Origin of the sequence: Streptomyces sp. NPDC088387, from assembly GCF_044753385.1 — a bacterium.
In the GTDB taxonomy this organism is placed as follows: Bacteria; Actinomycetota; Actinomycetes; order Streptomycetales; family Streptomycetaceae; genus Streptomyces.
The window spans coordinates 1-56534 of sequence record NZ_JBIVNC010000016.1; the positions used below are offsets into that span (position 1 = coordinate 1).

Here is a 56534-nt window from a genome sequence, read left to right on the forward strand (position 1 = left end):
CCAGGGCGACGGTCTGTGCGGCAGGGTGCCCGCGTGGGCTGCTGCCGTTGGGCGGCCGGCACCCGCGGGCCGCCGATGCCGTGCCCCGGGTCGCGCCCCGGGGCACCTTCACCGACCCCGCCCCCGCCCTTGCCCCCGCCCCCGCCCCCGCCCCCGCCCCCGCCGCACAGTGCCCACATTGAGCAGCAGCGCCGCCAGGCTGACCCCCGCCGCCGCGAACCCCAGCCGGGCCGGGGTCAGTTGGTCCTGAAGCAGTCCGCCCAGGGCGCCGCCGAGCGCCACGCCCAGGTAGATCGCCGACGAGTTCAGCCCGAGCAGGACCGCCGCGGCGCCGGGCGCGTACGCCACGAACCGGCTCTGCTGCGGAACGACCGGAAGCGACACGCACACCCCCCACAGCACGGCCCAGACCGTCGCGGTCCCCAGCGAGCCGACCACCGCCGGACCGACGCACAGCAGCAGCGTCGCCGCGGCCAGCCCGGCGGACACGACCCACCACGGCGGGTACCGGTCGGCCAGCCGGCCGGCCAGGGTGTTGCCGATCATGTTGCCCACACCCCAGGCCAGCAGCACCACGGTCAGCGAGGTGACCGAGCCCGCGGTCGCGCCCTCCAGGGCGGGGCTGATGTAGGTGTACAGCAGATGGGTGCCGGCGAGGGTCAACGTCGTCACACCGAGCATCGCGAACACCCAGGGCCGGCGCAGCGGTTCGAGTCGCGCCCGCAGCCTGTCCGGCGGCAACGGGATCCGCGGCAGCGCGACCGCGACACCCGACGCCGCGACGACACCGAGCCCGGCGACCGCCCAGAGGGTGATCCGCCAGTCCGCGCCGCCGATCAAGGTTCCGGCCGGCAGTCCGAACGCGATGGCGAGTGTCAGTCCGCCCATGACGAACGCGAGCGCGCGACCGCGGCGTTGTGCCGGAGCGAGTGCCGTGGCGGCGCTGAACGCGGCGGCGCCGATCAGACCGGCGCCGGTCGCCGTGACGATCCGGGCGGCCAGCACCGTGCGGTAGTCGAGACCCAGGGCGGTGGCGGCGTTGCCGACCGTAAAGACGGCCAGGGCCAGCAGCAGGGCGGTTCGTCGGTCGAGCGCGCTGGTGAGCGCGCCCAGGACCGGCGCGGACACGGCGAACGCCAGCGCGAAGACGGTGACCAGCTGTCCGGCCGCCGGCACCCCGACGTCCAGGTCCGCGGCTATCTCCGGAAGCAGCCCCGCGATGACGAACCCGTCGGTCCCGACCGCGAACATGGCCACCGCGAGCGGCAGTAAGCGGGTGAACAGCGCGCCGCCGGTCCCCGCGGCGCCCGCTCGGCTTGGTAGAACGGTTGGTCTACTCATGGTTGAAGTAGATAGAATGGTCGTTCTACTGTCAAGGGAAGGGCGGGATCGAGCGCGTGACGACCAGACCCGGACCTCGCGAGCGGCTGCTCGAAGCGGCGCGTGACCTCACCTACCGCCGCGGTATGCACGTCGGCGTGGACGCCATCCTGAGCGCGGCCGACGTCGCCCGGCGCTCGCTCTACCAGCACTTCGGCGGCAAGGACGGCCTCGTCGCCGAGTCCCTGCGCTCCCCTGCCGCGCTGAACCGACTGCGCGAGGTGATGGACCGGGCCGGCGACGATCCCGCGGAGCGGGTGCTCGCCGCCTTCGACGACCTGGAGCGGATCACCACCGACCCGGAGTTCCACGGCTGCCGTTACACCGCGGCCGAACTGTCGCTCACCGATCCCGGACACCCCGCCCACGCCGTGGTCCGCGCGTACAAGGACGATCTCCGTGCGGTGTTCGCCGCGGAACTCACCCGCCTCGGCCACCCCGATCCGGTGGTGGGCGCGACCCAGCTGGTCGTCCTCGTCGACGGTGTGCTCGCCTACGCCGTGACCCGCCCCGACGCCCACCCGGCCCGGGCCGCACGGTCACTGGCCGAGCTCGTCGTCGGCCCGCCGCACCCGGCGTAGCCCGGGCACGGCACGCCGCGGGCCCTGCCGGGAACAGCAGGTCCGACCGGCGCTGTTGCACTGAACGGACATGTCTGCGCACGCGGACACATTTATGCAGGAGGACTTCTTATGGCCGACCGGCCCCTGACGCTGATGGCTGTGCACGCCCACCCCGACGACGAGGCCACCGGAACCGGAGGAGTCCTTGCCCAGTACGCGGCGGAAGGAGTCCGCACGGTTCTGGTGACCTGTACCGACGGCGGTTGCGGAGACGGACCGGGGGGTGTCAAGCCGGGCGACCCCGGGCACGACCCGACGGCCGTCGCCTCGATACGCCGCCAGGAACTCAAGGAGAGCTGCGAGGTCCTGCGGATCAGCGATCTGGAGATGCTCGACTACGCCGACTCCGGAATGATGGGCTGGCCCACCAACGACGCCCCCGGATCCTTCTGGCGGACCCCCGTGGAGGAGGGCGCCGCCCGCCTCGCGGAGCTGATGCGGCACTACGAGCCCGACGTGGTCGTCACCTACGACGAGAACGGCTTCTACGGTCACCCCGACCACATCCAGGCCCACCGCATCACGATGGCGGCGCTGGAGCTGACCGGGCTGACGCCGAAGGTGTACTGGACGACGATGCCCCACTCGGCCGTGCGGCGGTTCGGGGAGACCATGCGCGAGTTCGCCGAGGACGTGCCGGAGCCGGACCCCGCCGAGGACGACGCGATGGCCGGCATCGGGCTTCCCGACGACGAGGTCACCACGTGGGTGGACACCACCGCGTACAGCGGCCAGAAGTTCGACGCGCTGGCCGCACACGCCAGCCAGGGCGAGAACATCTTCTTCCTCAGGATGGGCAGGGAGCGGTTCGGCGAGCTGATGGGTGTGGAGACGTTCCTGCGGATCCGGGACACCACCGGGGCGGCCGTACCCGAGACCGACCTCTTCGCGGGACTGCGCTGACCCCTCGTCCGCGCCCCGGGCGGGGGTGAGCACCTCTCCACATGGGGGTTCTGGGACAGCCGCCGGGTGGCCCACCATGCGGCGGGTCGGGCGAGGTGCCCGTGCCCAGGAGGTGTGCAGGCGTGCAGCGATGGAGCCGTACCCAGACGTCGATTCCCACCCCGCGGCCGGAGGAGTTGCGTGCGCAGCAGCTGCAACGGCTGCGGTGGACGCTGCGGCACGCGTACGACCATGTCCCCTTCTACCGGAAGCGGTTCGACGACGCCGGGGTGCATCCCGAGGACTGCCGGGAGCTGGACGATCTGGCCGGCTTCCCGGTGACCACCAAGGAGGACCTGCGCGCGAACTATCCGTACGGGATGTTCGCCGTGCCGCGGGACCGGGTGCGGCGGGTGCACGCGTCCAGTGGCACCACCGGGCAGCCGACGGTGGTCGGTTACACGGAGGGGGACATCTCCGTGTGGGCCGACGTGATGGCCCGCTCGCTGCTCGCGGCGGGGGTGCGGCCCGGCGACACGGTCCATGTCGCCTACGGCTACGGGCTGTTCACGGGTGGGCTGGGCGCGCACTACGGGGCGGAACGGCTCGGCTGTACGGTCGTCCCCGCGTCCGGCGGGATGGGCGCGCGGCAGGTACGGCTGATCACCGATCTGCGGCCCGAGGTCATCATGGTCACGCCGTCCTATCTCCTGGCGCTGGCCGACGAGTTCGAGCGGGCCGGCATCGATCCGCGGACGAGCTCGCTCAAGGTGGGTGTCTTCGGCGCCGAGCCGTGGACCGAGGGGATGCGCGCCGAGATCGAGGAGCGGTTCGCCCTGGACGCCGTGGACATCTACGGGCTGTCCGAGGTGATCGGTCCCGGGGTGGCCCAGGAGAGCGTGACGACCAAGGACGGTCTGCACATCTGGGAGGACCACTTCTATCCGGAGATCGTGGACCCCGCCACCGCGGACGTACTACCGCCCGGCGACCACGGCGAGCTGCTGTTCACCTCGCTCACCAAGACCGCGATGCCCGTGATCCGCTACCGGACGCGTGATCTGAGCCGGCTGCTGCCCGGCACCGCCCACCCCGCCTTCCGCAGGATGGAGAAGGTCTCCGGACGTACCGACGACATGATCATCCTGCGGGGGGTCAACGTGTTCCCCTCGCAGATCGAGGAGGTTGTGCTCGCGACGGCCGGAGCGTCACCGCACTTCCGGATCGTCCTGACCTCCGCCGACCGTCTCGACCGGCTGACGGTGGAGGTGGAGGCACCCGCGGAGCTGCGGACGTCCGTCTCGCAGCACCTCACCGACCTGGCGAAACAGGACATCGGCGTCCGTGTGGACGTCGAGGTGGTGCCGCCCGGGTCGCTGGAGCGGTCGACCGGGAAACTGCGCCGGGTGGTCGACCTGCGCGAAGCACGGGCCAAAAGCGTCTGAAGATACCCGACAGACATCTCCAGAGATATCTCCACCTGGGGATGTCCCGGACCGCCACCCCTGTGTCACCCTGCCGCCATGAGGCAAGGGCCCGCCGAACGTGCCGTTGAGCAGATCAACGTGCTCGACGCGTTGCTGTGCGAGCGGGACGGTCTGCTCACGGTGATGGACCGGATCGTGGCGCTGCACGGCACCGCCCGGCTCATCCGGGCCACCACCGGTGTCGACTCCGGGTTCGTGGCCGATCTGGAGAGCCCCGGCCAGGCGGTGGTCCGGTGGATGTCGGGCACCAGAACGGACCTGCTGCAAGGTCTCACCGTCCCCGTCGGCCAGGGCATCGGCGGCCGGGCCATGGCACTCGGCCGGGCCGTGCGGGTGAGCGACTACGTCACCTCGCCCGAGATCACCCACCACTTCGACGCGCAGGTCCGCGGCGAGGGCCTCGGCGCGATGATCGCCGTACCCGTGATCAGTAAATCCCGGACGGTCGCGGTCGCCTACGCCGCGATGCGATCGGCGACCGACTTCGGCGACACGGCCGTACAGCGGATGGAAGGCATCGCGGAGCAGGCCGCGACGGCGCTGCGCGTCGCCGGTGTCGCCGAGTCCAAGGCGACCTCCGCGGTCACGGCGGAGCGGCAGCGGATGCAGAACGCGCTGCACGACTCGGTGGGGGCGCTGCTCTTCTCCATCGGGGTGCAGGTCCGGGATCTGCACCACGCCATCCACGACAATCCGGCGCTGGAGACCCGCCTGTCACGGCTGGAGTCCGACATCTCGGCGGCGTCCAGCGCGCTGCGGGAGTCACTGCTGGCCCTGTCGGACACCACACCGGAACGTGCGCTGCCGGTGGAACTCACCGCGTGCACAAGGTCCTTCGAAGCCCGTACCGGTGTGCCGGCCCGGTTCGTGGAACTCGGACAGGTCGCGCCGATGGACTCCGAGCGCACCGCACTGCTGCTCGCCGTGGTCAGGGAAGGACTGCTCAACGTCGAGAAGCACGCCCGGCCGCACTCGGTGATCGTCAGCCTCGGCCCGTGCGACGGCGGCGTCCAGCTGGTCGTCGCGGACGACGGCGGGGGCACTGCCGCGGCGGAGCCGAACGGCACGGGTATGGGCGTACGGTCGCTGGCCGAGCGCGCCGCGCGGATGGCGGGCCGGGTCAGCCTGGTGCGTGACGACGACGGCGGGTGCACCCTGCGCGCCTGGCTGCCGGATCCCGCGTGACCGGGTCCGTGCTGGTCGTGGACGACCACCCGGTGGTGCGGGACGGGGTGACCCTGCTGCTCCGCTCCGATCCGTCCCTGGTGTTCGTCGGCTCCGCCGAGTCCGGGCACGCGGCGATCGAGCGGGCGATGGAGCTGCGGCCCGATCTGGTGCTGCTCGATCTGCGGCTGCCGGACATGCTCGCGCCGGAGGTGGTGACCCGGCTGCGGCAGGTCCATCCGGCGGGAAAGATCGTGGTGTTCACCGCGCACGCGGACCACGGCGCGGTCATCGCCGCGATCGAGGCGGGCGCCGACGGCGGCCTCCTCAAGGACGTGGCCGGCACCGATCTGGTCAGCGCGCTGCGGCGGGTGCTGCGCGGCGAACGCGTGGTGGATCCGCGGATCTTCCCGGACGACTCACAGCGCTCCGACGCCCTGGCCCGCAGCGGTCTGACCCGGCGTGAGTACGAGGTGCTGCGCTTCGCCGCGCAGGGCAGGACCAACCCGGAGATCGCCGACGCGACCGGCCTCACCCGCAACACCGTGAAGACGTATCTCCAGTCCGCGCTGCACAAGCTCGGTGCGCGCAACCGGGTCGAGGCGATCAGCAAGGCCAGCGAGGCCGGACTGCTGTAACGACCGGGCAACCGGTACGGATCGCCGTATCCACCTCTCCACTTGGGGGTATGGCCCGCGCGGAGCCCTTCGCACAATACGGCCACCGGCAAAGTCGCCGGTTCGCAGCGGAGGCTCAGCGTGCTGACCATTCAAGGACTGTGTGTGCGGTACGGCCGGTCGGCCGCCGCGTTGCACGACATCCGATTCGATGTAGCGGACGACCAGATCCTCGCCCTGCTCGGGAACAACGGAGCGGGCAAGTCGACCGTGCTCCGGTCGATCTCCGCGACGCTGCGCCTGCACCGGGGCGCGGTCACCCAGGGCGAGATCCATTACGACGGCCGGCGGATCGACCGGCTCGATCCGGCCGCGATCGTGCGGATGGGCGTGGTCGGTGTTCCCGAGGGGCGCCAGGTGTTCGCCCGGATGACCGTCGAGGAGAACCTCCGGGCCGGCGGTGTCACCGTCGCCTCCGCCTCCGCACGCGCCGCGGCCAGGGACCGGGTGCTGGACATGTTCCCGGTGCTCGCGGAGCGCGCGAAGCAGCGGGCGGGGCTGCTGTCCGGCGGTGAACAGCAGATGCTCGCCATCGGCCGGGCCCTGATGTCCGGCCCTCGGCTGCTGCTGCTCGACGAGCCCTCGCTCGGTCTCGCCCCGAAGATGGTCGAGCGGATCGCGGCGACGATCCGGGAGATCCACGCCCAGGGCACCGCCGTGGTCCTCGTCGAGCAGAACGCCATGATGGCGCTGGGTGTCGCCGACCGGGTCGTCGCGCTCGACGTCGGAAAGGTGGCGCTGTCCGGCCCGGCGTCCGAGCTCTCCGGCAGCGAGGAACTGCGGCGGCTGTACCTCGGGGGCCACGCGGCGGACGGCCACACCGATGACACCGACACGGGTGGCGGCCGTACGGCGAAGGCGCCCGCACCGGACGGCCGACGCGCCCTCCCCACCTGGACCCCGCCCAAGGCGCGCTCGCTCGTGAGGTGGTCCCGGTGACCGAACTCCGCGTGGCCAATCTCGTCCTGCGCTTCGGCGGCCTGCGGGCCCTGGACGACGTGTCGTTCACCGTCACCAGAGGCAGCCTGCACGCACTGATCGGGCCCAACGGCGCCGGAAAGTCCAGCTGTTTCAACGTGATCGGCGGGCTCTACCGAGCCACGGAAGGCACGCTGACCTTCGACGGCAGCGACCTGCGGGCCCTGCGGCCCCATCAGCGGGCCGGACTCGGCATCGGCCGCGCCTTCCAGAACACCGCGCTCTCGGCCCACTCCACCGTGCTCGACAACGTGATGCTCGGGCGGCACTCCCTGACCCGCGGCGGATTCCTGTCCTGCGCCCTGAGGCTGACCGCCCGGCAGGAGCGGATACACACGGCGCGGGCGGCGGAGATCTGCGCGTTCCTCGGCCTCGGCGACCTCCTCGACGCACCCGTCGGCTCACTGCCGTACGGACAGGCGAAGCGGGTCGACATCGCCCGCGCGCTCGCGGTGGAGCCCTCGCTCCTGCTGCTCGACGAGCCCGCAGCCGGCATGAACACCGCCGAGACGGAGGAACTCGCCGGCACGATCCAGTCGGTCAACCACGGGCTCGGCATCTCGGTGCTCCTGGTCGAGCACGACATGAACCTCGTGATGGGCATCGCCGACCGGGTCACCGTCCTCGACTTCGGCCGGGTCATCGCCGACGGCACACCGTCCGAGGTCCAGAACGATCCCCAGGTCATCAAGGCCTATCTCGGTACGGAGGCTGTGGCGTGAACACATTCGTCCAACTGTCGGTCAACGGGATCGGCAAGGGCGCCGTGTTCGCCCTGCTCGCCCTGGGCTTCGTGGTCATCTTCAAGGCGACCGGCGTGGTCAACTTCGCCCACGGCTCGTTCGTGATGTTCGGCGGCTATCTGGTGGTGGCCACCCGCGACGAGGTCGGCTGGGTGGCGGCGGCCGCCATCGGCATCGTCTGCGCCGGGCTGCTCGCGGTGGGCCTGGAGCGGCTGATGTCGCTGTCCCGGCACGCCGATCCGTTCAGCCTCGCGCTGCTGACCATCGGCGCGGACGTGGTGATCACCGAGGAGATCGTGCGCCGGCTCGGCGTCTCCGTACCGTTCCTCGGCGAGGGCTGGGACTCCCACCCGGTCTCCGTCGGCGGCATCACCCTGTTCCGCACCCATCTGGTGGCCCTGGCGGTCGCGATCGTCCTGATCGGCGCGTTCTTCCTGGCCTTCCGCTACTCGACCTGGGGCATCCGCATCCGCGCCCAGGCCGAGAACCGCGAGGCCGCCGCGCTCGCCGGAATCCGCAGCTCGCAGGTGACCGCGGCGGCCTGGCTGGTGGCCGGTGTGCTGGCCGGCGTGGCGGTGCTGTTCATCGCCACGCAGGACTTCTCCGGTGCCGGCCTCTCACGCGGCACCCACTCGATCGCCCTCGCCGCCTTCCCCGCGGCGATCCTCGGCGGCCTCGACTCCACCGCGGGCGCGGTGGTGGGCGGACTGGTGGTCGGCCTGGTCGACGCGCTGTCCGCGCACTACATCTCGTTCGCCTTCGCCAAAAGCGCGGTGTTCCTGGTGATGCTCGTGGTCCTGGTCGTCCGCCCCGCAGGACTGTTCGGTACGAGGGAGACGGCCCGTGTCTAGGTTCCGCGTCCCCGCGTCCACGTTCCGGATGCCCGCGTCCCGACTGCGGACGGCCGGCTGGGCCGCGGCCCTTCTGCTGCTGCTCGTGCTGCCGCTCTACCTCACCGCGCCCTGGCTGAAAGCCGGACAGTTCATGATGGTGGGCGCGGTCGGCGCCATCGGACTGACCCTGCTGAGCGGTCAGGCCGGTCAGCTCTCCCTCGCCCACGCCTTCTTCGTACTCGCCGGAGCCACCTCCTACACGGTCCTCGCGGGCCCCTCCACCGGCGACCTCGCCGGGCTCGGCTGGGACCCGCTGCTCGCCCTGGTCGGCGCGGTCGTCATCACGGCGGCGCTGGGGCTGGCGTTCGCCCCCGTGGCGGGACGACTGCGCGGCATCTACCTCGGTGTCGCCTCGCTCTCCCTCGTGTTCCTCGGCCTGTACCTGGGCCAGGAGGTCTCCTCCTTCACCGGAGGCACGTCGACGGGCCGCCCGCCCGCCACCTTCGAACTCCTCGGGTTCTCCTTCTCCGACGAGGGGAATCTGGCGGTCGCGGGAGTACCTCTCGGCGAGACCGAGCGTGTCTGGTACCTCTTCCTCGCCCTCCTCGTCATCGCCTACGTCCTCGCCCGCGGAGCCGTCACCGGACGGGTCGGCCGGGCCTGGCGGGCGGTACGGGACAACGAGGCCTCCGCGGCGGCCATGGGCGTCGACGTGGGACGGGCGAAGGCCGGCGCGTTCGCGGTGTCCTCGGCGTACGCGGGTCTCGCCGGTGTGATGACCGTGCTGTGGTTCGACATCCTCAAGCCGGACGAGAGCGAGTTCGGCACCTACGGGATCAACATCTCCATCGCGTATCTCGCGATGGCCGTCATCGGCGGTCTCGGCTCCGTGCCGGGAGCGCTGGCCGGTGCCGTCCTGGTGAACGGCCTGCCGCAGATCCTCGCGCTGTACTCCGTGGATCTGGGCTGGTTCGCCGGCACGGAAGAAGGCGCGTTCACCCCGGTCCTCGTCGGTTCCTTCGTGTACGGAACGGCGATCGTCCTGATCGTGCTGTTCGCACCCGGCGGACTGGCCGCGATCGGCCGGGGGCTCACACAGTCCATAGGGAGACGAGCATGAAACGGTTCGCGGCGTGCTGCGCCTTGCTGGTCCTCGCCACCGCCTGTAGCACCAAGGCGGCCGACGAGGAGAACGGTTCGTCCGGGTCCGACGGGGTGCGGACCGGGGTCGGCGTGACGGACAAGACGATCACCCTTGGTGTGATGACGGACAAGACCGGGGTGTTCAAGAGCCTCGCGACCGCCATCACCCGCGGCAACGAACTGTGGGTGAAGGACCTCAACGCGGCGGGCGGGGTGTGCGGCCGCCAGGTGGAGCTGGAGGTCGTCGACCACGGCTACAAGGCCGACACCGCGAAGACCCTGTATCCGCAGCTGGAGCCGAAGGTGCTCGGCTTCCTCCAGCTCACCGGCTCCCCGATCGTGGCCGCCCTGGCCGGCGACGTGCAGTCCGACAAGGTCACCACCACCCCCGCCTCCTGGTCGTCCGAGCTGCTGAGCAACCCGTATGTCATGGTCGTCGGCACCACGTACGACATCGAGATGATCGACGGGCTGTCCTATCTCCAGAAGGAGGGCCTGATCAAGGACGGCGACACCGTCGGACACATCTACGTCGACGGCGAGTACGGCGCCAACGGGCTGCGTGGCGCCCGCTACTACGCGGAACAGCACAACCTGAACCTGCGTGACGTCAAGATCACGTCGACGGACACCGACCTGACGAACGTCGTGACGAGCCTCAAGGGCGACGGCGTCAAGGCGATCCTGCTCACCACCACACCGGGTCAGACCGGATCGGCGCTCGCCGCCAACAAGGCGCTGGGCCTGGACGTCCCGGTGCTCGCCAACAACCCGGCCTTCGACCCCGTACTGCACGAGGGCCCGGCCGCGAAGGCGCTGGACAAGCTGTATGTCGCCGCGAGCACCGTGCCGTACTCCGCCGACCTGCCCAAGGCCGAGGAGATCGCCACGGCCTACAAGGAGGCCGGGTACGCCGAGCCGCCCAACGCCGGTGTCCCGTACGGCTACGCGGTCGCCGAGGTGTGGGGCTCGATCCTGAAGACGGCCTGTGACAACAAGGACCTGACCCGCGACGGCATCCTCGCGGCGATGCAGCAGACCACCTCCGCCGACACCGGCGATCTCGTGGCCACCCTCGACTACTCCAAGCCGGGCGCCCCGGCCACCCGGCAGGTGTACATCGCCCGCCCGGACGCCGCGGCCGAGGGCGGACTCCGTTCCGCACAGCCCCTGTTCGAGGCGGACGAGGCGAAGACGTACAAGGCCCCGCACGAGAAGTAGTCACCCCCGCACACCGGCCGGCCCGTGAGCCGCGGGCCGGCCGGTCGCGCCTACGCGAAGAGAGGCAGGACTCTCGTGACACGTGCCATGAACACCGGAGGACAGCAACTGCCCCGTACCGTCTCCGTCCTGGCGGGCGCACTGTCGGCCCTGGTCCTGGTGGCCGCCGGACAGACGGCCACGACGGCCGCACCGGCGAGGACCACCCCGTGGCAGCCGCCCAAGGCCACGTACGGAGTGAGTGAGCCGGTCCCCATGACCGTCACCATGGACGACGGTGTGAAGATCGCGGTCGACGTCGTGTACCCGACGGACCCGGTGACCGGTGAGCGCGCCTCGGGCGACTTCCCCGTACTGCTGACCCAGAACCCGTACGGCAAGCAGCGCCGCGACCCCACCGACAACGGCACCTACTTCGTGCGGCGCGGCTATATCTTCGTGGCGTCGGCGGTACGCGGCACCGCGGCCTCCGGCGGCCAGGCCGACTGGTTCGGCGACCGGCAGGGGAAGGACGGCGCCAACCTGGTGAACTGGGCGGCCCGTTCACTGGAGGACAGCAACGGCAGGGTCGGTCTGGACGGCTGCTCCTACCTCGGGGTCAACCAGTGGTTCACCGCGGCGGCCGTCGGCAGGAAGTCACCGCTCAAGGCCATCGCCCCCTTCTGCACCGACTCGGACTTCTACAACGACCTCACGGCCAACGGCGGTATCCCCACCGACTTCGTCGCCTCCATCGGCCGGGGCCTGCCGCGCGGACCCGAGGACGACCCGGCGACGGACCCGCTGTCCGAGACGATCGCCCAGCAGGCGAACGGCGGCCCGCGCGCGTACAACAACGCGTACTGGCAGGACCTGAACGTGGAGCAGCTCATGCCGCGGATCGTCCGGAACGGGATTCCGGCCCTCTCCCAGGCAGGCTGGTACGACCTCTTCCCCGCCGGAAACCTCGGCGCGTACACGGCGGCCCAGAACGCCTACTTCGGCCGCCCGTTGACCGGTCCGATCACCCGCTCCGACGCCGTCACCGGCCGATACCAGGCAATCGTCGGACCGTGGACGCACGGTGAACACGTCGACGAGCCCACCCTCCAGTCGATCCGGCTGAGGTGGTTCGAGACCTGGCTCAAGAACGCGCCGACGGGCATGGCCGCCACCTCCACTCCCCTGCACCTGTTCGAGAACGGCGCGAACAGGTGGGTCGACAGCGCCGCGTGGCCCCTGTCGGCGGACACCCGCACCTACTACCTCGGCGCCGGTTCCCTCACGACGGCGAAGCCGGCGGGCCGGGGCCGGGACAGCCTCGCCTGGGCGGCGGCGACCCCCGGCAACACCCTCACCTACGACACGGCCCCGCTCACCGGACCGAGCCTGCTGAACGGACCGGCCGCCGTCACCGTCCACGCCGCGTCGACCACGGCCGAGACCCAGCTGTCGGCCACCCTCAGCATCGTCGCCCCCGACGGAACCGTCACCAAGCAGTCCGACGGTGTCCTCCTGGGCAGCGGCCGCGCCGTGGACCGCGGCGAAAGCTGGTACGGCGGCAACGGCGCCCTGCTCAAGCCGAGCCACCCCTTCACCAAGGCGTCCGGCCGGCCCGTCGTACCGGGGGCCACCACCCGCTACGACATCGCCCTGCTCCCCGGCTTCACCGAGATCCCGGCCGGCTACCGCATCCGGGTCGCCCTCACCAGCCGGACGCCGGCCGACTTCCACTACCCCGTGTCTCCGACCCCGCAGCAGCTCTCCGCGCTCGCGGGCGGCGTCTACACCATCGAACGGTCCGCGCGGGCTGCGTCCCACATCAACCTGCCACTGACGTCGACGCGCGCGGCCCACCCGAGCGCGCAGAACTGGGGGCCGGGGTCCTGAGACCGGCTCAGGTCCGGCCGCCCGGCGGGTAGTCGGCCGTCGAGTTACTCGCCCGCCTCAGGCCTGTCCGTGGGCCGAGTTCTCTCCGTGAGCCGAGCCCTCACCATGGGCCGAGCCTTCACCGTAGGCCGTCCGTCACCGCTGTCCGCGCCCAGGCCCGCCAGCAGGCGCAGCGCGTCCTCGGTGGGGCTGCCGGGCGCGGCGGACAGCACCAGCAGCTCCATGCCGGACTCGTCGGGCAGCGCGAAGTTCTCCTGGTGCAGTTCCAGCAGTCCGACCAGCGGGTGCCGGTACGCCTTGCGGCCGTGTGTGCGGGCGCGCACGTCCGCGCGGGCCCAGAGGCGGCGGAAACGCTCGCTGCCCATGGCCAGTTCACCGATGAGGGAGGCGAGGCGCGGATCCTCGGGGTACTTGCCGGCGGCCAGGCGCAGGTGTCCGACCACGTCGAGGGTGCATTTCTCCCAGTCCGCGTAGAGGCCGCGCTCGGCCTCCTCCAGGAAGATGTGCCGGGCGGAGTTCAGACCCGGCATCGGCCGCCCGTAGAGCAGCCCGGCAAGGCGGTTCCCGGCGAGAACGTCCAGGCGGTAGTCCAAGATCAGCGCGGGTGCGTCGGCGACCAGGTCGAGGACGCGCAGCAGCTCCGGCCGGACCCTGCTGCCCGGCGCCTTCGCGCGACGGCGGCGCTGCCGGGCGAGCCGGTACAGGTGCCCGCGTTCGGTCTCGTCGAGGCCGAGGACGCGGGCGAGCGCGTCGAGGACCTGCTCGGACGGCTGGGTCGCGCGGCCCTGCTCCAGACGGACGTAGTAGTCGACGCTGACTCCGGACAGGTGCGCGACCTCTTCGCGGCGCAGCCCTTCGACCCGGCGGCGGCTGTCGGTGGGGATGCCCACGGCCGCCGGGTCGACCCGGGACCGCCGGGTCCGGAGGAAGCCCGCAAGATCGTCCATGCCTCCCAGTATGGCCGCGGCGGCGCCCGTGAAGGTGGTCCTGCCAGTACCAGGAAGTCCCGTCCGACGGAAGAGGCGCCCCTGAACGCCGGGCGCCGCGACGCCCAGGATCGAGGGCATCCGATTCGAAGGAGTTCCCGTGAAGACGCTGATCGTCCACGCCCACCCGGAGCCGAAGTCGCTCAACAGCTCGCTGAAGAACCTCGCCGTGTCGACCTTGGAGAGCGCCGGGCACGAGGTACGGGTGAGCGATCTGTACGCGATGAACTGGAAGGCGGTCGTGGACGCCGCGGACTACGGTCCCAGCGCGTCACGTCCATTGAAGGTCGCCCTGGACTCGGGCCGGGCCTTCGACGCCGGGACACTCACCGCGGACGTCCGCGCCGAGCAGGAGAAGCTGCTGTGGGCCGACACGATCATCTTCCAGTTCCCGCTGTGGTGGTACACGATGCCGGCGATCCTCAAGGGCTGGGTGGACCGGGTGTTCACGTACCACTTCGCGTACGGCGTCGGCGAGCACAACGACACCCAGTACGGCGAGCGCTTCGGCGAAGGCACCCTCGCGGGCAGGAGGGCCCTGCTGTCGGTGACCACGGGCGGCCCGGAGTCGCACTACGCCGCTCGCGGGATCAACGGCCCCATCGACGACCTGCTGTTCCCGATCCACCACGGCATCCTCTACTACCCGGGCATCGAGGTGCTGCCGCCGTTTGTGCTGTACAGCACCGACCGCATGACCGAGGAGGACTACCCGGACGTCGCCAAGGCCTGGGAACAGCGCCTGCTCACGCTGGAGTCGACGGAACCGATCGCGTTCCGCCGCCAGAACTTCGGCGACTACGAGATCCCCGCACTGCATCTGAAGGAGGGGCTGGAGTCCGCGGGCCGCACGGGTTTTGGTCTGCACGTACGCAGCTGACCGTCCGCGGCGAGCAGGACGACCCGGAGCAGACGCCCGGCCCACTCAGTAGCCGGGCGGAACCCGGTCCTGCGGCCCCTCGGCCACCACCCCCGCGCCGTCCGTCCACTGGGCCCTCCCGGCCACCTCCGGGTCGGCCGTGTCCGAGACCAGCTCCGCGATGCGCAGCGTGCACTCCCACTCCGTCATCTTGCCCCTGATCACCACCAGGTACGACTCCTGGTCGGAGAGGCGGTACACGCGACGACGCTTCTCGATGAGGCTCCTGCTCGGCACATAGGTGTGGGCAGCGGCACGCAGCTCCTCCAGTGCCTGTTCCTTCGTGCCCCACCCGCTGCCGACGAACTCGGTCTTGTACGTCTCGCCGGCGCCGTACTGCACGATCACGGCCCAGTCACCCATGTCCACTCCCCCTCGATACCGCCGCCGGTAACCGACGCCCGGCGGGCTGCCCGCCTACGCTCTCCACATCATCTCGCGCCGTCCGGGCGCCGGGGTCACAAATCCCGGTCTCTGTCGGCCGCCGACCGCCGACCGGCGAGGGTCGAGGCCGGTCAACTGACCGTCAGGGCCGCCGTGTTGTTCGTGAGATCCGGGTCGAAGCCAAACGGGAACTGCCCGAACTCCCCGTACTCGGGGTGGATGCTCACGGCGCCGGTCGCGCCGGGCACAACGGTGTCGATCCGCAGGGAGAACGTGAACGTACGCCGGGTGTCCTCAAGGACCCAGTACGGCAGGGAGCAGTCGTAGCGCGGGGCGCCCGTCCTGTTCTCGTGGTAGCCGCCGGTGAGGGTGCGCGGGGTGCAGCCGGACGGGACACCGGTGACACGGGTGCCCTCGGGCACGATCAGCCGGACCTTGGCGACGGGGTCGCCGGATCCGAGGTTGCCGAGCCATGCGGGGCCGTTGTTCCTGAACGTGAGCTCGGCCGTGGCCGTCTCGCCCGGCGCGCCGGAGATGGTGTCGCCGCTGACGGAGAAGTCCGCGGAGCTGTCCGCGTTGACCGGGAGAACCGTGTAGTCGTTGGTGGAGTCGAGGTCCTGGGCTCCGTTGCCCGGCTCGACGTCGATGTCGAGGCGCTCGTTCAGGGCGTGCGGGGCGAGGCGCACGGTCAGGGGCTCGGGCAGTTGGAAGGAGTCGCCCGGTGCGAGGACCTGGTCAAACGCGCAGATCGCCTTGTTCGACGGCGCGTACTCGTCGCCGCTCGTGGTGGTGTAGGTGCAGGCGTCGTAGCGGGTGAGGTCCATCAGCCCGTACGAGGCGTACAGCTTGACGGTGAATCCGCTCGCGCTCTCGTTGCCCGTGTTGGTCACCTTGAACGGGATGGTCTTCTCGTCGCCGGGCCGGCCGTCCTCGATCCTGGCGATCGGCTCGATGGCGAGGTCGGGGCCCGCGCCGACGGTGAGCGTGGTGGTGAAGCCCTCGTCAGGTGCGGTGAGTGTGCCGTCGGGGCCGCCGGTGGCCGTCGCCCCGTAGGTGATCCTGCCCTGTGCGCCGGCCTCCGCGCCGTCGGCCGCGTGGACCGTCAGGAACACCTGGTCCTGGTAGTCGCCGCCGATCGTGGGGACCACGGGGATGTCACACACCGCGCTCGTGCCGCTGGGTGTGCAGTTGTCGGGCCAGGTCACGTCGGCGACCCCGGCGAGGCCGGAGACGTCGACGGTGAGCCTGCCGTCGGTCACCGTGAAGTTCCCGTTGTCGTGGTAGATGCCGATGCCCAGCGTGCGGGCCTGCGGCAGGCCGCCGTCGACGCCGAGCGGCAGTGTCTGCTCGTACGGCGTGTTGATCCACAGCTGATCGGTCTGCGGCGGCTCGTCGGCGCCGAACGCGGGCGCCGCAACGCCGACCGCGACCAACCCCGCTGCCACCGCCCCGGCGACGCCGGGTCTGAATCGTGTTGTACGTACGGCAGAGAAGAATCCCATTGCTGCCCCCCAGGGTGCGGTGATGCGACGGAAACACCGACAGACACGGCGCTCCGGAAAGATGATCACATGCCGGGGGGGCGGGCACAGGGGGTTTTCGGGCCCGGTGGCGGGCGCTGCGCGCCTGATGGACGGCGGGCGCCGTATGTCAGGCGATCCGGCCCGACGCCAAAACGTGGAGCACTCCCCGTTTCGTGTTACCGTCGCCCGACACCCAAACGGGGACCTGTCCCCACTTCTTTCGGGAGCTGTCGATGCGTACGCAGTACCCCACCGTCCAACTCGCCGACCTCACCGACGACTTCACCGTCGATCCCTACACCGCCTTCGCCGCGCTGCGTCGCCGGGGGCCGGTGCACCATGTGCGGTTCCCCACCGGGGACGAGTCGTGGCTGGTGGTCGGGTACGAGGAGGTGCGGTCCGCGTTCGCCGATCCGAGGCTGCGCAACGACGTGCGGCACTCCGCCGACTTCGAGGACGACGGGCTGTACGCCGTGGGCCGCAACATGCTTCAGGTCGATCCGCCCGACCACACCCGTCTGCGGACGCTGGTGGCACGCGAGTTCACCGCCCGCCGGGTCCAGGCGCTGCGGCCCCGCGTCGAGGAAGCGGCCGGTGCGCTTCTGGACGCCGTGGCCGCCGACGGCCGTGCCGACCTTGTGGCCGCGTACGCCTATCCGCTGCCGCTCACGGTCATCTGCGAGCTGCTCGGTGTGCGGGACGTGGACCGGGCCTCCTTCCGGGCGTGGTCCACGCAGGTCCTCGCTCTCGACGATCCGGAGGAGTCCACGCGTGCCAGCCAGGAGATGGCCGTATATCTCGCGGGGCTCGTGCAGGAGAAACGGCGGATCCGGGACGCGGCGGAGAGCGACCTGCTGCACGCGCTGGTCCGCGCCCACGACGAGGAGGGCGCCGGCCGGCTCGCCCCGGAGGAACTGCTCGGCATGGCCTTCCTGTTGCTCGTCGCGGGGCACGAGACCACCGTCAACCTCATCGCCAACGCCGTCCACCTGCTCCTCGGCCACCCCGAGCAGCTTGCCGCACTCCGCGCCGACCCGGAGCTGCTGAAGGGCGCCGTGGAGGAGACGCTCCGCTTCGAATCGCCGGTGCCGGCCGGCACCTACCGCTACACCGCCGAACCGCTCACCCTCGGCGGCGCCCCGATCCCCGCCGGCGCGCGTGTGGTGCTCTCCCTCGCCGCCGCGCACCGCGACCCCGCGCGCTTCCCCGACCCCGAACGGTTCGACATACACCGCGACCCCACCACGACCCGGGCCCACCTCGCCTTCGGGCACGGCCTGCACCACTGCCTGGGCGCCCCGCTGGCCCGCCTGGAGGCGGCGCTGGCCCTGCGTCTCCTGCTGGATCGCTTCCCCCGCCTCGCCCACGACGGTGACGGCACACCGCGGTGGCGCACCAGCCTCATGCGGGGCCTGCGAGAGCTGCCGGTGCGCTGGTAGCCGTCGGCCGCTCGGTCGTCGGTAGCATCCGTACCGGGGAGCGCTCTCCGGTACGGGGCACGACGACAACGAAGGAGAGGCCATGGGCGGGCACACGCCGACCGGTCGCCGCGACGCGCTGCGCAACCGGAAGCTGCTGGCGCGGACGGCCCGCGAGGTCTTCGCCGAGCAGGGGCTGGACGCTCCGCTCGACGTGATCGCCCGGCGCGCGGGGGTCGGCAACGCGACCCTCTACCGCCACTTTCCGACCCGCGCCGCACTCGTGGACGAGGTCTTCCGGGACGCGCTCACCGAGACCATGGCCGCCGGTGAGAGAGCACGCGGCTCCGAAGACCCGTGGAGCGGGCTGACCCAGTACCTGCACACCGTGTTCGCGACGCTCGCCGCGGACCGCGGCACCAACGACCTCATGACCACGGGCCTGGAAGACGTGACCTCCCTGGAGGCCATTCACGCCCACAACCGCGACACCGTCGCGGACCTGCTCCGGCGCGGCCAGGCCCAGGGCACCGTCCGCCCGGACCTCACCACCGAGGACGTCCTCCTCGCCCTCGCGGCGCTGGGCCGCGTCGTGCCCGCTCTGAGCACCGTCGCTCCGAACGCCTGGACCCGGCCACTGACCCTGCTCCTCGACGGCTTCCGCGCCCACCCGACCACGTCGGCCCTACAGGCACCGCCCCTGACCGCCGCCCGACTCGGCGACGTACTCATGGAACTCGGCCCGCACCGACGGCACTGAAGACGGCTGTCGAGTCACAGACGGCCCACTTTCGACGGCCAGGCCTGTCCTGTCCTGTCCTGTCCTGTCCTGTCAGTGATCTACGGCAGACTGGCCGACCTGCGCCAGCAGTCTGCGTTCGGCCCGCGTGAACTGGGGCTGGTCGAGCGGTCGGCGCAGAGGCCCGACTGCCGCCGTCAGCAGGGCACTTGGGGCGACCAGGGAGACCGGAGCCGCCTGCAACGCCAGGACGTCCGTCAGCGCGGTGGCCGCGTGGAACGAGCCGGTCGCCGCTCGGGACAGGCGTGAGACGTAGCGGCGCAACAGTCGTTCGGGAAGGTTGGGGCGGTGGCCGACCGTGGTCGGGAAGTGGATGTCCGTGCCCACGGCGAGTGTCCACGCGGTGTCGATACGACGGCCTATGGCGCGCTGGGCGCGGTGAGTGAGGCCGGGATTCCGCCCCTCGGCAAGCGAGTCGCGCAGGGCGACGGCGCATTGCGCGGCCGCGGACATGCCGTGCCCGTAGACGGGGTTGAAGGCGGCGGCGGCATCACCCAGCACAACGAGGCCTTCGGGACCTGGGCGCAGGCGCTCGTAGTGGATGCGGCGGTTGGCGGTGCTGTGGGTGACCCGGACGTCGGTCAGCGGTTCGGCGTTCTTGAGCAGGTCGGCCATGAGCGGGTGGCGCAGGGTGCGGGCGAAGGGTTCGAAGGCCTCCGCGTCAGCGGTGGGGTGTCCGCCCGGCGCGCCCATCAGGCTCACGTGCCAGCGGTCGTCCTCGATCGGCAGGATGCCGCCGGCGTTGCCGGGGCGTGGCAGGCTCGGGTCGGCCTGGATACCGACGACCGGCCAGTCCCGGGTGGGGACCGGGGCGCGGTAGAAGCGGCTGGCGTACACGAGGCCGGAGTCGATGCGTTCTTCACCCAGGCCGGTGACGCCGAGTTCTTCCAGCCACTGAGGTGTGCGGGAGGCTCGTCCGGACGCGTCGATCACCAGGTCGGCGTACAGGTCGGCGTGTGTGCCGTCGGCGTTGCGCACGCGCAGGCCCGTGATCCGGCGACGGCTGCCGAGGAGACCAACTCCCTTGGTGTGGGTGCGCGTTCGGATGTGAGGGTGCTTGAGGACCTGCCGTCGGACGACGGAGTCGGTCAGGTCTCGGCTTGCGGTGATCACGTGGTGGGTGGCGCGGTTCCAGCGCCGGTACCAGCCCTCGGGAGAATAGATGAGCATATTGCTGGTGACCGGAATACGGTTCGCGCCGGCGGCGATGAGGGCATCCGTGCAGCCGGGCAGGAGGTCGTCGATCGCCTCGCAGCCGCCGGTCTGGAGGAAGTGGATGTGTACGGCCTGAGGGACGCCGGTACGCGGTTCGGGTCCTTCGGGCAGTTCATGGGCTTCGATGATCTCGACGGAGGTGACGTGGTCCGCGACCGCTGCCGCGGCGAGCATCCCGGCCATGCTGCCCCCGATCACAAGGGCGTGGCCGGATGCGCGGTGCGGATCTTCACTCATGGTGTGCTGCTTTCTCTGGGTCTGCGTACTGCGCTTGAAGGCGATGGACGACGGGCGAGGCGAGTGACCGCGAGAGCGGGATCAGATCCCGGGCGGGCCAGCCGGCCGCGAGCGGGACTTCGGGGAGTTCGTCGGGGGCGGTGTGCCGGCGGTCCCGGGCGGTGAGGATCATGACGGTGTCCGCGGTGACGGCGGCCTGTGCGGAGTCCAGACCGTGGTGCAGCGCCGCGCGGTGGGCCGCTTCCCGTACGGCCGGGTCGCAGTAGGGGGCCAGGGCGAGGATGGCGTCGTAGAGTGCCGTCTTGCGTCCTGTGAGCAGGAGCGCGGGCGGGGTACGCCACCAGACGAGTTCGGCGCGGACGGCGCCCGGCGTGGGTACGGCACCGAGGGCCCTCCACAACGGGGCGAGCCGGCGCAACTGCCGTACGGCTCGCAGGGTTTCGGCGATGCGCGGCCCTGCCAGCGGGAGGACGAAACCGAGGGCCCCGAGAATGCACGCCGGAGCGGACAGCAGCACGGACACCTCGTCGACGAGGAAGTCCAGATCCTGTCCCGTCCACCGCGCGCCCACCGCCACCAGTCTCATGGCGTCGTAGCAGAGGATCATCAGGTAGCCGGCGGCGAGGATCGTCAGCCCCGCCTTCAAGGACCCACGAACCTGCCGGGACCAGCGCCAACAGAGGATGCTCGCAACCGCCATGGCCACCCCCTGTGCCGTCAGGTAGAGGACGATCATCTCCCGGATGTACGGGGTGGTGGCGTAGTAGGCGTCAAAGAGTGTGGGCTGCGGCACCGGGGCGTTCCCGGCCCAGAACAGGACGGCGATAAGAAGGACGGCCAGGCTGTAGGCGCCCACGCACATGCGGGAGATGCGCCGCGTCTGCTCCGCGGGCGCGGGACGCCAGTTGACGATCAGGAGCAGGCTCGCCCCGGAGAACGCGGTCGTCGTCGCATAGACCACGAGCGCCGCGAAGTTGGCCGTCCCGCTGGTCCGGTTGAGTGCGGAGATCGAGGCCGGCGCGGCGAAGATCATAAGGAGGCCGGCGGCGAACAGGAGCAGGCAGGCCGCGCGTAACAGCATGTCGCGGGGTCTTCTCGCCAGCGCCGGGAGTTTCATGGCGCAGACCAGCAACAGCATGATCCCGTAAACGTAGAAGCCGAGGCTGCTCGGTCCGGATGTCACCTGACTGCTTCCTTCGCGTAGAGCGGCTGGAGGTCTGCGGCACGAGGCCCGCGTCAAAGGGTCTGCGGCAAAGGGTCTGCTGACAGCCGGGTCAGCTCCGCCGGAAGCGGTGTGCCATCGACGCTTCGACCCGCCCGGTGAGGTTGCGCGGATCGTCCGCCGCCCGGAACTGATCCCTCGCCGCCTGTACGTCGGTGGCGAAGCGGAAGCCGAAGAGTTCCGCCTCGACCTCCTCGTGGATGCCGCAGGTGTCGGTTCGCGCCGCGAAGTGCAGGCCGACGTCCATGTTCTGGTCGGGGGACAGGTCGGCCCGGGTGGCCTGGGAGAGGGCGGCGACAAACGCGGCGAGCGTTCCCGCCGCCTCGTCGGCCGCGCCGCGTGACGCCGTGGGGCTGAGGTCGAGGCCGCCGCGGCCGTGGTCCTGGAACATGTGCCACGCCTCGTGGCCGATGATGACGAGCTGGTGTTCCTGATCGGTGTTCTGCTCGTAGACGATGAGGTCGTGGCCGGTCCTGTCCACCCACACCCCGCTGGCGGTGGCCGGCGGGAACACGGCCTCGCGGAGTCGGACGGGACGTCCGCGGACCGCGCTCAAGGCCTCGCCGATGGCCGGGATGACATCCTCGTTGTGGGTGGACGAGGGTAAGTTGCTTACGAGTTGGGCGCTGAGCCGGCGCATCGCCCGAGGCCTGGTGTTCACAAGTCCTCTTCACCGTCGTCGAGGAGCAGCAGTGCCGTCAGGGTCGCGTTGAGCACCTTCCACCGCTCGGGCGGCAGATTCCGTGCCTGCCTCAGGGCGATACCCCGGACGTCGTCGTGTTCGGTCCCGGCAGTCGCCGCGGCCTCGCCTGCTCGGGTCTGGTTCGCGGCCGCGGGTTCCAGCGTGGCGAGGACGGGTTGCAGGGCACGGTCGAGGGCGTCGGCAGCAGGGGCGGTGAAGAACGCCTCGCCGTACTGGGACTTGCCGAAGAAGCCGACAAGCCCGTGCAGGAACGCCACGCTGGGCACCTTCTCGCCGGTGCACACCTGTCGGGCCCAGAACGTGGAAACACCCAACTGCTGGGAAATACCGGTCGCCAACTCCGACATCGGCTTGTTCGTCCGTGCCATGTGAGCGTCCGCGAGAGCCTTGATCCGTGAGCGGACTCGCTCATTGACCGTGTCCGACGGGACCTCCTCGCCCCGCAGGAGGGTACGGATGGTCTCTTCGGGCAGAGCGGTCGCAAGAGCGAGTTCGGCGGGCCTCAGAAGCTGCGATCGTCCGGTGCCGCTCTCCGCGAGGAGAGTCTCGAGGCGCGCCAGTGTCGCTTGCAGCGACGGGGCAGGGTCTACCACTGCACTCCCTGGATGCTCGGCGGATCAACTGTGGTGCGCGGTCTGCACACTAGCTCCGGCTCGCGGATTTCCTCAACGATCGTTTATGGCCAGGATGGATCGTTGACTGAGGGCGTTGTTCGCGCCCGGGAGTGGACAGGCTCTCAGGTCGTCGAAGGCGTCGTCTTGACGGCAGGCGGTCCCGGGCATGCGCACAGGGCGCGTTCCGCAGGCCGGTGCCGCCTGCCGAACGCGCCCTGGCCGAGATGCCGTTGGCGGGCTACCTCAGGTTGAGGGTGTCTCCGGACGATGCCTTGAGCGAGGTCGTGGTGGTGCCGGGGTAGTACCAGCGCCAGCTGCCGGCCGCGGTGACCTTCACCTTGGTGGTCAGCTTTCCGGCGCTGCCCGCCGTCACGGTCTTGACGGTGCTGTAGGTGGCGGCTCCCTTCTTCTTGAACTGGAGCCTCACCTTCTGCCCGCTGTACCCGTGGTACTTCAGGTCTTCCCAGTTGGCCCGCGACAGCTTGCCGTTGACCGTCACCGTGGAGCCCTTGGCGACCTTCTCGGGCGTGATCACCGTGGTGAGCCGGACGGCGCGCTTGACCTTGTACTGGGCGATGTTGTCGGAGATCCAGTAGTCACCGTCCTTGGCATCGACGGTGGCGTTGAGCTGCCAGACGCCGGCGACCTTGTTGGTGTCGATGTCGTCGCTGTCCGCGATCCAGGTGGGCTCGATGGTCATCATGGCCCGGCACACCGAGGTCGTCGCGCTCTTCTTCGTGCAGGACGATTCGTTGTCCCAGTCCGCGAAGCCGTACAGCTTCGACCGGTTGAAGGTGCTGATGCGGCTGATCCCCTTCACACCCGAGTTGTCCTTGATGGTGATGTCGATCGGGTAGCGGATCGTCTGGGACGTCCCCACGATGACGTTGTTGCCCTTGTTGACCACGGTCTTCACCACACGGACGTCGCCCCGCCCCTCCGCGTGCGCTCCGGTCGCCGTGATCAGTACCAGGGCTGCGGCCCCACCGGCCGCCGCCCAGACTGTTCTGCCTCGCATGGTCCTCCCCTTGTCGTCTGCGTACCAGGAGAGGCTATGTGATCAAGAGGCTTGCACCGTGTCCGGTTTCCCGGGGCCGCGACTCATGTCCACTGCTGCATGCGGGAGTTGAGGAACTCCGTCCGGCAGTGAACCGCGCTGAGCGCGGAACCCGGCCGCCATCTGTCCCTCGTCGCCCCCCTGGTCCGCAGCCTCGTTGGCGTCGTCGATCTCGGCCATGTGGTCCTCCGCCCATGTGCGCAGGCCCGCGAGGGCGACCTCCAGGGACTGGCCGAGTGGGGTGAGCCGGTAGAAGACGCGTGGCGGCACGGTGGGTTCGACCCGGCGTGACACCAGCCCGTCACGGGTCAGGCTGCGCAGCGTCACGGACAGCATCTTCTGCGAGACGCCGGGCATCCGGCGTTTCAGCTCGGCGAAGCGCACCTCGTCCGGTGCGGCGTCGGCGAGTGTCTTGACGGCCATGGACGTCCACTTCGTACCGATGCGGCCCAGCAACTGCCGCGTCGGGCAAAGGGGATCGAAGAGATCACCGCGTGTCCCGGGGACAGCGGTCCGGGCTCGCCGGGTGGTCACCTGTGGCTCACCACGTTTCCTGAAAGTGCCGTCTAGGCAGCGGTCGGGCAGTTACCTATCGTTTTGTGGTCACCAATGGTAACCACCAGCCACGGGAGCCGCAGCCATGCCCGCCGCCATACCCACCACCACCGCACACCACCTCCGCCGCATCGCGACGAACGGCGTCCACCTCAACGTCGCGATCGCCGGGGACGGCCCCGCGGTTCTCCTGCTGCACGGCTTCCCGCACACCTGGCGGCTCTGGAGCGGCCTGATGGGCCGACTGGCCGGGCAGTACCGGGTCATCGCCCCGGACCTGCGAGGCTTCGGCGCCAGCACACGAGCCGCCGAGGGATACGACGCAGGCACCCTCGCCGCCGACGCCGAAGGGCTCCTCGACGCACTCGGCGAACCCTCGGCGGCGGTGGTGGGCATCGACGCCGGCTCCGCCCCCGCCGTCCTGCTCGCACTGCGCCGCCCCGGCCTCGTCCGGCGCCTGGTCGTGATGGAGGCACTGCTCGGCCGCCTGCCGGGAGCGGAACACGTCGTCGCGGGCGGCGCCCCGTGGTGGTTCGGCTTCCACGCCGTCCCCGGCCTCGCCGAGACCGTCCTGGAGGGCAACGAGGGCCCGTACGTCGACTGGTTCCTCGACTCGGGGACGCTCGGGCGGGGAGTGCCCGACGACATCCGTACGGCCTTCGTCCACGCGTACACCGGCAGTGAGGCCCTGCGCTGCGCGTTCTCCTACTACCGGGCCCTGCCCACCAGCGCGCGGCAGATCCAGGACGCCGTCGCGACGGCCCGGCTGACGATGCCCACCCTGGCCATCGGCTCGCAGCCCGTCGGAACCGGGCTCGAACACCAACTCCGGCCCATCGCGGACGACTTGGCCGGACACCAGCTCCAGGACTGCGGCCACATCATCCCCCTCGACCGCCCCGACGCACTCGTCGCGCTGCTCGCTCCCTTCCTGTCACACGATCTGCCGAAGTGAACCGACCGGAGCCGAAGGAACATGGCCGACGGTGGTCGGCGACCACGAGCCGCCGGCGTGAGCAGCCGCGCTCCCCGGCCCGGCAGCGGGGTCAGGAGGGACTGCTGGCCCGGAGCAGCGCCGCTCCGAGAGGGGTGAGGGTGTGCAGCACGGACGCGGCGTGGCGGTGGCTGACAACGAGTCCGGCGCCTCGCAGGGCGGCGGCGTGCTGGCTGGCGGAGGAGGCGGAGACCCCGGTGGCGCGGGCGAGTTCGCCGGTGGTGGCGCCGGGGGCGACGGCGCGCAGGACGGCGGCGCGGGTGCGGCCCAACAGGGTGGCGAGGGGTACGTCGGCGCCGAGGTCGCCGGGGAGCGATGTGCGGTGGGGCTCATGGCTGAGCGGGTAGATCAGTACGGGATCCAGTGTGGTGTCGCCGAAGGCCACCGGGTTGCCCCAGCAGAAGTAGGACGGGATCAGGAGCAGTCCGCGGCCGTTCAGATACAGGTCGCGGTCCTTGGGATAGACCGCGTGCAGGACGGGGTGCTGCCATCGCAGTCCGGGACCCAGGTTCCGTAGGAGCCCCTCGATCCCGTGGTCGAGCACGGCACGCGCGCAGGCGGACCGTTCGGCTTCGAACCGGGCCCGGACGTGCTCGTTGTGCGGGGCGACGACCGTGGCGTGGTACGCGCGCATCGCCTGTACGAGTTCCCTGCGCAGGCCCGGTTCGGCCATGCGCGGCGCCCAGGTGGGGGCTCCGCTCGTGCGGGCGACATGGCCGAGTTCCGCCAGGACCCGGCGCCGGGGGGTGGCCAGGACGGCCTCCAGACCGGCGTCGAGTCCTTCGGCGGCCTCGGGTGGGGTGAGGAAGTCGGGGAAGTAGGTGGCACGCGGCACCAGCGGTAACAAGAGGGTGCGCAGCGTACGGGTGAGGTGTGCGGCGTGCAGCCGGGCACGGGCCTTGTGGTACCAGTCCGCGTAGGCCCAGCGACCGTGGCGGGTCTGGAAGCGGTGCAGGCTCACGCAGATCTCCCACAGCGCGTCCGGTGCGGACGCGACGCGGGTCCGGGCCAGGTCGGCGTCGGTGAAGTGGATACGGAGCATCCGATTCCCCCCGGTGTTCTGGGCTTTTCAAGCTGGGCGAAAAGTCCTGTCTGGCCATGCTCGCGTCAGTGATGCTCAAGGGGCAAAGCGGCGCGGGGGACAAGGTCCGCGGTTCACGACGAACGGCCGACGAACAGCACGACCCGCCGCGCTCTCGTCAAAACGACGCACGCGTCACAACGACCCACGCGTCACAACGACCCACGCGTGACACCGACCCACGCGTGACACCGACCCACGCGTCACTACGACTGGGGGAACCACATGACCATCAAGACAGCGCGCAAGGGCGCCGGCGTCGGCATCGCCGCACTCGCCCTCCTCGGTACCACCTGGGGCGGTGTGGCCGTGGCCGACAGCGGCGGCGCCAACGCGTCCGTGCCCACCCAGCAGGCGGGGAACGCCTTGTCGGTGCAGGCCCAGGTCGACCGGCAGCTTCGGATCGCGCCCGGTGGCGAGCAGACGGGCCGCAACGAGGTCTCGTACAACGACGGCTCGTTCGTCGTGACGTTCGCGCCTCCGGGCGCGGAGCCTCTCGGCCTGTCCGACTGCCCGAGCGGATGGTTCTGCTTCTGGGACGGCGGCAGCTACACCGGCTCCATGGGCCAGTTGAGCTCCTGCGGCTGGCAGGACCTCGACGACTTCGGCTGGAGCGACCGGGTCTCCTCGGTGTACAACCGCACCTCGGACGACGTCCGGTACTACAACCACCACGACAGCGGCGACGAGCTGCTCTTCACCAACCAGGCGGGCAAGAACGGCAATCTGACCACGGGCACCAGCAACAACAAGGCCGACCACGTGAACCGTCTCTGCTGAGCCCACGGTACGGACCGAAGACCTGCCCACGGACCCCGGGCGGGTCTTCGACCGGTTCTGGTCCGCAGATGCGGCGCCCCCGACACCCTCCGGGCCAGTCCCGGCAGGGGTGTCGGGGGCATTGTCAGTGCGGCTTGGTAGAAATCTCTGCACGGGCGGTGATCGTCCGAACCGGCGTGTTCATCCCGGTTCGCCGGCCAGCCCGGTTGGCCGGTCAGCCCGGCCTGTTCATTCCCGGCCCGTTCGTCTCAGGAGAACCGCGACATGTCCCACGTCGAGCACTTGCAGGAACTGCACGGCCTCCCGGCCTTCGACTTCCCCGAGCGCGGAGCGGAGCAGGAGCTTCCGGAGGCCGGCGCCGTGGCCTGGCGGCTGGCCGTCGATGCCTACGGGGGCACCCCGGCCGAGGAGTTCGGCGACCTGTGGACCCGCTTCCTCGCGTCGGTCGACCCGGCCGGCGTCCGCGCGATCGTGGTGGGCCCGTGGGGCGAACCGTACGACAACGACTCCGGTGCGATCGTGCGGCACCTCGTTGACGCCCGGCATCAACTGACCGCGCTGCGGGCCGTGTTCATCGGGGACCTGGAGATGGAGGAGGCGGAGATCTCCTGGATCGAGCAGTCCGACGTCACACCGGTCCTGGAGGCGTATCCGCTGCTGGAGTCGTTCGGGGTCCGCGGCGGCACCGGACTGCGCTTCCCGGCGGTCCGGCACAAGCACCTGATCGCGCTCTCCCTCGAAGCCGGGGGCCTGCCCGGCGAGGTCGTCCGCGGGGTCGTCGCCAGCGACCTGCCCGCGCTGGAGCACCTCGAGATGTGGCTCGGCGTCGAGGAGTACGGCGGTGACGCGACGATCGCCGACCTCGCCCCGCTGCTGGCCGGCGAACGCTTCCCGGCCCTGCGCCACCTCGGCCTGCGCAACAGCGAGATCCAGGACGAGATAGCGGGCGCCGTCGCCGCGGCACGGGTCGTCTCGCGGCTCGACTCGCTCGACCTGTCCCTCGGTGTCCTCTCCGACGTGGGGGTGAACGCGCTGCTGGGCGGCCAGTCGCTCACGCATCTGCGCCTGCTGGACCTCCACCACAACTTCGTCAGCGAGCCGGTGGCCCGGCGGATCGAGGCGGCGCTGGAGCCGTCCGGCGTCCAGGTCGACCTGTCCGAGCCCGGCGAGACATGGGAGGACGACGGCGAGGTCCACCGCTTCACCGCCGTCTCGGAGTGAGTACGGCACGGAAGCGGACCTCTCGGACCGTCGGACACCGCACACCCGACGGGACGAGGAGTGGCGCCATGTCACCGTCTCCGGGTAGCTCCCCGGTTCGGCACACCGTCCCCGGCATCCACCGTCGGTTCGCCGTCGTGGGCAACCCCGCCAACCGGCGTACGACGATGTTCGCCGACGCCGTACGCGCGGCCGGTCACCCGGAACCCCGTGTGCTCGCCTGGCGGGACATCCTGCGCGGGCGGTACGCCTTCAGACCGGGCGAGTGGGTCCGTATCGACTCCCCCGGCGAGGACGCCGAGGTGGACCGGCTGCTGCGCGGTGTCAGCGACTCCACCCGGGTCGAGGGAACGGCCGTGTGGTACCGCCGATTCACCACGGCGGTCCGGGAGTTGACGGCCGCGGTGCGCACGGCCGGCGCGCTGTCCTCCGTCGACGCGGAGGACGTCGCGGTGCTGTTCGACAAGCGCCGCTGCCATGCCCGGCTCGCCGCCGCGGGCGTCCCAGTGCCACAGGCCCTGACGGGCCCGGTCGGCGGCTGGGTGGAGCTCCGGGAGCGGCTGCGAGCCGCCGGCATCTCCAGGGCGTTTGTGAAGCCCGCGCACGGTTCGTCGGCGTCCGGCGTGGTGGCGCTCACCGTGGCGGGCGCCGGCCGGGTGAAGGCGACGACCTCCGTGGAGACCGCTCCCGACGGCCGTATGTACAACTCCCTGCGGGTACGCCACTACACCTCGGAACCGGCGGTCGCCGCCCTCGTCGACGCGCTGGCGCCCGACGGGCTCCACGTCGAGCGGTGGCTGCCCAAGGCCTCGCAGGGCGGCCGGGCCGCCGATCTGCGGGTGGTCGTGGTCGCCGGACGGGCCACGCACGCGGTCGTACGGACCAGCCGGCATCCCATGACCAACCTTCACCTCGGGGGCGCCCGCGGCGACCTCGACGCGGCCCGCGAGGCCATCCGGGCCACGGGCGGCGACTTCGGCGACGTACTGGAGGTGGCCGAGCGGGCCGCCGCCTGTTTTCCGGGCACGCTGTGCGTCGGCGTGGACGTCCTGCCGGCCACGGGCTGGCGCCGCTTCGCCGTGGGTGAGGTGAACGCCTTCGGGGATCTGCTGCCCCGCCTGACCGGGCTGCCGGGCACCGGCGCCGAGGGCCTGGACACCTACGCCACCCAGGTCGCCGCCACACAAACAGCCCCCGCCCAGCGCGCACCGCACAAGGAGCTCCATGACCACCCGGCCTGACATGAACGAGATCGTGGGCAGCCACGACCTCCTCCTGGTCACGCTCGACACCCTCCGCCACGACGTGGCCCAGGAGCTGGCCGCCGCCGGCCGCATCCCGAACCTGGCCCGCCGTCTGCCGGGCGGAGTCTGGGAGCGCCGACACGCCCCCGGCAGCTTCACCTACGCCTCGCACCAGGCGATGTTCGCCGGCTTCCTGCCGACGCCGGCGGCACCCGGTCCGCATCCGCGGCTCTTCGCCGCCCAGTTCGCGGGCAGCGAGACCACCGCGGACGGCACCTTCGTCTACGACACACCCGATCTGGTGTCGGGGCTGGCCGCCGTCGGCTACCGGACCGTCTGCATCGGCGGCGTGGGCTTCTTCAACAAGCAGGGTCCGCTGGGCGCTGTCCTCCCCGGGATGTTCCAGGAGAGCCACTGGGAGCCGGAGTTCGGGGTGCCGTCCCCCACGTCCTTCGAGGCCCAGGTGGCCCGGGCCGAGAAGGTCGTCGCGGATCTCCCCCACGAACAGCGCCTGTTCCTCTTTGTGAACGTCTCGGCCCTGCACCAGCCCAACTGGTTCCATCTGCCCGGCGCCACCCGCGAGTCGGGCGACACCCGGGCGACCCACGCGGCGGCCCTGGAGTACGTGGACCGGCACATCGAGCGGCTCTTCGCGGCCGCCGCCGCCCGCCGCCCCTGCTTCGCGATCGTGTGCTCCGACCACGGCACCGCCTACGGCGAGGACGGTTACACCGGCCACCGCATCGGCCACGACGTCGTCTGGACCGTGCCCTACGCCCACTTCTTCCTCGACGAGGCCCGATGACGCTCACCGACCCGCTGCCCGCAGCCGAGCCGCTGCCCCTCACCACCCCCTCGCCCGCGCCACACGCGACGGCTTCGCCCACCGTCCGCCCCTACCAGCACTACGTCTACGCCTACCCGCACAAAACCGCCTACCGCCCCCTCCCCCCGCACCAAGCCTCCCTGCGTGACCTGTGGGCCGACGAACCGAAGAACGCCCTCTCGCTCTACTTCCACATCCCGTTCTGCGAGGTCCGCTGCGGCTTCTGCAATCTCTTCACCCGGATCGGCGCCCCGGACGGCCTGACCACCGCCTACCTGGACGCGCTCGAACGCCAGGCGGGCGCGGTGCGCGAGGCGCTGGGCGACGGGGCGCGGTTCGCCAACGCGGCCTTCGGCGGCGGCACTCCGACATATCTCGAAGCCGCCGAGCTGGAGCGGCTGTGCGATCTCGCCGAGCAGGGCCTCGGTGCCGATCTGACCGCGATCCCCCTGTCCGTGGAGGCCTCGCCCGCGACGGCGACCGCCGACCGGCTGACCGTACTGGCCGAGCGCGGCACCACCCGACTGAGCCTGGGTGTGCAGAGCTTCCTCGACAGCGAGGCGCGCACGGCCGTACGCCCGCAGCGCCGTGCGGACGTCGACGCGGCCCTCGCCCGGATCCGCGACGCCGGCATCCCCGTACTGAACATCGACCTGATCTACGGCATCGAGGGCCAGACCGAGGAGACCTGGCGCCGGTCGCTCGACGCCGCCCTCGCCTGGCGGCCGGAAGAGCTCTACCTCTACCCCCTGTACGTCCGCCCGCGCACCGGTCTCGACCGGCACCGCGACCCGGCGCTCGACGGCGCCGAGTGGGACGGACAGCGGTTGCGGCTGTACCGCCACGGCCGCGACCATCTGCTCGCGCGGGGATACGAGCAGGTGTCGATGCGGATGTTCCGCCGCGCGGACGCCCCGAGCACCGGCGGGGAGGACCACGCCTGCCAGACCGACGGCATGGTCGGGCTCGGCTGCGGCGCCCGCTCGTACACCTCCACGCTGCACTACTCGTTCGACTACGCAGTGGACATGCACCGCATCCGCGGGATCATCGACGACTACACCGCCCGCACGGCCGACGGCTTCCGGCACGCGGACTTCGGCTGGCGGACGGACGCGGAGGAGGCCCGGCGCCGCCATCTGCTCCAGTCGCTGCTCCAGGCCGAGGGCATGGCCGTCGCCGACTACCGGGCCCGCTTCGGCACCGCGCCCGGCGACGACTTCGCCGCCGAACTGGACCGGTTTCACAGCCGGGGCTGGCTCGACGAGTCCGCCGCTCCCAAACTGCTGCGGCTCTCACCCGACGGCCTGGCCCACTCGGACGCGCTCGGTCCCGAGCTGTTCTCGACCGCCGTGCGGGACCGCATGGCCGCGTACGAGCCGAAGTGACACAACCTGACACGCCCGGCACACCCGATACGCCCGAGATACCCGAGATACCCGAGATACCGTATGGAGCCGGCGTGGACCTGACGATCCTCTACCGGGGCCCGCTGGCGTCGTGCGACTACGACTGCCCGTACTGCCCGTTCGCCAAGCGCCGCGACAGCCGCGCCCAACTGACCGCGGACCGCGCCGCGTTGGAGCGGTTCGCCGCGTGGGCCGCCGCACAGCGGGAGGACCGGCTCTCCCTGCTGTTCACACCGTGGGGCGAGGGCCTGGTGCGCTCCTGGTACCGGCGCGTGCTCGCGGAGCTGAGCCGGCTGCCGCACATCCGCCGGGTGGCGATACAGACCAACCTCAGCTGCCGTACGGACTGGCTGGACACCGCCGACCCGGACGTCCTCGCCCTGTGGTGCACCTACCATCCCGAACAGACGCCGTACGACCGCTTCCTGGCCAAGTGCCGGGACCTGGCCGCCCGCGGCATCCGCCACAGCGTCGGTGTCGTTGGCCTTCCCGGGCATCTGGAGCACGCGCGCCGCCTGCGCGCCGACCTCCCCGCCCATGTGTACCTGTGGATCAACGCGGCCGAGGGACACACGTACACGGACGCCGAGGCCGACCGGTGGACGGCCCTCGACCCGCTCTTCCCGTACAGCCGCCACCCGCACCGCAGCGCGGGCCTGCCGTGCCGGACGGGAGAGTCGGTCATCTCGGTGAACGGCGAGGGCACGGTGCGCCGTTGCCACTTCGTCCCGGCGGTGCTGGGCAACCTGTACGACGGCTCCTACCGGCAGGCCCTGCGCCCGCGGGCCTGCCCCCTGGCCGTCTGCGACTGCCACATCGGCTACGTCCACCTGGAGACGCTGCCCCTGTACGACGTGTTCGCGGGCGGAGTCCTGGAGCGGATCCCCGCGGACCACGCCACGCGCACCGACGCTTCAGGGGCAGCGCCGCCGTGAAGGCCGCTTCCGCGACCGGCCCCCGCTTCAGAAGGCGTGTGCCATCAGTTCCGCGAACAGGGCGTGCTCGTCGGCGTCGAGGCCCCGTGAGCGGAACCAGCCGCAGATGTTGGCGCAGTCGCGCTGGAGGAAGTTCATCGCGTTGAGGTTGCCGACCAGGTCGACGATCTGCGGCAGGTCGATGATGACCAGCCGCTCCCCCGCCGCGAGGATGTTGTACGCGGAGAGGTCGCCGTGCACCACGCCGTTCTGCACCATCGTCGCGAGCGCGTCGGTGAGTTGCCCGAAGTACGCCGCGAGCAGTTCGGGGGACGGCCGGACCTGGGCGAGCCGGGGCGCGGTCGCCACGGCGCCGTCCTCGTCCGTGACGGTGATCCACTCCATCAGGATCTCGGTGCCGTCGATCTGGACCGGGTAGGGCACCGGCAGCCCCAGGTTCCACAGCCGTACCAGCGCGGCCCACTCGGAGACCGCCCACTCGCCGGCCGCGAGCCGGCGGCCGAAGCTGCTCTTGCGTTTGATGGCCCGCTCGTCACGTGAGCGTTTCATCGACCGGCCCTCGGTGTAGGTCGCGGCGCGGTGGAAGCTGCGGTGTTCGGAAGAGCGGTACCGCTTGGCGGCCATGACCACACCGGCGTCGGGGGCCAGCGGGTCGGCGCGCTCGACGAGGTGGACGTCGGCCTCCTTGCCGGTCTTGAGGACGCCGAGTTCGGTGTCGATCGCGCCCTGCGAGGTCACCACCCAGTCCGGGAGGGGCTCGGGGCCGCGGCACAGGGGTTCGACGCTGAGCCAGGTCGACCAGCGCTGGCCGTCGCCGAGGTCGTCGTAGGCGTGGAAGTCGAAGACGAACCGGTCGTCGACGTCGCCCGGGCCGTCCGGCGGCGGTGGGACGGGGCGACGCGGGTCCGCGTCGAGGCCGTCAGGAAGTCCGGGGTACCGGGGGTCGTGGGGGTACTGCGCGTGAGGGTCGTGAGACATCGCTGGAGGTGCTCCATGAGGCGAGAGAGAGGCGGTCTGCGGGCAGGCCGATGACGGTCGTGTTCAACGTCGGGCCTCCTCTCGTGAAGCACCGGGCGGTTCCCGGTCGCTGGGCCATGCTGGAGGACGGACACGGCGAGCGGCAACCGAAATAAAACGCGGCCTACGGACCCCTCCCGACCGAGATCACACTTGTCCAGGAATGTCCCGGCGCACTCCCTCCCAACTCCGTACACCTTGACCTGCGGTCCAATACCGACTTTTGCCCCAGGGGTTGACAGGAGGCTCGCGGCATCACAGCCTTTGGCAACGTTGTCATGTTGGCAACGTTGTCACATTGCTCCGGCGCGGAGCCAGGACAGCCGCTTCACCATCCGCTCCGCACCTTTCTGATGGGACGTCAGACTCATGACCGATCACTCGGATCCGTCGCGCAAGCCGTCGCGCCGGTCCATCGTTGCGACGGGCTCCACCCTGCTGGCCGGGTTCGGACTCGGCCCCCTGCTCCCCGTATCCACCGCCGCCGCCACGACCGGCAAGCCGACGAAACCCGCCTCACCTCATGAGCTGGCGCTCAACCGGCCCGTCTCGGTCTCCTCGACGGCCTACGCCCCCACGCCCGCGTCCTTCGTGGTCGACCGGCTCAACGTGCCCGGCGTACGCGGCAGCGGATGGCGGGCCGAGCCCGGCGATCCGCAGTGGATCACCATCGACCTCCAGTCCGCCTGCGAGGTCACCTGGGTACGCCTCACCTTCGAAGCCGACGCCTCCGATCCGGTGTTCACCCCGCCCACCAGCGGCAACCCGGCCAGCGGCACCACCGGCAAGGAGATCCAGTCGAGCTACGCGCTGGACTACGTCGTCGAGACGTCCCTCGACAAGAAGACGTGGACGAGCGTCTACCGCACCACCGCCGGCACCGGTGGTGTCGTCGACATCCAGCTGCCCCGCCCGGCCTCGGCGCGCTGGGTCCGTATGACGTCCCGCAAGCGCTCCAGCCCGCTCCCCCTGGGCATCAACGGCTTCGAGGTGTACGGCACTCCCAAGGGCCACCGTCCCTCGGTCAAGGGCTGGACCGACTGGGACACCCAGCACGGCAGGGCGCCGAAGCTGACGGTCGCCGACGACGGCACCGTGCCGGTGGAGTCGGGCTGGCGGCTCACCATGGACGACTGGGCCGGCGCGGACGGTGCCGGTCTGTCGAAGACGTCGTTCGACACCAGCCGCTGGCTGCCGGCCACCGTCCCCGGCACGGTCCTGGGCTCGCTCGTGGAGCAGGGCAAGCTGCCCGACCCGGTCTCCGGCCTCAACAACCTGCACATCCCCGAAGCGCTGTCCCGGCACTCCTGGTGGTACAAGCGCGACTTCGAGGTCCCGCGCAGCCTGCGCACCGGGTCCGGGCGCCGCGTCTGGCTGGAGTTCGACGGCGTCAACCACAAGGCCGACGTCTGGCTCAACGGGAAGCGCGTCGGCGATCTGACGTACCCGTTCGCGCGTTCCTCGTACGACGTGACCGGGCTGCTCGACACCGGCGGCGAGAACGCCCTGGCCGTGCAGATCACGCCGATGCCGGTTCCCGGCAGCCCCGGCGACAAGGGCCCGCTCGGCGAGGCCTGGGTGGACGCGGGCGCCGGGCAGATGAACCTGAACTCCCCGACGTACCTCGCCTCTTCGGGCTGGGACTGGATGCCGGCCGTCCGTGACCGGGCCGCGGGCATCTGGAACCACGTACGGCTGCGCTCGACGGGCCATGTCGTGATCGGCGACCCGCGGGTCGACACGGTCCTGCCGAACCTGCCGGACGTCTCGGCCGCCGAGCTGACGATCGTCGTCCCCGTCCGCAACGCCGACTCCACCGACCGCCGTACGACCGTTACCGCCTCCTTCGACGGGGTGAAGGTCTCCAAGGCCGTCACCGTCCCGGCCGGCCAGAGTGTCGACGTGGTGTTCGCGCCCGACGCGTTCGGGCAGCTGCGGCTGCGCGACCCGAAGCTGTGGTGGCCGAACGGCCTCGGCGCGGCGAACCTGCACGACCTCACGCTGACCGCGTCGGTCGACGGCTCGGAGAGCGACCGGCGCACCACCCGCTTCGGCATCCGCCAGTTCGGCTACGAGTACCACGTGCCGCTGCCGTTCGCCGCGTCCGGCGACTCGTACACGCAGACGGTCACCTTCGACCGCCGGCAGGCGCGGTACGTGCGGATCAAGTGCGGGACGCGGGCGACCTCCTGGGGCAGCTCGCTGTGGACACTGGCCGTGCGGGACAGCACCCGGCCCACCCTCGACCTGGCCCTGAACGCGCCCGCCACGTCGTCGAGCACGGACGGCGACGACCACGCGCCGGGCAACGCGACCGACGGCAACCCGGGGACCCGCTGGTCCTCGGCGTTCGAGGACGACCAGTGGATCCGGGTCGACCTCGGCTCGGCGCAGAGCATCGACCAGGTCGACCTCACCTGGGAGCAGGCGTACGCGAAGACGTTCGTGGTGCAGGTCTCCACGGACGACTCCGAGTGGACCGACGTGAAGTCGGTGGACAACGGGGCCGTGCCGCTGCCGTTCAACAACGGCAACGCGAGCCTCCAGGTCGAGGACTTCGACCAGCGGACCGCCCGCCACGTCCGGATCAGCTGCGGGCTGCGCAACACCAGCTGGGGCAACTCCCTGTGGTCCCTCGCGGTCATCGACCGGGCCAACCCCGGCACCGACCTCGCCCTGCGCAAGCCGGCCACGGCCTCCACGCAGGAGTCCGACCACCCGGCCTCGCACGCCACGGACGGCGACGCCGGCACCCGCTGGTCGTCGCAGTACGAGGACCACCAGTGGATCCAGGTCGACCTGGGCTCCGCGCAGAAGTTCGACCGGGTCGCGATCGTCTGGGAGTCGGCGTACCCCAAGACGTATGTGATCCAGGTGTCCGACGACGGCGAGCGGTGGACCGACGTGAAGTCGGTCGACAACGCGCCCGACCCGCTGAAGATCCTCGTCAACGGCGTCCGGGTGCTGGCCCGCGGCGGCAACTGGGGCTGGGACGAGCTGCTGCGCCGGATGCCCCCGGAGCGGATGGACGCGGCGGTGCGCATGCACCGCGACATGAACTTCACGATGATCCGCAACTGGGTCGGCACCAGCGACCGCGAGGAGTTCTTCGCGGCCTGCGACCGCCACGGCATCCTGGTGTGGAACGACTTCCCCAACGCGTGGGCCATGGACCCGCCGGACCGCGACGCGTTCATCGCGACCTCCCGCGACACCGTGCTGCGCTACCGCATGCACCCCAGCGTGGTCGTGTGGTGCGGGGCGAACGAGGGCAACCCGCCGGCCGCGATCGACAAGGGCATGCGGGACGCCGTCGAGCAGCAGGTACCCGGCCTGCTCTACCAGAACAACTCGGCCGGCGGCATCGTCACCGGCGGTGGCCCCTACGGCTGGGTGGAGCCCGAGAAGTACTTCGACGCGGGCACGTACGGCAGCAAGGACTTCGGCTTCCACACCGAGATCGGCATGCCGGTCGTCTCCACCGCGGAGAGCCTGCGCAACATGACGGGCGACGAGCCGGAGTGGCCCATCCGCGGGGCCTGGTACTACCACGACTGGAGCGAGCGCGGTAACCAGGCGCCGAAGAACTACAAGGCCGCGATCGAGTCCCGGCTGGGCGAGGCCACGGGCCTGGAGGACTTCGCCCGCAAGGCGCAGTTCGTCAACTACGAGAACGGCCGGGCCATGTTCGAGGCCTGGAACGCCAACCTCTGGGACAACGCGACCGGCCTGATGCTGTGGATGTCCCACCCGGCCTGGCACAGCACGGTCTGGCAGACGTACGACTACGACTTCGACGTCAACGGCATGTACTACGGCACCCGTTCGGCCTGTGAACCGCTGCACGTCCAGGCCGACCCGGTGAAGTGGCAGGTCATCGCGGTGAACCACACCGGCTCGGACGTGAAGGGCGCCACGGTCACGGCCCGGCTGTACGACCTGACCGGCCGCCAGGTCGGCAGGAGCCGGAGCACCCGTCTGGACGTGGCCCGGTCCGCGAAGGCGGAGGCGTTCACCGCCGCCTTCGGCGACGACCTGCCCGACCTGCATCTGCTGCGGCTGACCCTGGAGGACGGGCGTGGCAGGGAGCTGTCGCGCAACACCTACTGGCGCTACCGCGAGCCGGCCGCCATGCAGGGCCTCAACAAGGTCAGGCAGGTGACGGTGTCCGGTTCGATCGGGAAGGTCTCGCGCTCCGGCGACCGTCACGAACTGACGGCCACCGTCCGCAACCGCGGTTCGGCCGTCGCCGCGATGGTCCGGCTCTCGCTGGTGGACGAGAAGAGCGGCGACCGGGTGCTGCCGACGCTCTACAGCGACAACTACCTGTGGCTGCTGCCCGGCGAGTCCCGGACGGTGACCCTGTCCTGGCCGGCGGACTCGCTTCCCTCGCACCGTCCGGCGCTGCGGCTGGAGGCCTACAACAGCCGCACCACAACGGTCCGCTCCTAGCGGCCGCCGATCCCCGCCGAGGGTGCACCCCCCGCGCCCTCGGCGGGATGTCCGGCACGGTGTACGCCGTTCCGTTACTCGTTCGCGTCAGGTCGGGCGGAGGTCACCCCGGCGGCCCCCGGGGTCTGCTTCACTCCCTTTGTTTCCTGGGACAGTTGACGGAACCTCAGGGGGGACTGTGACGCGTCGGCGGCAGCGGCTCACAACAGGCAGAACGGTACTGACGGTGTGCGCGGCGTTCGGTGCGCTGGCCGGTGCGGCCCTCACGGGGGCGGCACCGGCCGGCGCGCTTCCGGGGGCGGCGGTACGGGTCGCGTCCGGTGTCTCCTACGAGTGGCGGGACATCCGGGCGGCGGGCGGACCGACCCGGATCCATGTGCTCGACGTCGATCTGCGCGATCCGCGCGTGCGCCTCGATCTGCTGTACCCGGGGCAGGTGGCCGCCCGGGACGAGGTCTCGCAGATGGCCGACGCGCAGGGCGCGGTCGCGGGTGTCAACGGGGACTTCTTCAACATCACCGAGACCCAGCATCCGGGTGTCGAGGCGACGGGCGCGAGTGTCGGTCCCGCGATCGCGCACGGCAGGGTGCTCAAGGCGTCGGTGCCCGACGGGCAGCGTTTCGGGCCCGCGCTGCCGCCGGGGACCAGCACGCAGGACGTGCTGGGCGTGGGCGGGGACCGGCGGGCCCGCCTGGACCGGCTGGTGCTGAAGGGCTCGGTCGGCAGTGCCGCGGGTGAGCTGCCGCTGGGCGGGCTGAACCAGTACGCGCTGCCGGTCGGTTCCGTCGGCGCGTTCACCAAGGACTGGGGCAGCGTGTCGCGGCTGCGGGCGACCTGCGGCACGGACACCGACCGGGCCGCGCCATGCAGTACGGACACCTACGAGGTGACGGTCCGCGACGGGCGGGTGGTCTCGGCGGCCGACCGGCCCGGCACCGGTCCGATCGCCGCGGGGAGCACGGTGCTGGTCGGCCGGGAGGCGGGTGCGCAGGAGCTGCGGAAGCTCGCCGTGGGCGAACGGGTGCGTGTCCGGCACCGGTTGCTGCCGGCGGTGGCCCGGCAGCCGTACCGGCTGGCCCTCGGCGGATACCCGGTGCTGCGGGGCGGGGTGCCGCTCACCGGCCTCGACGCCCGGACGGCCGCCGTGCGCACCGCGGCGGGCATCTCGGACGGCGGGCGTCGGCTGCTGCTGTTCGCCGTCGACGGGTCCCCCGGCAACGCCGGGCTGACCATCGCCGAAGTGGCAGCGGTCCTGGGGGAGTTGGGCGCGACGGAGGGATTCAGCCTGGACGGCGGCGGGTCCACGACGCTGGTTTCGCGCGAGCCGGGCGAGGCGTCCGTGACCGTCCGGAACCATCCGAGCGGTGGCGCCGAGCGGCCGGTCCCGAACGGGATCGGGGTCTTCTCGAAGAGCTGAGACGTGCGGGCCGCGTGGCCCCGGGCCGTCAGGGTCTCGGCCGTCAGGGTCGCAGGCTGCTGACGATGTCGGCCGTCGCGGTGAGTCCGCTGGTGATGGTGGGCGCGATGCTCGTGCCGGCGAGGGAGAAGCCGAGCAGCGCGCACACCAGCGCGTGGGAGACCTTCAGTCCCCCGTTGCGCAGGAAGATCACCGCGAGGATGAACAGCAGCAGCGTCGCAGAGATGGAAATGGCCATCGTGAACCTCCTCCGCCACGTCCGTTTCGCGGCGTTCGGCCGCAAGTGTGGCGTAGCGGAGGGTGCGCACGGGCGGCTGGGCCGTCCGCCGAACGTGTGGTGTCGGCGCAGGTGGATAGCGTCGGCGCAGGTGGACGGCCCGGTTCAGGTCCACTCACGGTCTACTCGTGGGCGTCGAGGAACGCCTCCAGACCCAGCAGGTCGTCGGTGTTGACGTAGTCGACGTCCGCGGCGAGCAGTTCGGTCCACAGCGCGTCGCGGGCCGGGCCCGGCAGGTCCGGGGTGGCCCAGAAGCGGACCTTCTGTCCGCGTGCGTGCGCGCTCCGCATGATGGTGTTCAGCTTCTGCCGTTCGGCGTCCGGGAAGGCGCCGACGCCCCGCCAGGTGAAGTTGAGCGTCCAGTTGTCGCTGATCAGCGGGATGAACGCGGCGGGCGCGGAGCCGCCGAGGTCGGCGAGCCGGCCGTCGTAGAAGGCGCGGCGGGTCTTCTGCGCCTCCATCGGCACGCGGGCGGCCCGGTCGCCGGAGATCACGGCGGTGACCGCGCCGGGCCGCACCCGCCCGTGGTCGTACGTGGTGAACAGGTGCTTGTACCGCTTGAGGTGGCGGTCGAGTTCGAGGTAGGTGGCGGAGCCCTCGGTCTTGATGTCGATGAGCAGCTGGAGCGGACCGCGGTAACCCCGGTACACCGAGCCGTGGTTGGCCCTGACGCGCGAGGCGAGCGTGTCGAGGTAGAGGGACTCCAGGGTGCGGGTGGGGTCGAGGTCCTGCGGGTCGTGGGCGACGAGCAGCTGGTCGCCGACGAGGTAGATGTCGGCCTCGACGCTGCCGAAGCGGTGGTCGAGGGCGTCGAGCAGGGGACGGGGGTGCTCGTAGTCGTTGTGGGCGTGGGCGCGCCACAGCGGGCGGGGGCCGCGGCCCTTGCCCTTGTTCTCGCCCGCGAGGGCGGTGGCGCCGGGGAGGGCGACGGAGCCCGCGAGGGCGGCGCCAAGGGTGGTGAGGGCTCTGCGACGAGTGGTGAGGGCCATGTGCTCTGCCTCCCTGGTGGGCCGGACGGAACCGCAAGGAGTATGCGGTTCCTCGGCCCCCAAGTGGCAGAGGCGGGCGGTGAGTTGGCCGGACTGCCGCCGTACGTTCACTTCGTGCGCGCCGTACACACCAAAAAGCCCGCCCCGGGTGGGGCGGGCTTTCCCGGTCCGTCGCTCCGGCTTCTCCCGGATGTACGGGGGGTGCGGGCTCCGCCGGACGCTCAGGGCGCTCGCAGGTCCACGAGTACGGCGAGCCGCTCCCGGTGGGCGCCCGCCGTGCCGTAGGCGATCGAGTCGGCCTTGGCCCGCTTCAGATACAGGTGGACCGGGTGTTCCCAGGTCATCCCGATCCCGCCGTGCAGCTGGACCGCCTCCTCGGCGGTGTGCACGGCGACCGGGGCCGCGTAGGCCTGGGCCACGGCGACGGCGACGTCCGGGTCCTCGCCGGTCGCCAGGGCGTCCGCGGCGTTGCGGGCGGCGGCCCGCAGATTGACCGTCTCCAGCCACAGCTGGGCCAGCCGGTGCTTGAGCGCCTGGAAGCCACCGACGGGCCGGTTGAACTGCGTGCGCTCCTTGAGGTGGCGCACGGTTTCGGTCAACGTCCATTCGGCGATGCCGAGTTGCTCGGAGGCGAGCAGCCCGGCGGCCGAGCGCAGGGCGCGTCGTACGGCGGGTTCCGCGGCGCCGAGGCGGTGGCCGGCGGCGCCGCGCAGGACGACGGTGGCGACGGGCCGGGTCAGGTCCAGGGACACCTGCGGGGTGACGGTCGCCTCGGACGCGTCGACCGCGTACAGGCCGCCGTCGTCGGCGGGCACGAGCAGCACGTCCGCGGCGGCCGCGTCCGCGACACCGGTCAGCTCGCCGTGCAGGGTGCCGTCCTGGTGCCGTACGACGGGGAAGGCGGCGTCCGGGGCGATGTGCAGGCCGACCGCGAGGGCGCCGACGGCGCGGCCCGACGCCAGCCGGGTCAGCAGCTCGTCGGCGGCGTCGCAGGCCAGCAGGGCCTCGGTGGCGACGACGGCACTGGTGAGATAGGGCACGGGCGCCACGGCCCGCCCCAACTCCTCCAGTACGACGGCGACTTCGCGGTGCGAGGCGCCCTGTCCGCCGCGCTCCTCCGGCACCAGCAGTCCGGCCAGGCCCATACCGTCGGCGAGGGCCTTCCACAGCTCGGGGTCGTGCGCGGTGTCCGACTCGGTGCGGGCGATCACCCCGGCCGGGTCGCAGCGGTCGGTCAGCAGGTCCCGCAACGCCGAGCGCAGCGCCTCTTCCTCCTCGGAGTAGAGGAGATCCGGCTGTGTGCTCATCGGGCCAGGTCCTTCCAGGCGACGTCCTTGTCGGTGCGCGGTTCGGAGGGCAGTCCGAGCACCCGCTCGGCGACGATGTTGAGCAGGACCTCGCTGGTCCCGCCCTCGATGCTGTTGCCCTTGGACCGGAGATAGCGGTATCCGGCGTCGCGGCCGGTGAAGTCGACCAGCTCGGGGCGGCGCATGGTCCATTCGTCGTACAACAGCCCCTCCTCGCCGCGGAGTTCGACCTCCAGGCCGCTGATCTCCTGGTTGAGGCGGGCGAAGCCGAGTTTCATGCCGGCGCCCTCGGGTCCCGGCTGGCCGGCGACGAGCTGCTGGCGCAGGCGTTCGCCGGCGAGGCGGGCGACCTCGGCCTCGACCCACAGCCTGAGCAGGCGCTGGTGGAGGTCGTGGGTGCGCAGTTCGGGGCGTTCGCGCCAGGTCGTGGCGGCCGGGCCGATCATGCCGCCCTCGCGGGGCAGCCGCATGCCGCCGATGGCGACGCGCTCGTTGTTGAGGGTGGTCTGGGCGACCCGCCAGCCGTTGCCGATCTCGCCGAGCCGGTGGGCGTCGGGAATCCGGACGCCGGTGAGGAACACCTCGTTGAACTCGGCCTCGCCGGTGATCTGCCGCAGGGGGCGGACCTCGACGCCGGGGTCGGTCATGTCGCAGACGAAGTAGGTGATGCCGGCGTGCTTGGGCACGTCCGGGTCGGTGCGGGCGATGAGGATGCCCCAGCGGGCGGTGTGGGCGCTGGACGTCCACACCTTCTGCCCGTTGACGATCCAGTCGTCGCCCTCGCGGACCGCGCGGGTGCCGAGCGCGGCCAGGTCGGATCCGGCGCCGGGCTCGCTGAAGAGCTGGCACCACACCTCCTCGCCCACCCACAGGGGCTTCAGGAAGCGCCGCTTCTGCTCGTCGGTGCCGTACTTGAGGATCGTGGGGGCGGCCATGCCGAGGCCGATGCCGATCCGGCGCGGGTCGTTGTCCGGGGCGCCGGCGGCCGCCAGTTCGGCGTCCACGACGGCCTGGAGCGAGCGCGGGGCGTTCAGTCCGCCGAGCCCCTCCGGGAAGTGCACCCAGGCGAGTCCGGCGTCGAAGCGGGCGCGCAGGAAGTCGAGCCGTTCGGTCGTGGCGGGCGGGTGCGCGGCCAGCAACTCGGCGGTGCGGCGCGTGAGTTCGGCTGCGTCGGTCATACGGCGGCTCCGTGTTCCAGGACGACGGCGACCCGGCCGGTGGTGACACCGTCGGCGACCCGCTGCACGGCCTGGGCGGCACCGTCGAGCGCGACCCGCTCGCTGACCAGCGGCTTGATCGCGCCGCGTGCGGCCAGTTCGGTGAGCTGCTCGTGGCAGTGCTGGATGAGCCCCGGGTTCCTGGTGTTGTACAGGCCCCAGTGCAGGCCGAGGATCGAGTAGTTCTTCACCAGGGCGTGGTTGAGCGCCGGGCTCGGCACGCTTCCACTGGCGAAGCCGACGACGACGATCCGGCCCTCGAAGGCGACGACCTTGGTGGACTGGGTGTAGGCGTCGCCGCCCACGGGGTCGTAGATCACGTCCGCGCCGCGGCCGCCCGTGGCCTCCTTGACGGCGGCGATCACGTCCTCGGCGCGCCGGTCGATCACCACGTCGCAGCCCAGGTCGCGAGCCACGGCGGCCTTGTCGGCGCCGCCGACGACTCCGATGACGGTCGCGCCGGCCGCCTTGCCGAGCTGTACGGCGGCGCTGCCGACACCGCCCGCGGCGGCGTGCACGAGCAGGGTCTCACCGGCTTCGAGTCCGGCGCGGCGGTGCAGGCCGAACCAGCCGGTCTGGTAGCCGATGTGCAGCGCGGCGGCCTCGGCGTCGTCGAGCGACTCGGGCGCGGGCAGCAAGGCCCGGGCGTCCGCGAGTGCGTACTCGGCGAGACCGCCGTAGGGCAGTGCGGGGTTGGCGATGACCCGTCGGCCGTCCTCGGTCTCGCCGCAGATCTCCAGGCCCGGGGTGAAGGGCAGCGGGGGCCGGATCTGGTAGTGCCCCCGGCACAGCAGCGCGTCGGGGAAGTTGATGTTGGCGGCGCGCACCTTCAGCAGGACCTGGCCGTCGCCGGGGGCGGGCCGTTCCACGTCCTGGAGGCGCATCACCTCGCTCGGCTCGCCGTTCTCGTGCACCTGCCATGCCTGCATGCGGGGCCTCCAGCGGGACTGCTTGGTCTGACCGTTTCCGATTGCATACTAAGCGGTCGCTTGCCGCCGGGGGAACAGGAGAAACCGGTCGACTTCGCCACGGGAGGCCGTGTCGGGTGACCGCCGTCAGTCCTCCCCGTCGCCGCCCCCGCCCTCTCCCCCGCCCCGCCTGGGCCGCGCCCGCACATGCATCCGCTCCCCCTGCGGCCCGAACAGGCTCAGGAACTCCGCCGGCCCCTCCCCCGTCGACCCGAACCAGTGCGGGACGCGGGTGTCGAACTCCGCAGCCTCGCCCGCCGTGAGCACCACGTCGTGGTCGCCCAGCACCAGCCGCAGCCGCCCGGACAGCACGTACAGCCACTCGTAGCCCTCGTGCGTGCGCGGGTCCGGCTCGATCGCGCGCTGCGGCTCCAGCACCTTGAACGCCTGGAGTCCGCCCGGCTGCCGGGTCAGCGGCAGATAGGTCCGGCCGTACATCCGGATCGGCTTGGCGCGGACCCGGGGGTCGCCCACCGCGGGCGCCCCGACCAGCTCGTCGAGGGCGACCTGATGGGCCTGCGCGATCGGCAGCAGCAGTTCGAGGCTCGGCCTGCGCAGGCCGGACTCCAGTCGGGAGAGCGTGCTGACCGAGATGCCGGTGGTCTCGGACAGTGCGGACAGCGTCACCTCGCGCTCCTTGCGCAGCTGCCGCAGCCGCGGCCCCACCCCGGCCAGCACATCGTCGGTACTCATGACCTCATTGCAGTTTCGGCAAAGTTGTTTGTCAATCCCGCATCGCTTCGGCGACTGTCGGTCGTGGAGGTGGTCACGATGACCGAGGCACACACAGAGGCCCGCACCGAGGTCTTCACGGAACCGTACGAAGTGATCGTCGTCGGCGGTGGGGCGGCCGGCCTGTCCGCGGGGCTCGTCCTGGGCCGCGCCAGGCGCCGCACCCTGGTGGTCGACGCGGGCGAACCCCGCAACACACCGTCCGCCCACATGCAGGGCTATCTGACCCGGGACGGCATGTCCCCCGCCGAGTTCCTCGCGCTGGGCCGTGCGGAGACAGCCCGGTACGGCGTGGAGTACGTCCGCGACCGGGCCGTGGACGTCACCCGGGACGGCGCCGACGGCGACTTCACCGTGGAACTGGCGAGCGGCACCGCCGTACGCGCCCGCCGTCTGATCGTCACGACGGGCCTGAAGGACGAGCTGCCGCCGGTGCCGGGGCTGGCCGCGCGGTTCGGCCGCGATGTGCTGCACTGCCCGTACTGCCACGGCTGGGAGGTCCGCGACCGGGCGTTCGGTGTGCTCGCCACCTCGCCGCTGAGCGTGCACCAGGCGCTGATCGTCTCGCAGTGGTCGAAGGACGTGACGCTCTTCCTGCACACGGTCGACGAGGCGGAGCTGTCCGACCAGGACCTGCGCCGGCTCGCGGCGGCGGGTGTCGCGGTGGTGGCCGGCGAGGTCGCCGAGGTACTGGTCGAGGAGGACCGGCTCACCGGGGTACGGCTGGCGGACGGCTCCGCGCACGAGCGCGAGGTGCTCTTCACCGCGCCGCGCGCCCTCCCGCAGACGGGACTCCTGGAGCGGCTCGGGGCCGAGCTGAACGAGACACCGTTCGGCGCGTACCCGGTGGTCGACCCGACGGGTCTGACCTCCGTGCCCGGGGTGTGGGCGGCGGGCAACGCGATGGGCTTCGCCGAGCAGGTCGTGAACGCGGCGGCCGGCGGCTACCGGGCCGCCGCCACCCTCAACGGCGAGCTGCTGATGGCGGACCTGGACGCGTCCCTCGGGGTGTAACCGGGCCGGGGGCGTTGCACCATGGCTGCATGTTGCTGAGCCGGCTCGCCGACGTGTCCGGGGAGGTCGCCGCCACCTCGGCGCGCTCCCGCAAGATCGCGCTGCTCGCCGAGCTGTTCCGGGACGCGGACGCCGACGACGTGCCGATCGTCATCCCGTATCTCGCGGGACGGCTGCCGCAGGGGCGGCTCGGGATCGGCTGGAAGGTGCTGAGCCGTCCGGTCCCGCCGGCCGCCTCCCCGACGCTGACCGTGCGGGACGTGGACGCCCGGCTCACCGAGCTCGGCAAGGTCTCGGGCGCCGGGTCGCAGGCGGAACGGGCCCGGCTGGTCGGCGAGCTGATGGGCGCGGCGACCGAGGGCGAGCAGCGGTTCCTGTTCGGGCTGATCACCGGTGAGGTGCGGCAGGGCGCCCTGGACGCCGTGGCGGTGGAGGGGCTCGCCGTGGCGACCGGCGCGCCGCCCGCGGACGTCCGCCGCGCGGTGATGCTCGCCGGTTCGCTCCAGCCGGTGGCCCGGGCCCTGCTCGCCGACGGGCCGCCCGCGCTCGACCGGTTCCGGCTGACCGTCGGCCGTCCGGTGCTGCCGATGCTCGCGCACTCGGCGTCCTCGGTCGCCGAGGCCGTCGGCAAGCTGGGCGCCTGTGTGGTGGAGGAGAAACTCGACGGCATCCGCGTCCAGGTGCACCGCGACGGCGAATCGGTACGGCTCTACACCCGCACGCTCGACGACATCACCGACCGGCTCCCCGAGGTCACCGCCGCGGCCGCGGCCCTGGGCCCCGAGCGGTTCATCCTCGACGGCGAGGTCATCGCCCTCGGCCCCGACGGACGGCCCCGCTCCTTCCAGGAGACCGCCGGGCGCGTCGGCTCCCGGGTCGACGTGGCGACGGCCGCCGAAGCGGTCCCGGTCTCGCCGGTCTTCTTCGACGTGCTGAGCGTCGACGGCCACGACCTGCTCGACCTGCCGTTCGCCGAACGGCACGCGGCGCTGGCGGAACTGGTGCCGGAACCCATGCGGGTCCGCCGGACCGCCGTCTCAGGACCGGACGACCTGGCCGCCGCCGAGGCCTTCCTCGCCGAGACCCTCGCCCGCGGCCACGAGGGGGTCGTGGTGAAGTCCCTGGACGCGCCCTACAGCGCGGGCCGGCGCGGCGCGTCCTGGCTCAAGGTCAAGCCCGTCCACACCCTCGACCTGGTCGTCCTGGCCGCCGAGTGGGGCCACGGCCGCCGCACCGGCAAGCTCTCCAACCTGCACCTGGGCGCCCGCGCCGCCGACGGCTCGTACGCCATGCTCGGCAAGACGTTCAAGGGAATGACCGACGCCCTGCTCACCTGGCAGACCGAACGCCTCCAGGAGCTGGCGCTGACGGAGGAACGCTGGGGCGTCACCGTACGCCCGGAACTCGTCGTCGAGATCGCCTACGACGGTCTCCAGCGCTCCACCCGCTACCCGGCCGGCGTCACCCTGCGCTTCGCCCGCGTGGTGCGCTACCGCGAGGACAAACGCCCCGAGGACGCGGACACCGTCGAGACGCTTCTCGCCGCCCATCCGGAGATCACCCCGTGACGACGAAGCGCAGCGCCGGCCTGCTGTTGTTCCGGCACACCGATCAGGGCCCTGAGGTGTTGCTGGGGCATATGGGCGGCCCGTTCTTCGCGAAGAAGGACGCGGGCGCGTGGACCGTACCGAAGGGCGAGTACGAGCCCGACGAGACGGCCTGGGACGCCGCGCGGCGCGAGTTCCGCGAGGAGCTGGGGCTGGCACCGCCCGACGGGGAGGCCGTACCGCTCGGCGAGGTCCGGCAGTCCGGCGGCAAGACCGTGACGGTGTGGGCGGTCGAGGCCGACCTGGACCCGGCCACCGTGGTGCCCGGCACGTTCACCATGGAGTGGCCGCCGCGGTCGGGCCGGACACAGGAGTTTCCCGAGCTGGACCGGGCGGCGTGGTTCGCCCTGGACCGGGCACGCGAGGTGATCGTGAAGGCCCAGGCCGCGTTTCTGGACCGGCTGGCGGAGCACTCGCCCTGACGGGGACGTGCACACGTTGCGGTCCCCCGCGCGGCGCGGGAAGGTCGTAGCACAGTTGCTCTTCAGGAGGTCAGCCATGCCCATCGCAACGGTGAACCCGGCGAACGGCGAAACGCTCAAGACGTACGAGGCCATGGGCGACGAGGAGATCGAGCGCCGGCTCCAGCTCGCCGAGGCCACCTTCCGCACCTACCGGGAGAGCACCTTCGTCGACCGCTCGCGGCTGCTGATCCAGGCCGCGAACCACCTCGACGAGGACCGCGAGGACATCGCCCGCGTGATGACCACCGAGATGGGCAAGCCAGTCAAGCAGGCCCGCGCGGAGGCCGCCAAGTGCGCCAAGGCGATGCGCTGGTACGCCGAGCGGGCCGAGTCGCTGCTCGCCGACGAGGAGCCCGCCGAGGCGGACGTCCGCGACTCCGGCGCCGCACGCGCGCTGGTCCGCTACCGGCCGCTCGGCCCGGTCCTCGCCGTGATGCCGTGGAACTTCCCCCTGTGGCAGGTGATCCGCTTCGCCGCGCCCGCGCTGATGGCGGGCAACGTCGGCCTGCTCAAGCACGCCTCGAACGTCCCCCAGACCGCCCTGTACCTGGAGGACCTCTTCCATCGCGCGGGCTACCCCGAGGGCTGCTTCCAGACCCTGCTGATCGGCTCGGGCGCGGTCGACGAGATCCTGCGCGACGAGCGGATCCGGGCGGCCACACTCACCGGCAGCGAGCCCGCCGGCCGGGCGGTCGCGTCCACCTCCGGCGAGATGATCAAGAAGACGGTCCTCGAACTCGGCGGCAGCGACCCGTACATCGTGATGCCGTCGGCCGACATCGACCGGGCCGCCCAGGTCGCCGTGACGGCCCGGGTGCAGAACAACGGGCAGTCGTGCATCGCCGCCAAGCGGTTCATCGTCCACACGGACGTCTACGACGCCTTCACCGAACGCTTCACCGAGGGCATGCGGGCGCTGCGCACGGGCGACCCCATGGACGAGGAGACCGACGTCGGCCCGCTCGCCACCGAGCAGGGCCGGGCCGATCTGGAGGAACTGGTGGACGACGCCCGGCGCAGCGGTGCGACCGTGCTGTGCGGGGGTGAGCGGCCCGAGGGCGACGGCTGGTACTACCCGCCGAGCGTGCTGGCCGGCATCACCCGGGAGATGCGGATCCACCGCGAGGAGGCGTTCGGCCCGGTCGCGACGGTCTACCGGGCCGGTGACCTGGACGAGGCCGTCCTCATCGCCAACGACTCGCCGTTCGGGCTCAGTTCCAACGTCTGGACCCGCGACGAGGCCGAGACCGACCGGTTCGTACGGGATCTGGAGGCCGGTGGGGTGTTCTTCAACGGCATGACCGCGTCGCATCCGGCGCTGCCGTTCGGCGGGATCAAGCGGTCCGGGTACGGGCGTGAGCTGTCCGGGCACGGAATCCGCGAGTTCTGCAACATCACCACCGTTTGGCACGGTCAGTGACCGCTGCGCGGCTACGATCCCGTTTGTGAACCGCGAAGTGACCCTGCCTCTGATCGTCGACGACCGCGGGACCTTGCAGGTGGCTGCCGCGGATGTCAGCAAGTTGCTGCGGACCGTGGGTGGGCGGTGGTTGCGGCTTGTCGAGGGTGGGGAGGAGGGGCTCGACGAGGACACCGTCGCCGCGTTGACCATCGAGCTGGCCAAGTTGGCCGATCGGATCGACGTGGCCTGTATTGCCCATAGCAGCGGGCAGAACGGGTAGGTCGGTTGCGGATCGTCGGCCGCCGCACGCCAGTGGGGGTTGTTCGCGCAGTTCCCCGCGCCCCTTGGCGGCACTCAGGCGGCCAGTGATTTCCAGAACTGGCTCTCGTAGTGCTGTAGCAGGCGGCCGTACGTGGTCGCCCGTTTTTCGTCGACGGAGTCGATCGCCGCCTCCACTGCCGTCCTCGCCATGCCGTCCAGGTCCGGGGACGGTTCCGCGAAGAAGTCGAAGAACGCGCAAGCCTCGTCCTTGAAGCCGTAGTGGGTGCGCAGGGCTTCGGCGATCGTGGCGCAATAGCCGCCCCATGCCGAGAAGTTGGCGGTGAGGGCCAGAAGGGCGTCCGTGGGGTCGGCGTTGAGGGCGAGCCAGGCGACGTGGGCGGGGTAGGTCTGGCAGCCCGGGAGGGGCTCGTACGCCGCGGTCCTGGCCTCGGTGACTCCGCAGGCCCGCGCGAAGGCGGTGAGGTGGCCGGCGGCCAGGTCCTCGCCCTCGGCGAGGGTGGTGAAGAAGGCGGCGGTCCGCGGACGGTCGCCGGCGCGTTGCGCCAGATGCAGGAAGGCGCGGCGGTCGGCGGGGATGACCAGGCCCTGCTCCAGGGCGAGCGTGGCCAGGACGGCGCGGTCCGCGGTGCCCTTGGCGATCCGCGGGACCAGCGGGTTGGCCGTGGGGTCGGGCGCCAGCCGTTCCACGATCCCCACCAGCAGTTCTTCGGCCGTGCGCGGCATCAGGTTCTCCGTCCGTTGATCCCGGTGTCTGCCCCGACCCTGACACGGCCGTCCCCGGGACGGAGTAGTCCGGCGCGAGATCGCCGCCGCGCGGGGTGATCGTGGGGACATCACCCGCTGGTGAACCACCCATCGGGTGAACACCCTCTGACCGGGGGCGAAGGCCTTCCGGACGGCGAAAGCAGGCACGGTTCATGGCGACTTTGTGCAGACCCACGGTGTCCGTTCCGGAGCACGTGATCACGATGGAGGAGACGCTGGAGCTGGCACGCTCCCGCCACGCCGACCACCCGCAACTGCCCCTGGCCCTCCGGCTGATCGAGAACACCGGGGTGCGCACCCGGCACATCGTGCAGCCCATCGAGGAGACCCTGAAGCACCCGGGCTTCGAGGACCGGAACAAGATCTACGAGTACGAGGCCAAGGCCCGGGTGCCCGCGGTGGTGCAGCAGGCCCTCGACGACGCCGAACTCCTGACCTCCGACATCGACGTGATCATCTACGTGTCGTGCACGGGCTTCATGATGCCCTCGCTCACGGCCTGGCTGATCAACGAGATGGACTTCGACAGCACCACCCGCCAGCTCCCGATAGCCCAGCTGGGCTGCGCGGCGGGCGGCGCGGCCATCAACCGGGCGCACGACTTCTGCACGGCCTACCCCGAGGCCAACGCGCTCATCGTGGCCTGCGAGTTCTGCTCGCTGTGCTACCAGCCCACCGACCTCAGCATCGGCTCGCTGCTGTCGAACGGTCTCTTCGGCGACGGCGTCGCGGCCGCCGCGGTGCGCGGCCGGGGCGGCACGGGTGTGCACCTGGAGCGCAACGGCTCGTACCTGATCCCCAAGACCGAAGAGTGGATCATGTACGACGTGCGGGCCACCGGCTTCCACTTCCTGCTGGACAAGCGGGTGCCGGCCACCATGGAGCCGCTCGCGCCCGCCCTCCAGGACCTCGCGGGACTGCACGGCTGGGACGCCGCCGACCTGGACTTCTACATCGTCCACGCCGGCGGGCCGCGAATACTCGACGACCTCAGCAAGTTCCTTCAGGTCGACCCGCACGCCTTCCGGTTCAGCCGGGCGACGCTCACGGAGTACGGCAACATCGCGAGCGCGGTCGTACTGGACGCGCTGCGCAGGCTGTTCGACGAGGGCGGCCCGGACGACCGGGCGCGTGGGCTGCTCGCCGGGTTCGGACCCGGCATCACCGCGGAGATGAGCCTCGGCCGCTGGCGCGGCAACGACGAGACGGCGTGAGATGAGCGAAGAGACGATCACCGAGACCGCACCCCCCGTCCGGCAGTGGCCGGCCCTCGACCTGACCGGATGCGAGTTCGATCCGGTGCTGCGCAAGCTGATGGCCGAGGGCCCGGTCAGCCGGATCCGGCTGCCCAACGGGGAGGGCTGGGCGTGGCTGGTCACCCGCTACGACGACGTACGTACGGTGACCAACGATCCGCGGTTCAGCCGGGAGGCCGTGATGGACCGCCCGGTCACCCGGCTCGCCCCGCACTTCATCCCGGCCAGGGGCGCGGTCGGCTTCCTGGACCCGCCCGACCACACCCGGCTGCGCCGCTCGGTGGCCGCCGCGTTCACCGCCCGCGGGGTGGAACGGGTCCGGGAGAAGTCCCGTCTGCTGCTGGACGAGATGGTCGACGACCTGCTGCGGGACGGTCCGCCCGCGGATCTGGTCGCGTCGGTGCTCAGTTCCTTCCCGATCGCCGTGATCTGCGAGCTGATGGGTGTGCCGGCCGCCGACCGGCACAGCATGCACACCTGGACGCAGCTGATCCTGTCCTCCTCGCACGGCGCCGAGGTCAGTGAGAAGGCCAAGGAGGAGATGGGCGCCTACTTCGCCGATCTCATCGGGCTGCGCGAGGGCAGTACGGCCGAGGACGTCACCTCGCTGCTCGGCGCCGCGGTGGGCCGGGACGAGGTGACGCTCCAGGAGGCGGTGGGGCTCGCCGTGCTGCTCCAGATCGGCGGCGAGGCGGTCACCAACAACAGCGGGCAGATGTTCTACCTACTGATGAGCCGCCCCGAGCTCGCCGACCGGCTGCGGGCCGAGCCGGAGATCCGCCCGAGGGCCATCGACGAACTGCTGCGCTGGATCCCGCACCGCAACGCCGTGGGCCTGTCGCGCATCGCCATGGAGGACGTGGAGATCGGCGGCCACACGATCCGCGCGGGGGACGCCGTCTACGTCTCCTACCTGGCCGCCAACCGCGACCCGGAGGTCTTCCCCGACCCGGAGACCATCGACTTCGGCCGCAGCCCCAACCCGCATGTCGCCTTCGGCTTCGGACCGCACTACTGCCCGGGCGGCATGCTCGGCCGGCTGGAGTCCGAGCTGCTCGTGGACGCCCTGCTGGACCGGCTGCCCGGACTGCGTCTCGCCGTACCGCCGGAGGAGGTGCCCTTCAGGAAGGGCGCGTTGATCCGGGGACCCGAAGCCCTGCCCGTCACCTGGTGAGCGGCCGATGACCGCGACGGAGGGACTCCTGGTACCACCCGGCCACGGCCGGGTGGTCCAGACACCCGCCCAGCACGTGACGTTCAAGGTCACGGGCACACACTCCCGGACGGCCTCCACGTTCGAGGTCCAGGTCCCCCCGGGCTTCGACGTGGGCGCCCACGTGCACACCCGCAGCGAGGAGCTGTTCTACGTCCTCGATGGCGAACTGGACGTCCTCGCCTTCGAACCGCGTATCCGCACCCCGGACAACTGGCAGCGCTGGGAGTCGACTTCGGGCAACCGGGTGGTCCGGGCCACCCCCGGCACACTGATCGTCGTCCCGCCGGGCTGCCCGCACGCCTTCTCGAACCCGACGGACACCCCGGCGAAGATGTTCTTCCAGTCCTCGCCCCCGCCGGACCACGAGCGCTACTTCGAGGAACTCCTGGAGATCCTACGAGCGGGCGGCCCCCCGGACGCGGCGGCAATCGAGCAGTTGCGCGCCAAGTACGACATCGAGCAACTGACCCCACTGAAACACCGCTGAGGCGAAACCACCGGCGCCGGGAACGCAGCCAGGGGCGCGGGGCCGTATCGCTGTGCGGCTCCGCCGCGTGGGCGCGATCAACCCCCGCGTACCCGCACCCCGCGTCCTACCGAATCGACATCCCCGACACGGTCCGAGCAATCACCAGCCGCTGAATCTCACTCGTGCCCTCGAAAATCGTGTAGATGGCCGCATCCCGATGCATCCGCTCCACCGGATACTCCCGGGTGTACCCGTTGCCCCCCAGGATCTGTATCGCCTGCGCGGTGACCTTCTTCGCCGTCTCGCTGGCGAACAGCTTCGACATGGACCCCTCGGCCGCGGTGAACGGCTTGCCGTTGACCGCCATCCAGGAGGCCCGCCACACCAGCAGCCGCGCCGCGTCGATCGACGTGCACATGTCGGCGAGCTGGAAGGCGACACCCTGGTTGTCGATGACCGGCCGGCCGAACTGCTCGCGCGTCATCGCGTAGTCGAGGGCGACCTCGTACGCGGCGCGCGCGGTGCCCACCGCCATCGCGCCGACGGCGGGCCGGGACGCCTCGAACGTGGCCATCGCAGCGTTCTTCACCCGCTCCCCGCCCGCACGGGCCCGCTCACGGGCGCGGGCGAGGCGCTCGTCGAGCTTCTCCTTGCCGCCGAGGAGGCAGGAGCCGGGAACACGCGCGTTGTCGAGGACGACCTCGGCGGTGTGGGAGGCGCGGATGCCGTGCTTCTTGAACTTCTGGCCCTGGGACAGGCCGGGGGTGTTCGGCGGCACGATGAACGAGGCGTGGCCCTTGGAGCCGAGCTCCGGGTCGACGACGGCGACGACCACGTGGACGTTGGCGATACCGCCGTTGGTCGCCCAGGTCTTGGTGCCGTTGAGCACCCACTCGTCCTTGGCCTCGTCGTAGACGGCACGTGTGCGCATGGAGGCCACGTCGGAGCCGGCGTCGGGCTCGGAGGAGCAGAACGCGGCGACCTTCACGTCGTTCGCGTCGCCGTACATCTGGGGGATCCAGGTGCCGATCTGCTCCTCGGTGCCGTTGGCGAGGACGCCGACGGCCGCGAGGCCGGTGCCGACGATCGACAGGGCGATGCCCGCGTCGCCCCAGAAGAGCTCCTCCATGGCCATCGGAATACCGAGGCCGGTCTGGTCGAAGTACTGCTGGGCGTAGAAGTCCAGGGAGTAGATGCCGACCTTGGCGGCCTCCTGGATGACCGGCCAGGGAGTCTCCTCACGCTCGTCCCATTCGGCGGCGGCGGGACGGATGACGTCGGCGGCGAAGCCGTGCAGCCAGTCCCGGACCTCCTTCTGTTCGTCGTTGAGCTCCATGGTGAACTCGGTCATGTGTCCCCTCCAGCGTCACCCCGTGCGTGTTACTAACGGTAACAGCAGTCTGTTACTGGTGGGTAGGAAAAGTCAACTCGCGGGCGCCGCTCGGTAGCCCGTTCGATGCGACGGGGGTATTGAGTGTTAGTTTGCGCAGGCGTCACCGATTCAGCACGGGTGGGGAGAGCACATGGACACCACGCAGCGGACCGAGCAGCAGCGGTCCGCCGACCGCCGCCGGCGCGAGTTGCTGGAGGCCGCCGACCGGGTGGTACTGCGCGACGGTCCGCAGGCGTCGATGAACGCGATCGCCGCGGAGGCGGGCATCACCAAGCCGATTCTGTACCGCCACTTCGGCGACAAGGGCGGGCTTTACGCAGCTTTGGCCAAAAGACATACGGACGCGTTGCTGGCGTCGCTGCGGGCCGCGCTGGACGCGCCCGCCGAACGCCGGGAGCGGGTCGAGGCGACGCTCGACACCTACCTCGCCGCGATCGAGGCCCGGCCGCAGGTGTACCGGTTCCTGATGCATCCGGGCGAGGAGGCGCCGACCGAGCAGGGCTTCGACGTCGGGAAGCACTCGGCGCCGCTGCTGCGGCGGATGGGTGAGGAGTTGGCCCAGGTCATCGAGGAGCGGGTGGATCTCGGGCCGGACAGCCAGCAGTTGGCCCGGGTGTGGGGGCACGGGATTGTCGGCATGATGCATGCCGCCGGGGACTGGTGGCTGGGGGAACGGCCGTGTTCTCGGGCCGAGTTGGTGCGGAGTCTTGCGGATCTTCTGTGGGGACGGCTGGCTGCCGCCGGGGACAAGGTGGGGGGTCCGGGGTTCTGACGGTTGTTCGTCGGCCGCGGGACGGTGGGGGCTTGTCGCGCGGTTCCCCGCGCCCCTGGGTGCGTCGGACCCGCCTGCGCCAAGACGCGCTGCCCCTGAAGGGGCTTACGGCGTCCCGCACCACGGTGCTCTGCTCACCTGGCGCATCAGTCTTGCGTGGCGCCAGCCTCGTACGCGGTCTGCGTAGACCCTGCCCTCCAGGTGGTCGTACTCGTGTTGCAGGCATCTTGCGAAGAAGCCGGTGCCGTGTACCGTCACCGGCTCGCCCGTCATGGTGAACCCCTCGACCACCGCGTGGTCGTGGCGTTCGGTGCCCGCTTCCAGGCCCGGTAGCGACAGACAGCCCTCCGGGCCGCGCAGCACGATGCCGTCGGCCTCGACCAGGCGCGGGTTCAC

General features: G+C 71.2%; 51 protein-coding genes and 2 pseudogenes (1 of these 53 running past the window's edge). 32 read left to right on the top strand and 21 right to left on the bottom strand.

Annotated features, from left to right (window positions below; all coding sequences use genetic code 11):
* Window positions 1-108 precede the first annotated feature (108 nt).
* Window positions 109-1341, bottom strand: coding sequence for an MFS transporter (locus ACIQAC_RS32895; protein WP_402197603.1), 1233 nt, complete (start codon window positions 1339-1341; stop codon window positions 109-111).
* Between the two features lie 56 nt (window positions 1342-1397).
* Between ACIQAC_RS32895 and ACIQAC_RS32900 the strand changes: the two genes are divergently transcribed.
* The 11 genes from ACIQAC_RS32900 (at window position 1398) to ACIQAC_RS32950 (ending at window position 13000) form a co-directional block, all read left to right on the top strand.
* Window positions 1398-1961 (top strand): TetR/AcrR family transcriptional regulator, encoded by a 564-nt coding sequence (locus tag ACIQAC_RS32900; protein WP_402197605.1) that lies wholly within the window; start codon window positions 1398-1400, stop codon window positions 1959-1961.
* Between the two features lie 111 nt (window positions 1962-2072).
* Window positions 2073-2906 carry a PIG-L family deacetylase gene (locus ACIQAC_RS32905; RefSeq protein ID WP_402197608.1) on the top strand — a complete coding sequence of 278 codons (834 nt, stop codon included), beginning with the start codon at window positions 2073-2075 and terminating at the stop codon, window positions 2904-2906.
* Window positions 2907-3028: 122 nt separating this feature from the next.
* Window positions 3029-4330 carry a phenylacetate--CoA ligase PaaK gene (gene paaK, locus ACIQAC_RS32910; RefSeq protein WP_402197609.1) on the top strand — a complete coding sequence of 434 codons (1302 nt, stop codon included), beginning with the start codon at window positions 3029-3031 and terminating at the stop codon, window positions 4328-4330.
* A 78-nt stretch (window positions 4331-4408) separates the two neighbouring features.
* The gene (locus ACIQAC_RS32915) at window positions 4409-5557 is read left to right on the top strand and encodes a GAF domain-containing protein (RefSeq protein ID WP_402197611.1); all 1149 of its coding nucleotides are present in this window, start codon (window positions 4409-4411) and stop codon (window positions 5555-5557) included.
* Complete coding sequence (locus ACIQAC_RS32920; protein ID WP_402197612.1) at window positions 5554-6174, top strand: response regulator; 621 nt, start codon at window positions 5554-5556, stop codon at window positions 6172-6174. Before ACIQAC_RS32915 ends, ACIQAC_RS32920 begins: the two co-directional genes overlap by 4 nt.
* 120 nt (window positions 6175-6294) lie before the next feature.
* The gene (locus tag ACIQAC_RS32925; RefSeq protein WP_402197614.1) at window positions 6295-7152 is read left to right on the top strand and encodes an ABC transporter ATP-binding protein; all 858 of its coding nucleotides are present in this window, start codon (window positions 6295-6297) and stop codon (window positions 7150-7152) included.
* Window positions 7149-7913, top strand: coding sequence for an ABC transporter ATP-binding protein (locus ACIQAC_RS32930; protein WP_402197617.1), 765 nt, complete (start codon window positions 7149-7151; stop codon window positions 7911-7913). Before ACIQAC_RS32925 ends, ACIQAC_RS32930 begins: the two co-directional genes overlap by 4 nt.
* Window positions 7910-8785 carry a branched-chain amino acid ABC transporter permease gene (locus ACIQAC_RS32935; RefSeq protein WP_402197618.1) on the top strand — a complete coding sequence of 292 codons (876 nt, stop codon included), beginning with the start codon at window positions 7910-7912 and terminating at the stop codon, window positions 8783-8785. The genes ACIQAC_RS32930 and ACIQAC_RS32935 overlap by 4 nt, the downstream gene beginning before the upstream one ends.
* Window positions 8778-9887 (top strand): branched-chain amino acid ABC transporter permease, encoded by a 1110-nt coding sequence (locus ACIQAC_RS32940; RefSeq protein WP_402197619.1) that lies wholly within the window; start codon window positions 8778-8780, stop codon window positions 9885-9887. The genes ACIQAC_RS32935 and ACIQAC_RS32940 overlap by 8 nt, the downstream gene beginning before the upstream one ends.
* Window positions 9884-11131 carry an ABC transporter substrate-binding protein gene (locus ACIQAC_RS32945; RefSeq protein WP_402197622.1) on the top strand — a complete coding sequence of 416 codons (1248 nt, stop codon included), beginning with the start codon at window positions 9884-9886 and terminating at the stop codon, window positions 11129-11131. Before ACIQAC_RS32940 ends, ACIQAC_RS32945 begins: the two co-directional genes overlap by 4 nt.
* 87 nt (window positions 11132-11218) lie before the next feature.
* Window positions 11219-13000, top strand: a complete 1782-nt coding sequence (locus ACIQAC_RS32950; protein ID WP_402197623.1) for a CocE/NonD family hydrolase — start codon at window positions 11219-11221, stop codon at window positions 12998-13000.
* A gap of 44 nt (window positions 13001-13044) precedes the next feature.
* Here ACIQAC_RS32950 and ACIQAC_RS32955 read toward each other — a convergent pair whose 3' ends face one another.
* Window positions 13045-13947, bottom strand: coding sequence for a helix-turn-helix transcriptional regulator (locus ACIQAC_RS32955; protein WP_402197625.1), 903 nt, complete (start codon window positions 13945-13947; stop codon window positions 13045-13047).
* Between the two features lie 139 nt (window positions 13948-14086).
* Here ACIQAC_RS32955 and ACIQAC_RS32960 point away from each other — a divergent pair, with 139 nt between their 5' ends.
* Complete coding sequence (locus ACIQAC_RS32960; protein ID WP_402197627.1) at window positions 14087-14866, top strand: NAD(P)H-dependent oxidoreductase; 780 nt, start codon at window positions 14087-14089, stop codon at window positions 14864-14866.
* Window positions 14867-14911: 45 nt separating this feature from the next.
* Here ACIQAC_RS32960 and ACIQAC_RS32965 read toward each other — a convergent pair whose 3' ends face one another.
* Both ACIQAC_RS32965 and ACIQAC_RS32970 read right to left on the bottom strand, forming a co-directional pair.
* Window positions 14912-15268 carry a hypothetical protein gene (locus tag ACIQAC_RS32965; protein ID WP_402197630.1) on the bottom strand — a complete coding sequence of 119 codons (357 nt, stop codon included), beginning with the start codon at window positions 15266-15268 and terminating at the stop codon, window positions 14912-14914.
* A 152-nt stretch (window positions 15269-15420) separates the two neighbouring features.
* Window positions 15421-16734 carry a CARDB domain-containing protein gene (locus tag ACIQAC_RS32970; protein WP_402197633.1) on the bottom strand — a complete coding sequence of 438 codons (1314 nt, stop codon included), beginning with the start codon at window positions 16732-16734 and terminating at the stop codon, window positions 15421-15423.
* A 311-nt stretch (window positions 16735-17045) separates the two neighbouring features.
* Here ACIQAC_RS32970 and ACIQAC_RS32975 point away from each other — a divergent pair, with 311 nt between their 5' ends.
* Window positions 17046-18251 carry a cytochrome P450 gene (locus ACIQAC_RS32975; protein ID WP_402197634.1) on the top strand — a complete coding sequence of 402 codons (1206 nt, stop codon included), beginning with the start codon at window positions 17046-17048 and terminating at the stop codon, window positions 18249-18251.
* 82 nt (window positions 18252-18333) lie between these two features.
* Complete coding sequence (locus tag ACIQAC_RS32980) at window positions 18334-18990, top strand: TetR/AcrR family transcriptional regulator (RefSeq protein ID WP_402197636.1); 657 nt, start codon at window positions 18334-18336, stop codon at window positions 18988-18990.
* 72 nt (window positions 18991-19062) lie between these two features.
* Here ACIQAC_RS32980 and ACIQAC_RS32985 read toward each other — a convergent pair whose 3' ends face one another.
* The 6 genes and pseudogenes from ACIQAC_RS32985 to ACIQAC_RS33010 all read right to left on the bottom strand — a co-directional run.
* On the bottom strand, window positions 19063-20481 hold the full coding sequence (locus tag ACIQAC_RS32985; RefSeq protein WP_402197638.1) for an FAD-dependent monooxygenase: 1419 nt from the start codon (window positions 20479-20481) through the stop codon (window positions 19063-19065).
* Window positions 20474-21664, bottom strand: coding sequence for an MAB_1171c family putative transporter (locus ACIQAC_RS32990; RefSeq protein ID WP_402197640.1), 1191 nt, complete (start codon window positions 21662-21664; stop codon window positions 20474-20476). Before ACIQAC_RS32990 ends, ACIQAC_RS32985 begins: the two co-directional genes overlap by 8 nt.
* Before the next feature lie 91 nt (window positions 21665-21755).
* Window positions 21756-22364: a hypothetical protein gene (locus ACIQAC_RS32995; protein WP_402197641.1), complete on the bottom strand. Its 609-nt coding sequence runs from the start codon at window positions 22362-22364 to the stop codon at window positions 21756-21758.
* Complete coding sequence (locus ACIQAC_RS33000; protein WP_402197642.1) at window positions 22361-22774, bottom strand: hypothetical protein; 414 nt, start codon at window positions 22772-22774, stop codon at window positions 22361-22363. Before ACIQAC_RS33000 ends, ACIQAC_RS32995 begins: the two co-directional genes overlap by 4 nt.
* 484 nt (window positions 22775-23258) lie before the next feature.
* Entirely contained in the window at window positions 23259-24038 is a 780-nt protein-coding gene (locus tag ACIQAC_RS33005) for a hypothetical protein (protein WP_402197643.1), read from the bottom strand.
* 168 nt (window positions 24039-24206) lie between these two features.
* A pseudogene (locus tag ACIQAC_RS33010) lies at window positions 24207-24611 on the bottom strand (winged helix-turn-helix transcriptional regulator); the annotation flags it as partial.
* 106 nt (window positions 24612-24717) lie between these two features.
* Here ACIQAC_RS33010 and ACIQAC_RS33015 point away from each other — a divergent pair.
* Window positions 24718-25587, top strand: coding sequence for an alpha/beta fold hydrolase (locus ACIQAC_RS33015; RefSeq protein WP_402197645.1), 870 nt, complete (start codon window positions 24718-24720; stop codon window positions 25585-25587).
* A 91-nt stretch (window positions 25588-25678) separates the two neighbouring features.
* Here the strand turns inward: ACIQAC_RS33015 and ACIQAC_RS33020 are convergent, their stop codons facing one another.
* Window positions 25679-26668 (bottom strand): helix-turn-helix domain-containing protein, encoded by a 990-nt coding sequence (locus ACIQAC_RS33020; protein WP_402197646.1) that lies wholly within the window; start codon window positions 26666-26668, stop codon window positions 25679-25681.
* 264 nt (window positions 26669-26932) lie between these two features.
* Here ACIQAC_RS33020 and ACIQAC_RS33025 point away from each other — a divergent pair, with 264 nt between their 5' ends.
* The 6 genes from ACIQAC_RS33025 (at window position 26933) to ACIQAC_RS33050 (ending at window position 33122) form a co-directional block, all read left to right on the top strand.
* Entirely contained in the window at window positions 26933-27487 is a 555-nt protein-coding gene (locus tag ACIQAC_RS33025) for a peptidase inhibitor family I36 protein (RefSeq protein ID WP_402197648.1), read from the top strand.
* Between the two features lie 264 nt (window positions 27488-27751).
* Window positions 27752-28708: an STM4015 family protein gene (locus ACIQAC_RS33030; protein ID WP_402197649.1), complete on the top strand. Its 957-nt coding sequence runs from the start codon at window positions 27752-27754 to the stop codon at window positions 28706-28708.
* 68 nt (window positions 28709-28776) lie between these two features.
* Window positions 28777-29949, top strand: a complete 1173-nt coding sequence (locus ACIQAC_RS33035) for an STM4014 family protein (protein WP_402197650.1) — start codon at window positions 28777-28779, stop codon at window positions 29947-29949.
* A gap of 1 nt (window position 29950) precedes the next feature.
* Window positions 29951-30757, top strand: coding sequence for an STM4013/SEN3800 family hydrolase (locus ACIQAC_RS33040; RefSeq protein WP_402198014.1), 807 nt, complete (start codon window positions 29951-29953; stop codon window positions 30755-30757).
* The gene (locus tag ACIQAC_RS33045) at window positions 30754-32166 is read left to right on the top strand and encodes an STM4012 family radical SAM protein (protein ID WP_402197652.1); all 1413 of its coding nucleotides are present in this window, start codon (window positions 30754-30756) and stop codon (window positions 32164-32166) included. The genes ACIQAC_RS33040 and ACIQAC_RS33045 overlap by 4 nt, the downstream gene beginning before the upstream one ends.
* Window positions 32167-32240: 74 nt before the next feature.
* Window positions 32241-33122, top strand: coding sequence for an STM4011 family radical SAM protein (locus ACIQAC_RS33050; RefSeq protein WP_402197654.1), 882 nt, complete (start codon window positions 32241-32243; stop codon window positions 33120-33122).
* Between the two features lie 27 nt (window positions 33123-33149).
* On the opposite strand, the gene ACIQAC_RS33055 is transcribed toward ACIQAC_RS33050, so the two are convergent.
* Window positions 33150-34100: a serine protein kinase RIO gene (locus ACIQAC_RS33055; protein ID WP_402197656.1), complete on the bottom strand. Its 951-nt coding sequence runs from the start codon at window positions 34098-34100 to the stop codon at window positions 33150-33152.
* A gap of 408 nt (window positions 34101-34508) precedes the next feature.
* Here ACIQAC_RS33055 and ACIQAC_RS33060 point away from each other — a divergent pair, with 408 nt between their 5' ends.
* Window positions 34509-38591 (top strand): discoidin domain-containing protein, encoded by a 4083-nt coding sequence (locus ACIQAC_RS33060; RefSeq protein WP_402197658.1) that lies wholly within the window; start codon window positions 34509-34511, stop codon window positions 38589-38591.
* A 178-nt stretch (window positions 38592-38769) separates the two neighbouring features.
* Window positions 38770-40008, top strand: a complete 1239-nt coding sequence (locus tag ACIQAC_RS33065) for a phosphodiester glycosidase family protein (RefSeq protein ID WP_402197661.1) — start codon at window positions 38770-38772, stop codon at window positions 40006-40008.
* A 43-nt stretch (window positions 40009-40051) separates the two neighbouring features.
* On the opposite strand, the gene ACIQAC_RS33070 is transcribed toward ACIQAC_RS33065, so the two are convergent.
* The 6 genes from ACIQAC_RS33070 to ACIQAC_RS33095 form a co-directional block, all read right to left on the bottom strand.
* Window positions 40052-40246 carry a hypothetical protein gene (locus ACIQAC_RS33070; RefSeq protein ID WP_402197662.1) on the bottom strand — a complete coding sequence of 65 codons (195 nt, stop codon included), beginning with the start codon at window positions 40244-40246 and terminating at the stop codon, window positions 40052-40054.
* Window positions 40247-40407: 161 nt separating this feature from the next.
* Entirely contained in the window at window positions 40408-41274 is an 867-nt protein-coding gene (locus tag ACIQAC_RS33075; RefSeq protein ID WP_402197665.1) for a phosphatidylinositol-specific phospholipase C/glycerophosphodiester phosphodiesterase family protein, read from the bottom strand.
* 221 nt (window positions 41275-41495) lie between these two features.
* On the bottom strand, window positions 41496-42581 hold the full coding sequence (locus tag ACIQAC_RS33080) for an acyl-CoA dehydrogenase family protein (RefSeq protein WP_402197668.1): 1086 nt from the start codon (window positions 42579-42581) through the stop codon (window positions 41496-41498).
* Window positions 42578-43759 (bottom strand): acyl-CoA dehydrogenase family protein, encoded by a 1182-nt coding sequence (locus ACIQAC_RS33085; protein ID WP_402197670.1) that lies wholly within the window; start codon window positions 43757-43759, stop codon window positions 42578-42580. The genes ACIQAC_RS33080 and ACIQAC_RS33085 overlap by 4 nt, the downstream gene beginning before the upstream one ends.
* Window positions 43756-44727 (bottom strand): NADPH:quinone oxidoreductase family protein, encoded by a 972-nt coding sequence (locus tag ACIQAC_RS33090; protein WP_402197673.1) that lies wholly within the window; start codon window positions 44725-44727, stop codon window positions 43756-43758. Before ACIQAC_RS33090 ends, ACIQAC_RS33085 begins: the two co-directional genes overlap by 4 nt.
* A gap of 126 nt (window positions 44728-44853) precedes the next feature.
* A complete protein-coding gene (locus ACIQAC_RS33095; protein ID WP_402197674.1) occupies window positions 44854-45459 on the bottom strand; it encodes a helix-turn-helix domain-containing protein in 606 nt (201 codons plus the stop codon).
* Window positions 45460-45537: 78 nt separating this feature from the next.
* On the opposite strand from ACIQAC_RS33095, the gene ACIQAC_RS33100 reads away from it, so the two are divergent.
* The 5 genes from ACIQAC_RS33100 to ACIQAC_RS33120 all read left to right on the top strand — a co-directional run bounded on the left by ACIQAC_RS33100 (window position 45538) and on the right by ACIQAC_RS33120 (window position 50265).
* The gene (locus ACIQAC_RS33100) at window positions 45538-46512 is read left to right on the top strand and encodes an NAD(P)/FAD-dependent oxidoreductase (protein ID WP_402197677.1); all 975 of its coding nucleotides are present in this window, start codon (window positions 45538-45540) and stop codon (window positions 46510-46512) included.
* 29 nt (window positions 46513-46541) lie between these two features.
* Window positions 46542-48080 carry an ATP-dependent DNA ligase gene (locus ACIQAC_RS33105; RefSeq protein WP_402197679.1) on the top strand — a complete coding sequence of 513 codons (1539 nt, stop codon included), beginning with the start codon at window positions 46542-46544 and terminating at the stop codon, window positions 48078-48080.
* The gene (locus ACIQAC_RS33110) at window positions 48077-48541 is read left to right on the top strand and encodes an NUDIX domain-containing protein (RefSeq protein WP_402197681.1); all 465 of its coding nucleotides are present in this window, start codon (window positions 48077-48079) and stop codon (window positions 48539-48541) included. The genes ACIQAC_RS33105 and ACIQAC_RS33110 overlap by 4 nt, the downstream gene beginning before the upstream one ends.
* 76 nt (window positions 48542-48617) lie before the next feature.
* The gene (locus ACIQAC_RS33115; RefSeq protein ID WP_402197683.1) at window positions 48618-50003 is read left to right on the top strand and encodes an NADP-dependent succinic semialdehyde dehydrogenase; all 1386 of its coding nucleotides are present in this window, start codon (window positions 48618-48620) and stop codon (window positions 50001-50003) included.
* A 25-nt stretch (window positions 50004-50028) separates the two neighbouring features.
* The gene (locus ACIQAC_RS33120) at window positions 50029-50265 is read left to right on the top strand and encodes a DUF6213 family protein (RefSeq protein ID WP_402197686.1); all 237 of its coding nucleotides are present in this window, start codon (window positions 50029-50031) and stop codon (window positions 50263-50265) included.
* Window positions 50266-50339: 74 nt separating this feature from the next.
* On the opposite strand, the gene ACIQAC_RS33125 is transcribed toward ACIQAC_RS33120, so the two are convergent.
* A complete protein-coding gene (locus ACIQAC_RS33125; protein ID WP_402197688.1) occupies window positions 50340-50990 on the bottom strand; it encodes a transcriptional regulator in 651 nt (216 codons plus the stop codon).
* Between the two features lie 185 nt (window positions 50991-51175).
* On the opposite strand from ACIQAC_RS33125, the pseudogene ACIQAC_RS33130 reads away from it, so the two are divergent.
* The 3 genes and pseudogenes from ACIQAC_RS33130 to ACIQAC_RS33140 form a co-directional block, all read left to right on the top strand.
* Window positions 51176-52246: pseudogene (locus ACIQAC_RS33130) on the top strand (type III polyketide synthase); the annotation flags it as partial.
* Window position 52247: 1 nt separating this feature from the next.
* On the top strand, window positions 52248-53462 hold the full coding sequence (locus tag ACIQAC_RS33135; RefSeq protein WP_402197691.1) for a cytochrome P450: 1215 nt from the start codon (window positions 52248-52250) through the stop codon (window positions 53460-53462).
* A gap of 7 nt (window positions 53463-53469) precedes the next feature.
* Window positions 53470-53991: a cupin domain-containing protein gene (locus ACIQAC_RS33140; RefSeq protein WP_402197694.1), complete on the top strand. Its 522-nt coding sequence runs from the start codon at window positions 53470-53472 to the stop codon at window positions 53989-53991.
* 106 nt (window positions 53992-54097) lie between these two features.
* On the opposite strand, the gene ACIQAC_RS33145 is transcribed toward ACIQAC_RS33140, so the two are convergent.
* The gene (locus ACIQAC_RS33145; protein ID WP_402197697.1) at window positions 54098-55324 is read right to left on the bottom strand and encodes an acyl-CoA dehydrogenase family protein; all 1227 of its coding nucleotides are present in this window, start codon (window positions 55322-55324) and stop codon (window positions 54098-54100) included.
* A 172-nt stretch (window positions 55325-55496) separates the two neighbouring features.
* Here ACIQAC_RS33145 and ACIQAC_RS33150 point away from each other — a divergent pair, with 172 nt between their 5' ends.
* The gene (locus tag ACIQAC_RS33150; RefSeq protein ID WP_402197699.1) at window positions 55497-56138 is read left to right on the top strand and encodes a TetR family transcriptional regulator; all 642 of its coding nucleotides are present in this window, start codon (window positions 55497-55499) and stop codon (window positions 56136-56138) included.
* Window positions 56139-56243: 105 nt separating this feature from the next.
* Here the strand turns inward: ACIQAC_RS33150 and def are convergent, their stop codons facing one another.
* Window positions 56244-56534, bottom strand: partial view of a peptide deformylase gene (gene def / locus ACIQAC_RS33155; RefSeq protein WP_402197700.1) — the 3' portion only. It continues 255 nt past the right edge of the window; only the last 291 of its 546 coding nucleotides appear in the window; its start codon lies beyond the right edge, outside the window — the gene reads right to left on this strand; the stop codon is at window positions 56244-56246.

What these genes read in the sequence shown, in the direction of transcription:
- ACIQAC_RS32895 (WP_402197603.1), bottom strand. Translation starts at nt 1,341, where the DNA reads ATGAGTAGACCAACCGTTCTACCAAGCCGAGCGGGCGCCGCGGGGACC.
- ACIQAC_RS32905 (WP_402197608.1), top strand. Translation starts at nt 2,073, where the DNA reads ATGGCCGACCGGCCCCTGACGCTGATGGCTGTGCACGCCCACCCCGAC.
- ACIQAC_RS32915 (WP_402197611.1), top strand. Translation starts at nt 4,409, where the DNA reads ATGAGGCAAGGGCCCGCCGAACGTGCCGTTGAGCAGATCAACGTGCTC.
- ACIQAC_RS32945 (WP_402197622.1), top strand. Translation starts at nt 9,884, where the DNA reads ATGAAACGGTTCGCGGCGTGCTGCGCCTTGCTGGTCCTCGCCACCGCC.
- ACIQAC_RS32950 (WP_402197623.1), top strand. Translation starts at nt 11,219, where the DNA reads ATGAACACCGGAGGACAGCAACTGCCCCGTACCGTCTCCGTCCTGGCG.
- ACIQAC_RS32955 (WP_402197625.1), bottom strand. Translation starts at nt 13,947, where the DNA reads ATGGACGATCTTGCGGGCTTCCTCCGGACCCGGCGGTCCCGGGTCGAC.
- ACIQAC_RS32965 (WP_402197630.1), bottom strand. Translation starts at nt 15,268, where the DNA reads ATGGGTGACTGGGCCGTGATCGTGCAGTACGGCGCCGGCGAGACGTAC.
- ACIQAC_RS32975 (WP_402197634.1), top strand. Translation starts at nt 17,046, where the DNA reads ATGCGTACGCAGTACCCCACCGTCCAACTCGCCGACCTCACCGACGAC.
- ACIQAC_RS32980 (WP_402197636.1), top strand. Translation starts at nt 18,334, where the DNA reads ATGGGCGGGCACACGCCGACCGGTCGCCGCGACGCGCTGCGCAACCGG.
- ACIQAC_RS32985 (WP_402197638.1), bottom strand. Translation starts at nt 20,481, where the DNA reads ATGAGTGAAGATCCGCACCGCGCATCCGGCCACGCCCTTGTGATCGGG.
- ACIQAC_RS33000 (WP_402197642.1), bottom strand. Translation starts at nt 22,774, where the DNA reads ATGGCACGGACGAACAAGCCGATGTCGGAGTTGGCGACCGGTATTTCC.
- ACIQAC_RS33005 (WP_402197643.1), bottom strand. Translation starts at nt 24,038, where the DNA reads ATGCGAGGCAGAACAGTCTGGGCGGCGGCCGGTGGGGCCGCAGCCCTG.
- ACIQAC_RS33015 (WP_402197645.1), top strand. Translation starts at nt 24,718, where the DNA reads ATGCCCGCCGCCATACCCACCACCACCGCACACCACCTCCGCCGCATC.
- ACIQAC_RS33020 (WP_402197646.1), bottom strand. Translation starts at nt 26,668, where the DNA reads ATGCTCCGTATCCACTTCACCGACGCCGACCTGGCCCGGACCCGCGTC.
- ACIQAC_RS33025 (WP_402197648.1), top strand. Translation starts at nt 26,933, where the DNA reads ATGACCATCAAGACAGCGCGCAAGGGCGCCGGCGTCGGCATCGCCGCA.
- ACIQAC_RS33030 (WP_402197649.1), top strand. Translation starts at nt 27,752, where the DNA reads ATGTCCCACGTCGAGCACTTGCAGGAACTGCACGGCCTCCCGGCCTTC.
- ACIQAC_RS33035 (WP_402197650.1), top strand. Translation starts at nt 28,777, where the DNA reads ATGTCACCGTCTCCGGGTAGCTCCCCGGTTCGGCACACCGTCCCCGGC.
- ACIQAC_RS33040 (WP_402198014.1), top strand. Translation starts at nt 29,951, where the DNA reads ATGAACGAGATCGTGGGCAGCCACGACCTCCTCCTGGTCACGCTCGAC.
- ACIQAC_RS33045 (WP_402197652.1), top strand. Translation starts at nt 30,754, where the DNA reads ATGACGCTCACCGACCCGCTGCCCGCAGCCGAGCCGCTGCCCCTCACC.
- ACIQAC_RS33055 (WP_402197656.1), bottom strand. Translation starts at nt 34,100, where the DNA reads ATGTCTCACGACCCTCACGCGCAGTACCCCCACGACCCCCGGTACCCC.
- ACIQAC_RS33060 (WP_402197658.1), top strand. Translation starts at nt 34,509, where the DNA reads ATGACCGATCACTCGGATCCGTCGCGCAAGCCGTCGCGCCGGTCCATC.
- ACIQAC_RS33070 (WP_402197662.1), bottom strand. Translation starts at nt 40,246, where the DNA reads ATGGCCATTTCCATCTCTGCGACGCTGCTGCTGTTCATCCTCGCGGTG.
- ACIQAC_RS33075 (WP_402197665.1), bottom strand. Translation starts at nt 41,274, where the DNA reads ATGGCCCTCACCACTCGTCGCAGAGCCCTCACCACCCTTGGCGCCGCC.
- ACIQAC_RS33080 (WP_402197668.1), bottom strand. Translation starts at nt 42,581, where the DNA reads ATGAGCACACAGCCGGATCTCCTCTACTCCGAGGAGGAAGAGGCGCTG.
- ACIQAC_RS33085 (WP_402197670.1), bottom strand. Translation starts at nt 43,759, where the DNA reads ATGACCGACGCAGCCGAACTCACGCGCCGCACCGCCGAGTTGCTGGCC.
- ACIQAC_RS33090 (WP_402197673.1), bottom strand. Translation starts at nt 44,727, where the DNA reads ATGCAGGCATGGCAGGTGCACGAGAACGGCGAGCCGAGCGAGGTGATG.
- ACIQAC_RS33095 (WP_402197674.1), bottom strand. Translation starts at nt 45,459, where the DNA reads ATGAGTACCGACGATGTGCTGGCCGGGGTGGGGCCGCGGCTGCGGCAG.
- ACIQAC_RS33100 (WP_402197677.1), top strand. Translation starts at nt 45,538, where the DNA reads ATGACCGAGGCACACACAGAGGCCCGCACCGAGGTCTTCACGGAACCG.
- ACIQAC_RS33105 (WP_402197679.1), top strand. Translation starts at nt 46,542, where the DNA reads ATGTTGCTGAGCCGGCTCGCCGACGTGTCCGGGGAGGTCGCCGCCACC.
- ACIQAC_RS33115 (WP_402197683.1), top strand. Translation starts at nt 48,618, where the DNA reads ATGCCCATCGCAACGGTGAACCCGGCGAACGGCGAAACGCTCAAGACG.
- ACIQAC_RS33125 (WP_402197688.1), bottom strand. Translation starts at nt 50,990, where the DNA reads ATGCCGCGCACGGCCGAAGAACTGCTGGTGGGGATCGTGGAACGGCTG.
- ACIQAC_RS33135 (WP_402197691.1), top strand. Translation starts at nt 52,248, where the DNA reads ATGAGCGAAGAGACGATCACCGAGACCGCACCCCCCGTCCGGCAGTGG.
- ACIQAC_RS33140 (WP_402197694.1), top strand. Translation starts at nt 53,470, where the DNA reads ATGACCGCGACGGAGGGACTCCTGGTACCACCCGGCCACGGCCGGGTG.
- ACIQAC_RS33145 (WP_402197697.1), bottom strand. Translation starts at nt 55,324, where the DNA reads ATGACCGAGTTCACCATGGAGCTCAACGACGAACAGAAGGAGGTCCGG.
- ACIQAC_RS33150 (WP_402197699.1), top strand. Translation starts at nt 55,497, where the DNA reads ATGGACACCACGCAGCGGACCGAGCAGCAGCGGTCCGCCGACCGCCGC.